Annotated in this window: 57 protein-coding genes, 1 pseudogene and 1 riboswitch (1 of these 59 only partly in view); of the genes and pseudogenes, 41 read left to right on the top strand and 17 right to left on the bottom strand. The window is 42.3% G+C overall.

What is annotated here, in order from left to right; all coding sequences use genetic code 11:
- Positions 1-307, top strand: partial view of a hypothetical protein gene (locus ERX27_RS02395; RefSeq protein WP_133431240.1) — the 3' portion only. Its footprint begins 59 nt before the window's first position; the window shows 307 of its 366 coding nt (coding positions 60-366); its start codon lies beyond the left edge, outside the window; its stop codon occupies positions 305-307.
- Between the two features lie 239 nt (positions 308-546).
- Positions 547-1,956: an MDR family MFS transporter gene (locus ERX27_RS02390; protein WP_133431239.1), complete on the top strand. Its 1,410-nt coding sequence runs from the start codon at positions 547-549 to the stop codon at positions 1,954-1,956.
- Positions 1,957-1,983: 27 nt separating this feature from the next.
- Here the strand turns inward: ERX27_RS02390 and ERX27_RS02385 are convergent, their stop codons facing one another.
- A complete protein-coding gene (locus ERX27_RS02385; RefSeq protein ID WP_133431238.1) occupies positions 1,984-2,697 on the bottom strand; it encodes a hypothetical protein in 714 nt (237 codons plus the stop codon).
- A gap of 106 nt (positions 2,698-2,803) precedes the next feature.
- Here ERX27_RS02385 and ERX27_RS02380 point away from each other — a divergent pair, with 106 nt between their 5' ends.
- The 5 genes from ERX27_RS02380 to ribH all read left to right on the top strand — a co-directional run bounded on the left by ERX27_RS02380 (position 2,804) and on the right by ribH (position 7,898).
- Entirely contained in the window at positions 2,804-4,258 is a 1,455-nt protein-coding gene (locus tag ERX27_RS02380; protein WP_133431237.1) for an FAD/NAD(P)-binding protein, read from the top strand.
- 162 nt (positions 4,259-4,420) lie between these two features.
- A riboswitch (FMN riboswitch) is annotated at positions 4,421-4,551 on the top strand.
- A 117-nt stretch (positions 4,552-4,668) separates the two neighbouring features.
- Positions 4,669-5,676, top strand: coding sequence for a bifunctional diaminohydroxyphosphoribosylaminopyrimidine deaminase/5-amino-6-(5-phosphoribosylamino)uracil reductase RibD (gene ribD, locus ERX27_RS02375; RefSeq protein WP_133431236.1), 1,008 nt, complete (start codon positions 4,669-4,671; stop codon positions 5,674-5,676).
- A 1-nt stretch (position 5,677) separates the two neighbouring features.
- Positions 5,678-6,277 carry a riboflavin synthase gene (locus ERX27_RS02370; protein WP_133431235.1) on the top strand — a complete coding sequence of 200 codons (600 nt, stop codon included), beginning with the start codon at positions 5,678-5,680 and terminating at the stop codon, positions 6,275-6,277.
- Positions 6,262-7,446 carry a 3,4-dihydroxy-2-butanone-4-phosphate synthase gene (gene ribB, locus ERX27_RS02365; RefSeq protein ID WP_133431234.1) on the top strand — a complete coding sequence of 395 codons (1,185 nt, stop codon included), beginning with the start codon at positions 6,262-6,264 and terminating at the stop codon, positions 7,444-7,446. The genes ERX27_RS02370 and ribB overlap by 16 nt, the downstream gene beginning before the upstream one ends.
- Positions 7,443-7,898 carry a 6,7-dimethyl-8-ribityllumazine synthase gene (gene ribH / locus ERX27_RS02360; protein WP_133431233.1) on the top strand — a complete coding sequence of 152 codons (456 nt, stop codon included), beginning with the start codon at positions 7,443-7,445 and terminating at the stop codon, positions 7,896-7,898. The genes ribB and ribH overlap by 4 nt, the downstream gene beginning before the upstream one ends.
- Before the next feature lie 38 nt (positions 7,899-7,936).
- Here the strand turns inward: ribH and ERX27_RS02355 are convergent, their stop codons facing one another.
- Positions 7,937-8,929, bottom strand: a complete 993-nt coding sequence (locus ERX27_RS02355; protein WP_133431232.1) for a proline dehydrogenase family protein — start codon at positions 8,927-8,929, stop codon at positions 7,937-7,939.
- 413 nt (positions 8,930-9,342) lie between these two features.
- Here ERX27_RS02355 and ERX27_RS02350 point away from each other — a divergent pair, with 413 nt between their 5' ends.
- The 3 genes from ERX27_RS02350 to ERX27_RS02340 all read left to right on the top strand — a co-directional run bounded on the left by ERX27_RS02350 (position 9,343) and on the right by ERX27_RS02340 (position 11,617).
- Positions 9,343-10,425 carry an AAA family ATPase gene (locus tag ERX27_RS02350; RefSeq protein WP_133431231.1) on the top strand — a complete coding sequence of 361 codons (1,083 nt, stop codon included), beginning with the start codon at positions 9,343-9,345 and terminating at the stop codon, positions 10,423-10,425.
- Positions 10,425-11,174: a nicotinamide riboside transporter PnuC gene (gene pnuC / locus ERX27_RS02345; RefSeq protein WP_133431230.1), complete on the top strand. Its 750-nt coding sequence runs from the start codon at positions 10,425-10,427 to the stop codon at positions 11,172-11,174. The genes ERX27_RS02350 and pnuC overlap by 1 nt, the downstream gene beginning before the upstream one ends.
- A 107-nt stretch (positions 11,175-11,281) precedes the next feature.
- Positions 11,282-11,617: a hypothetical protein gene (locus tag ERX27_RS02340; RefSeq protein WP_133431229.1), complete on the top strand. Its 336-nt coding sequence runs from the start codon at positions 11,282-11,284 to the stop codon at positions 11,615-11,617.
- Positions 11,618-11,631: 14 nt separating this feature from the next.
- Here the strand turns inward: ERX27_RS02340 and ERX27_RS02335 are convergent, their stop codons facing one another.
- Positions 11,632-12,144, bottom strand: coding sequence for a gamma carbonic anhydrase (locus ERX27_RS02335; protein ID WP_133431228.1), 513 nt, complete (start codon positions 12,142-12,144; stop codon positions 11,632-11,634).
- A 66-nt stretch (positions 12,145-12,210) separates the two neighbouring features.
- Here ERX27_RS02335 and ERX27_RS02330 point away from each other — a divergent pair, with 66 nt between their 5' ends.
- Both ERX27_RS02330 and ERX27_RS02325 read left to right on the top strand, forming a co-directional pair.
- Positions 12,211-13,008, top strand: a complete 798-nt coding sequence (locus ERX27_RS02330) for an alpha/beta fold hydrolase (RefSeq protein WP_133431227.1) — start codon at positions 12,211-12,213, stop codon at positions 13,006-13,008.
- Positions 13,009-13,052: 44 nt separating this feature from the next.
- Positions 13,053-13,457, top strand: coding sequence for a transcriptional regulator, SarA/Rot family (locus tag ERX27_RS02325; RefSeq protein ID WP_133431226.1), 405 nt, complete (start codon positions 13,053-13,055; stop codon positions 13,455-13,457).
- Positions 13,458-13,474: 17 nt separating this feature from the next.
- Here ERX27_RS02325 and mnmM read toward each other — a convergent pair whose 3' ends face one another.
- Both mnmM and mnmL read right to left on the bottom strand, forming a co-directional pair.
- Positions 13,475-14,026, bottom strand: coding sequence for a tRNA 5-(aminomethyl)-2-thiouridylate-methyltransferase MnmM (gene mnmM, locus ERX27_RS02320; protein ID WP_133431225.1), 552 nt, complete (start codon positions 14,024-14,026; stop codon positions 13,475-13,477).
- Positions 14,016-14,966 carry a tRNA modification radical SAM protein MnmL/YtqA gene (gene mnmL, locus ERX27_RS02315; RefSeq protein ID WP_133431224.1) on the bottom strand — a complete coding sequence of 317 codons (951 nt, stop codon included), beginning with the start codon at positions 14,964-14,966 and terminating at the stop codon, positions 14,016-14,018. The genes mnmM and mnmL overlap by 11 nt, the downstream gene beginning before the upstream one ends.
- Before the next feature lie 91 nt (positions 14,967-15,057).
- Here mnmL and ERX27_RS02310 point away from each other — a divergent pair, with 91 nt between their 5' ends.
- Positions 15,058-16,218: an MDR family MFS transporter gene (locus tag ERX27_RS02310; protein WP_133431223.1), complete on the top strand. Its 1,161-nt coding sequence runs from the start codon at positions 15,058-15,060 to the stop codon at positions 16,216-16,218.
- Positions 16,219-16,389: 171 nt separating this feature from the next.
- Here the strand turns inward: ERX27_RS02310 and ERX27_RS02305 are convergent, their stop codons facing one another.
- Positions 16,390-17,298: a nuclease-related domain-containing protein gene (locus ERX27_RS02305; protein WP_133431222.1), complete on the bottom strand. Its 909-nt coding sequence runs from the start codon at positions 17,296-17,298 to the stop codon at positions 16,390-16,392.
- A gap of 301 nt (positions 17,299-17,599) precedes the next feature.
- Here ERX27_RS02305 and leuS point away from each other — a divergent pair, with 301 nt between their 5' ends.
- Positions 17,600-20,014, top strand: a complete 2,415-nt coding sequence (leuS, locus tag ERX27_RS02300; RefSeq protein ID WP_133431221.1) for a leucine--tRNA ligase — start codon at positions 17,600-17,602, stop codon at positions 20,012-20,014.
- 9 nt (positions 20,015-20,023) lie between these two features.
- The gene (locus tag ERX27_RS02295) at positions 20,024-20,305 is read left to right on the top strand and encodes a rhodanese-like domain-containing protein (RefSeq protein WP_133431220.1); all 282 of its coding nucleotides are present in this window, start codon (positions 20,024-20,026) and stop codon (positions 20,303-20,305) included.
- Between the two features lie 12 nt (positions 20,306-20,317).
- On the opposite strand, the gene ERX27_RS02290 is transcribed toward ERX27_RS02295, so the two are convergent.
- On the bottom strand, positions 20,318-21,577 hold the full coding sequence (locus tag ERX27_RS02290) for a BaiN/RdsA family NAD(P)/FAD-dependent oxidoreductase (RefSeq protein ID WP_133431219.1): 1,260 nt from the start codon (positions 21,575-21,577) through the stop codon (positions 20,318-20,320).
- A gap of 93 nt (positions 21,578-21,670) precedes the next feature.
- Here ERX27_RS02290 and ERX27_RS02285 point away from each other — a divergent pair, with 93 nt between their 5' ends.
- The 8 genes from ERX27_RS02285 to ERX27_RS02250 all read left to right on the top strand — a co-directional run bounded on the left by ERX27_RS02285 (position 21,671) and on the right by ERX27_RS02250 (position 29,647).
- The gene (locus ERX27_RS02285) at positions 21,671-23,302 is read left to right on the top strand and encodes a putative polysaccharide biosynthesis protein (RefSeq protein WP_133431218.1); all 1,632 of its coding nucleotides are present in this window, start codon (positions 21,671-21,673) and stop codon (positions 23,300-23,302) included.
- A complete protein-coding gene (locus ERX27_RS02280; protein ID WP_133431217.1) occupies positions 23,299-23,997 on the top strand; it encodes a pseudouridine synthase in 699 nt (232 codons plus the stop codon). Before ERX27_RS02285 ends, ERX27_RS02280 begins: the two co-directional genes overlap by 4 nt.
- Positions 23,998-24,053: 56 nt before the next feature.
- Complete coding sequence (locus ERX27_RS02275) at positions 24,054-24,497, top strand: YtxH domain-containing protein (protein WP_133431216.1); 444 nt, start codon at positions 24,054-24,056, stop codon at positions 24,495-24,497.
- A gap of 99 nt (positions 24,498-24,596) precedes the next feature.
- Positions 24,597-26,000, top strand: a complete 1,404-nt coding sequence (gene pepV / locus ERX27_RS02270) for a dipeptidase PepV (protein WP_133431215.1) — start codon at positions 24,597-24,599, stop codon at positions 25,998-26,000.
- Position 26,001: 1 nt separating this feature from the next.
- The gene (gene dat / locus ERX27_RS02265; protein ID WP_133431214.1) at positions 26,002-26,832 is read left to right on the top strand and encodes a D-amino-acid transaminase; all 831 of its coding nucleotides are present in this window, start codon (positions 26,002-26,004) and stop codon (positions 26,830-26,832) included.
- A 127-nt stretch (positions 26,833-26,959) separates the two neighbouring features.
- Entirely contained in the window at positions 26,960-27,751 is a 792-nt protein-coding gene (locus ERX27_RS02260) for a phosphotransferase family protein (protein WP_133431292.1), read from the top strand.
- 11 nt (positions 27,752-27,762) lie between these two features.
- On the top strand, positions 27,763-28,407 hold the full coding sequence (gene trmB, locus ERX27_RS02255; RefSeq protein WP_133431213.1) for a tRNA (guanosine(46)-N7)-methyltransferase TrmB: 645 nt from the start codon (positions 27,763-27,765) through the stop codon (positions 28,405-28,407).
- A 52-nt stretch (positions 28,408-28,459) separates the two neighbouring features.
- The gene (locus ERX27_RS02250; protein ID WP_133431212.1) at positions 28,460-29,647 is read left to right on the top strand and encodes a MalY/PatB family protein; all 1,188 of its coding nucleotides are present in this window, start codon (positions 28,460-28,462) and stop codon (positions 29,645-29,647) included.
- On the opposite strand, the gene ERX27_RS02245 is transcribed toward ERX27_RS02250, so the two are convergent.
- Entirely contained in the window at positions 29,648-29,938 is a 291-nt protein-coding gene (locus ERX27_RS02245; protein WP_133431211.1) for a hypothetical protein, read from the bottom strand.
- Positions 29,939-30,084: 146 nt separating this feature from the next.
- Here ERX27_RS02245 and ERX27_RS02240 point away from each other — a divergent pair, with 146 nt between their 5' ends.
- From ERX27_RS02240 to ERX27_RS02175, 14 genes and pseudogenes are all read left to right on the top strand, one after another.
- Positions 30,085-30,858: an amino acid ABC transporter substrate-binding protein gene (locus ERX27_RS02240; protein WP_133431210.1), complete on the top strand. Its 774-nt coding sequence runs from the start codon at positions 30,085-30,087 to the stop codon at positions 30,856-30,858.
- Positions 30,842-31,561, top strand: coding sequence for an amino acid ABC transporter permease (locus tag ERX27_RS02235; RefSeq protein WP_133431209.1), 720 nt, complete (start codon positions 30,842-30,844; stop codon positions 31,559-31,561). The genes ERX27_RS02240 and ERX27_RS02235 overlap by 17 nt, the downstream gene beginning before the upstream one ends.
- Entirely contained in the window at positions 31,558-32,289 is a 732-nt protein-coding gene (locus tag ERX27_RS02230; RefSeq protein WP_133431208.1) for an amino acid ABC transporter ATP-binding protein, read from the top strand. The genes ERX27_RS02235 and ERX27_RS02230 overlap by 4 nt, the downstream gene beginning before the upstream one ends.
- A gap of 76 nt (positions 32,290-32,365) precedes the next feature.
- Positions 32,366-33,370, top strand: coding sequence for a PTS sugar transporter subunit IIC (locus ERX27_RS02225; protein WP_133431207.1), 1,005 nt, complete (start codon positions 32,366-32,368; stop codon positions 33,368-33,370).
- Complete coding sequence (locus ERX27_RS02220; RefSeq protein WP_133431206.1) at positions 33,367-33,675, top strand: thioredoxin family protein; 309 nt, start codon at positions 33,367-33,369, stop codon at positions 33,673-33,675. The genes ERX27_RS02225 and ERX27_RS02220 overlap by 4 nt, the downstream gene beginning before the upstream one ends.
- A gap of 77 nt (positions 33,676-33,752) precedes the next feature.
- Positions 33,753-34,610 carry a DUF1444 family protein gene (locus ERX27_RS02215; RefSeq protein WP_133431205.1) on the top strand — a complete coding sequence of 286 codons (858 nt, stop codon included), beginning with the start codon at positions 33,753-33,755 and terminating at the stop codon, positions 34,608-34,610.
- Positions 34,611-34,615: 5 nt separating this feature from the next.
- Entirely contained in the window at positions 34,616-35,209 is a 594-nt protein-coding gene (gene ytpR / locus ERX27_RS02210) for a YtpR family tRNA-binding protein (RefSeq protein WP_133431204.1), read from the top strand.
- Between the two features lie 1,310 nt (positions 35,210-36,519).
- A pseudogene (locus tag ERX27_RS11610) lies at positions 36,520-37,911 on the top strand (DNA translocase FtsK); the annotation flags it as partial.
- Positions 37,912-37,921: 10 nt separating this feature from the next.
- A complete protein-coding gene (murC, locus tag ERX27_RS02200; RefSeq protein WP_133431202.1) occupies positions 37,922-39,217 on the top strand; it encodes a UDP-N-acetylmuramate--L-alanine ligase in 1,296 nt (431 codons plus the stop codon).
- An 85-nt stretch (positions 39,218-39,302) separates the two neighbouring features.
- Complete coding sequence (locus tag ERX27_RS02195; protein ID WP_133431201.1) at positions 39,303-39,842, top strand: DUF948 domain-containing protein; 540 nt, start codon at positions 39,303-39,305, stop codon at positions 39,840-39,842.
- A gap of 81 nt (positions 39,843-39,923) precedes the next feature.
- The gene (locus ERX27_RS02190) at positions 39,924-41,003 is read left to right on the top strand and encodes a YtxH domain-containing protein (RefSeq protein ID WP_133431200.1); all 1,080 of its coding nucleotides are present in this window, start codon (positions 39,924-39,926) and stop codon (positions 41,001-41,003) included.
- A gap of 90 nt (positions 41,004-41,093) precedes the next feature.
- Positions 41,094-42,167, top strand: a complete 1,074-nt coding sequence (locus ERX27_RS02185; RefSeq protein WP_133431199.1) for a bifunctional 3-deoxy-7-phosphoheptulonate synthase/chorismate mutase — start codon at positions 41,094-41,096, stop codon at positions 42,165-42,167.
- A 58-nt stretch (positions 42,168-42,225) separates the two neighbouring features.
- Complete coding sequence (gene ccpA / locus ERX27_RS02180) at positions 42,226-43,215, top strand: catabolite control protein A (RefSeq protein WP_133431198.1); 990 nt, start codon at positions 42,226-42,228, stop codon at positions 43,213-43,215.
- A gap of 114 nt (positions 43,216-43,329) precedes the next feature.
- Positions 43,330-44,997, top strand: coding sequence for a formate--tetrahydrofolate ligase (locus ERX27_RS02175; RefSeq protein WP_133431197.1), 1,668 nt, complete (start codon positions 43,330-43,332; stop codon positions 44,995-44,997).
- A gap of 70 nt (positions 44,998-45,067) precedes the next feature.
- Here the strand turns inward: ERX27_RS02175 and ERX27_RS02170 are convergent, their stop codons facing one another.
- On the bottom strand, positions 45,068-47,452 hold the full coding sequence (locus ERX27_RS02170; RefSeq protein ID WP_133431196.1) for a transglycosylase domain-containing protein: 2,385 nt from the start codon (positions 47,450-47,452) through the stop codon (positions 45,068-45,070).
- A gap of 315 nt (positions 47,453-47,767) precedes the next feature.
- On the opposite strand from ERX27_RS02170, the gene tyrS reads away from it, so the two are divergent.
- The 3 genes from tyrS (at position 47,768) to ERX27_RS11575 (ending at position 50,559) form a co-directional block, all read left to right on the top strand.
- On the top strand, positions 47,768-49,027 hold the full coding sequence (gene tyrS, locus ERX27_RS02165; protein WP_133431195.1) for a tyrosine--tRNA ligase: 1,260 nt from the start codon (positions 47,768-47,770) through the stop codon (positions 49,025-49,027).
- A gap of 69 nt (positions 49,028-49,096) precedes the next feature.
- A complete protein-coding gene (locus ERX27_RS02160) occupies positions 49,097-49,687 on the top strand; it encodes a LemA family protein (RefSeq protein WP_133431194.1) in 591 nt (196 codons plus the stop codon).
- Positions 49,687-50,559: a TPM domain-containing protein gene (locus tag ERX27_RS11575; RefSeq protein WP_133431193.1), complete on the top strand. Its 873-nt coding sequence runs from the start codon at positions 49,687-49,689 to the stop codon at positions 50,557-50,559. Before ERX27_RS02160 ends, ERX27_RS11575 begins: the two co-directional genes overlap by 1 nt.
- Before the next feature lie 46 nt (positions 50,560-50,605).
- On the opposite strand, the gene sdaAA is transcribed toward ERX27_RS11575, so the two are convergent.
- From sdaAA to ERX27_RS02140, 3 genes are all read right to left on the bottom strand, one after another.
- Complete coding sequence (gene sdaAA, locus ERX27_RS02150) at positions 50,606-51,496, bottom strand: L-serine ammonia-lyase, iron-sulfur-dependent, subunit alpha (RefSeq protein WP_133431192.1); 891 nt, start codon at positions 51,494-51,496, stop codon at positions 50,606-50,608.
- A gap of 21 nt (positions 51,497-51,517) precedes the next feature.
- Positions 51,518-52,195 (bottom strand): L-serine ammonia-lyase, iron-sulfur-dependent subunit beta, encoded by a 678-nt coding sequence (gene sdaAB, locus ERX27_RS02145; protein ID WP_133431191.1) that lies wholly within the window; start codon positions 52,193-52,195, stop codon positions 51,518-51,520.
- 272 nt (positions 52,196-52,467) lie between these two features.
- A complete protein-coding gene (locus ERX27_RS02140; protein ID WP_133431190.1) occupies positions 52,468-53,640 on the bottom strand; it encodes a S1C family serine protease in 1,173 nt (390 codons plus the stop codon).
- A 75-nt stretch (positions 53,641-53,715) separates the two neighbouring features.
- Here ERX27_RS02140 and ERX27_RS02135 point away from each other — a divergent pair, with 75 nt between their 5' ends.
- The gene (locus ERX27_RS02135; RefSeq protein ID WP_133431189.1) at positions 53,716-54,315 is read left to right on the top strand and encodes a lysophospholipid acyltransferase family protein; all 600 of its coding nucleotides are present in this window, start codon (positions 53,716-53,718) and stop codon (positions 54,313-54,315) included.
- A gap of 28 nt (positions 54,316-54,343) precedes the next feature.
- Here the strand turns inward: ERX27_RS02135 and ERX27_RS02130 are convergent, their stop codons facing one another.
- From ERX27_RS02130 to rpsD, 5 genes are all read right to left on the bottom strand, one after another.
- On the bottom strand, positions 54,344-54,562 hold the full coding sequence (locus ERX27_RS02130) for a hypothetical protein (protein WP_133431188.1): 219 nt from the start codon (positions 54,560-54,562) through the stop codon (positions 54,344-54,346).
- Positions 54,563-54,688: 126 nt separating this feature from the next.
- The gene (locus tag ERX27_RS02125; RefSeq protein WP_133431187.1) at positions 54,689-54,895 is read right to left on the bottom strand and encodes a hypothetical protein; all 207 of its coding nucleotides are present in this window, start codon (positions 54,893-54,895) and stop codon (positions 54,689-54,691) included.
- Positions 54,896-54,989: 94 nt separating this feature from the next.
- The gene (locus tag ERX27_RS02120; protein ID WP_133431291.1) at positions 54,990-56,273 is read right to left on the bottom strand and encodes a cation:dicarboxylate symporter family transporter; all 1,284 of its coding nucleotides are present in this window, start codon (positions 56,271-56,273) and stop codon (positions 54,990-54,992) included.
- A 218-nt stretch (positions 56,274-56,491) separates the two neighbouring features.
- On the bottom strand, positions 56,492-56,929 hold the full coding sequence (locus tag ERX27_RS02115) for an OsmC family protein (RefSeq protein ID WP_133431186.1): 438 nt from the start codon (positions 56,927-56,929) through the stop codon (positions 56,492-56,494).
- Positions 56,930-56,999: 70 nt separating this feature from the next.
- Positions 57,000-57,602: a 30S ribosomal protein S4 gene (rpsD, locus tag ERX27_RS02110; protein WP_133431185.1), complete on the bottom strand. Its 603-nt coding sequence runs from the start codon at positions 57,600-57,602 to the stop codon at positions 57,000-57,002.
- Positions 57,603-57,671: the final 69 nt, after the last annotated feature.

The following is a 57,671-nucleotide window of genomic DNA, read 5'->3' as shown; positions in this document are numbered from 1 at the left end:
CATCGTGGCTGATGAAGTTTTCACCTCAATTGTAGAAGTGGACGGTACAAGACTTAATCTGGAACGTGCTGCATTCCTGGCACGCATTGAAAGCAAGATAGCTGAAACAGAGCACTGGGATTTTGATATTATATATAAGGCAAACATACAAGAACGGGTGATTGCTTTTATGGAAGTCAGTCGTGAGCTGAAAGACCTAGAAAGAAAAAGAGAGAAAGTAGCCTGGTTGCTGACGTTCCAGAAAGTTGATGATGGGTTTAAGCTGGTCAGACTGTATGCTGAAGAACTGGAATTAACAAGGGTGTGAGATAATTCGTCCCACATCCTTTTTTTAATCATATTGACCATTGATGCAGCAAGTGGAAGCATATTATGCACGACTGGCCTCTATTTATCCGGCATGATGAATGTCGAAGTTTAAAGATGAACTGCGACATTTTTATTTACGGAGTATTGAAATGATGTTTACTTTGTTAATGTGATAAAGTAGATGTATAGATAGTCATATCGCTTGAAAGTTATTAGAGGCAATAGAAAGGAAACTGAATGAAAAAATCTAATCTGATCATGATAATCTTTATGACAGGTGCATTCTTTACGTTTTTAAATGAAACACTGCTCAACATCGCTTTAACAGAACTGATGCATTATTTCGAGATTGATGCGCCGACTGTCCAGTGGCTCGCTACAGGCTTTATGTTGGTGATGGGCATGCTGATGCCTCTATCAGCTTCACTTGTCCAGTGGTTCACGACGAGACAGATGTTTATCGGTCTGATGAGCATCTTCCTTATCGGCACATTGATCGCAGGCTTCTCGGTTAACTTTCCGATGCTGTTAGCCGGCCGGATGATCCAGGCAGCAGGTACGGGTCTTTTGATCCCGACCATCATGACCGCGATGCTGCTGTTATTTGAGCCGCATGAACGCGGTAAGGCCATGGGGAACTTTGGTCTCGTGATGATGTTTGCGCCGGCTATCGGTCCGACATTATCAGGTATTATCGTTGATTTATTAGGCTGGCGCTGGTTATTCTTCGTCGTAGTACCGTTCGTCATCGGCTCTATTCTGCTGGCACTGCGCTATCTTGAAAACGTCACTGAAGTCACGAGACCGAAGATCGATGTGCTGTCAGGACTTCTGTCATCACTGGGCGTAGCGAGTGTGATCTATGGATTCAGTGCAGTCGGGACAAGTGCAGGCGGTTTTACGAATCCGGTTGTTTTAGCGACGATTATCCTGGGAACAGCGGCTTTAATCATCTTCGGGCTGCGTCAGCGCACACTGGCTGAGCCGATGCTTGACCTTGCGGTGTTCAAATATACGAACTATAGTCGCGGTATGGTGATATTTGCAGTAGTGGTCATGGCAATGTTTGCCTCCAATATCGTCATGCCGATGTATCTGCAAGGTCCGATGATGTTCTCAGCTAAAATAGTCGGTATGATTCTGCTGCCGGGCGCGCTGCTGAATGGTTTTCTGTCACCTGTCATGGGTCGGATCTTTGACACTATCGGTCCTCGTAAAATGATTATCCCGGGCATGCTTGTGCTTGCTTTGGTCATGTTCTTTTACTCTGTCATTCATCCGGGTATTTCAGTAGTCATTTTTATCATTGCGCATATTCTACTCATGATCAGTATTTCGATGATTATGATGCCGAGTAATACAAACGCACTGAATCAGCTGCCGAAACGACTTTATCCGCATGGGACTGCCATCAGTAATATGATGCAGCCTCTTGCAGGAGCGATGGGTGTATCACTCTTTATCACAATTATGACAAGTGGTCAGCAAAAAGCGCTCGATGGTATTACGAAACCGACAACGGCGCAGATTAATGATGCCCTGACGGTTGGTGTTCATCATGCCTACTGGTTTGCGACGGCACTGGTCGTTGCAGGTCTCATCATGTCACTGTTTATCACGCGCAGCGTACCACCTGAAGAACAATAGGCCATCTCGAATGAGATGGCCTATTTTTTATGCACCGACTTCCTTGGCATGTTTAACGGGGCCAGGAATATCGAGGCGGACACTATTGATTTCTGAGAAAGTTGTCACTCCATTGTTATGGACAGTGGTTTTGTCATTTTTAAGTTTCAGGTCATTGGTAATTTTCTCAATCTGATTGCGTTTATCGAAAGTAAAAGTGATCTCGTTTTGAATGTCTGGATAAGTTTTCTTCAGATTATTGATGGCTTTTTTATCTTCTTTGCTCTGACCGAAAACTTTCAGGTATTCATCATAGCCGTTAATTGTCTGTGTCAGTGTATGGTCTTTGTACTTGGCAGCTGTCATCTTGTCGAGTAGCTGAAACTGCTCGCTGTAGAGAAGCGGTTTTGTCATCGAAAGCAGCTGAGAACCACCGAGTTTCGATATATCCACCCATTCGCCTTCTCTCTGCAGAATAGCTTTCTTATCATAGACATAGAATTTACCGTCTTCTTCTGAATTCTTGACGGTTACTTCCTGATTGTCATCCTCATCTTTTTTAAGTCCGAGATAAGTCTGTGTTTCTTTATTGTTTTCTGTTGACTGAGTCTTATAAGTGGATGCATAAGATTTTACATCGTCTTTCATTTGCTGTGCAGCCTTAATCTGTGACGCTGTATCTGTCACTTTGACGGCCTCTTCTGACTGACAGCCAGCCAGTAAAGCTGATGCAAGGAATACAGCAGATAATCTTTTATACATATCGAACCTCCGAAATTCATAGTCTCTTTAGTATAATAACATTAATGTCTTATTCGCAACTGAAGTAGGGTATGATAGATAAAATGAACATTTTAAGGAGGACAATATGAAAGTAGCAATTATCGGTGGTGGCGTAGCCGGGACCCACGTCCTTAAGTATTTACTGAATCATAAACTCGGCAAGAAACTGGAAATCACAGTTTTTGATGACAAAAAGTATATGGGTAAGGGACGTGCTTTTCAATATGAAGATGTGGAAATGCTGCTCAATTACCCGGCAAATCAGTTGTCTATGAAACGGAATAAGAAAGATGACTTTATGAAATGGGTGGAAGAGAACCGCTCTGTAGAAGAAATTCAGGCGCGTGAAGGGGATAATTCGAACGAGGAGGGCAACATCTACTTCTCTCGTCAGTTGTTCGGCAAATATATGGAAGCGCAGTTTGAAGCGCTTATTAAAAAAGGCAAGGTTACAGTGGTGACCGATTATATTCGCGCGGTGAAGAAACGTCCTGGGGGCTATGAGCTTGAAACACAGGATCAGAAGTATCAGTTTGATCATCTTTTTATGACAGCGGGACAACTGCCGGCAAAGGATCCTTATAAACTGAAGGAAACGGATCACTTCATTTCATGGCCATATCCGCTTCATACTCTTGAAGTAGAAACAGAGAAAGATTATGCGGTAATTGGTGCCGGACTCAGTGGACTGGACTGTATGCGCTATTTAACGAAAGAAGGCTCTAAAGTGCTCGTTGCCTCTCATTCAGGAGAAGTGCAATCCGTGCGCGGTAAGATGGTGACGTTCAAAATGAAGTACTGGACAGCAGCGAGTTTCCGTAAAATCCGTAAGAAAAATAATGACTTTATTCCTCTGGATAAAGTAGTGGAACTCTTTAAGAAAGAATGTGATCATCAAGGCGTAGATTTTGAAAAATTCTACGGTGTCTCACGCAAAGATCCAGTGAAAGCGATGCAGTTTGACCTGAAAAATCATGAAGCTATCGGCGCACTGCAGTCGATGTTTTATCAGATCATGTTCGAAGCGTCGCAAATCTGGCCTTATATGACTAAGGAAGATAAAGCACGCTATCAAGAAGAGCACGCACCATTCGTCGATCACTATTCAAATCCGATGCCAGAACCAAGCGCGGAAGAACTGATCGACCATATTGAAAATAACAGAGTCGTGATTAAAGCAGGGCTGGAAGCTATCGAATATAAATATCGTAAATATCGTCTTCAATATGAAGATGGTTCTGAAGACCGTGTACATTATGTCATCAATGCGACAGGTCCAGCTAAATATTTAAGTAAAACTGAGGTTAGTCCGATGCTTGAAGGTCTGCTGAATGACAGTCTGATTGCTGAACATGCAGACGGTGGTATTCAAGTGATGCCAGGCGACGGGCGAGTTATCAGTCCGAAATACGGCGTACTTGACGATTTTGTTGCGTTAGGACAGCTGACAGGTGGCGTCAATATGAAGAACAATGGTGTCTATGAATTGTTGTTAGAAGCACGCCGGGACGTCAAAGCGTTCTATGATCGTATTAAATAGGTTGATGGAAGCACTCGTTGAAAGTGCTTTTTTTGTTGGGAGAGGTGAAAGCTGGTGCAAAAACGATCAATTGCATCAACTTTTTATTCTAACTACCTTCATCTTGCATTTAATGCTTAGAAGCTGTACGATTAATACGTTAGGCAACTAACATAACTTCATACATTCTTTCGGGGCAGGGTGAAATTCCCAACCGGCGGTCATAGCCCGCGACCCTTTATCGATGTTCGATATTGGCTGATTCAGTGAAATTCTGAAGCCGACAGTTAAAGTCTGGATGGGAGAAAGAATAAGACACCATTGTAAGATGGTTTATTTGACCATGACTTTTTAATGCTTACAAGGTCTTATTTGTGATACCTAAATTCAAGGCGCCTCTCAGGGCGCCTTTTTATTTTGAGGAGGAACAGATGTATCTTAAACAAGCTTTTGAACTCGTTAAAATGACGGCGGGACAGACCGGACGTAATCCGGCAGTGGGCTGCATCATTGTAAAAAATGGCGTCATCATCGGTATAGGTGCTCATCTCAAGGAAGGAACCGCGCATGCTGAGGTGCAGGCGATCAAAATGGCAGGAGATGCAACAGACGCAACACTTTACTGCACGCTTGAACCTTGTAATCACACAGGCAAGACACCGCCTTGTACTGAAGCGATTATTCAGGCAGGTATCACAAAGGTCGTCTTTGCTGTTCGTGATACTAGTCTGGATGATACAGGTATTCGATATATGGAATCACATGGTATAGAAGTGATTCATGCGCCTGACTCTGCCATCTCCGCGTTTTATGAGGCTTTCTTTACTTCAAAAGAGGAGAAACGTCCTTATGTCACGCTGAAGCTGGCTTCGACACTTGACGGTAAACTTGCCGATGACTTTGACAACAGTAAATGGCTGACAAACACGGCTTCACGTCAGGATGTACACCGACTTAGACATAGTCAGGATGCAGTACTCGTCGGCAGAAAAACTTATGAAATCGATAAGCCAAAGCTCGATGCGCGTCATGTCAGTGACAAGGAGCCTGCCAAGGTGATTATCTCGCAGTCGGGAGATGTAACGCTCCACGAAGCGGATAGAATGAACGGACAGAGAATCCTCGTTATCAGCCCGGCAGAAATCCCGCATGCGGAGACTTTAATCACACAAGATTTCCGTCCGGCACATCTCCTGGAACTTCTCTATCAGGCAGGCATCAGCCGGCTGATGATAGAAGGTGGTTCCGGCGTCATCAGTGAATTTATAGAACAGGATTGTTTTGATGAAGTCGTCATTTATTACGCCCCGAAACTACTTGGCGGCACATTGAACAATCGTTTTTATCATACAGAAGAAAGTCGGATGACTCAGCTCAGACTAGTGGATATTCAGCAGTTTGAAGATGATGTCCGTCTGACTTACCGAAAGGGGCAGTAAGATGTTTACAGGTTTAATTGAAGAAGTAGGTACGATAGAACGCATCAAGCAGCAAGGTGCACTTAAAATGACGATCCGCTGTAAGAAAATACTTGAAGATATTAAGGTAGGTGACTCAATCGCAGTCGATGGCACGTGTCTGACAGTGACTTCTTTTACACCTCAGTCCTTTGATGTGGATGTCATCATCGGCACATCAGACCGTACAAAATTCAAGGCAGTGAGCGCCGGTTATCAAGTCAATTTAGAGCGTGCACTCCTGCCGACGACACGTCTCGGCGGTCATTTCGTCTCAGGTCACGTGGATAACACAGGCAAAGTGCTGCGTAAACTGTCTAAAGGGAATGCTATCGTCTATCACATCAGCCTGGATAAAAATGACCAGAAATATGTCATTCCAAAAGGCTCCATCGCAGTCGATGGCACGTCACTGACCATCTTTGAATTGAACGCGAATTACTTTGAGATACAGTTGATCCCGGAGACACAGGAAGCGACTAAACTGATGTCCCTCAAACCGGGCGACACGGTTCATCTCGAGTTTGATATGCTCGGCAAATATATTGTCAGACAGGAGGCGCTCGCATGTTCAGCACAATAGAAGAAGCACTTATCGATCTGAAGGCGGGTAAACCGGTGATTGTTGTCGATTCAGAAGACAGAGAAAACGAAGGGGATTTAGTCGCTGTTACAGAGTTTGCAGCGCCTGATGTTCTCAATTTGATGATTTCAGAAGCACGGGGTCTCGTCTGCGCGCCTTTATCACGTGAACTGGCTGAACGTTTTAATCTGACACCGATGACTGCACGTAATGATGATCCGCACGGTACAGCTTTTACCATCAGTATCGACCATGTGTCATCTACAACAGGCATCAGTGTGCAGGAGCGTTTTGATACAGTCCGTGCACTACTGGGCGAAGACAGCCGCTGCTTTAATTCACCCGGCCATATTTTTCCGCTCATCGCGAAAGACGGTGGTGTACTGGAAAGACAGGGACATACAGAAGCCTGTGTTGACCTCGCCGGGCTATGTGGCGCTAAAAAAACAGGTATTATCTGTGAAATCATCAAGACGGACGGGACGATGGCAAGACGCGATGATCTCGTCCAGTTTAAAGAGAAGCATGACCTGAAGATGATCACTATAGAAGCGCTGGTTCATTATCGTAAACAACAGGAAGCACTCGTCAAGCGAGAAGCAGTCGTTGATATGCCGACAGATTTCGGACACTTCACGGTATACGGCTATAGTGAAATCTACAGTGATAAAGACCATGTCGTCTACATGAAACCTTACGAAGGTGTGCCCGACATCCGTTTACATTCTGAATGCTTGACAGGCGATGTCTTCCATTCAAGACGTTGTGACTGTGGTACCCAGCTCGAGAACGGACTTCGCCATATCGATGCGCACGGTGGCCTGCTCATATATTTAAGACAAGAAGGGCGCGGCATCGGTTTGATCAACAAACTGAAAGCATATGAAAAAATAGAAAAGGGTCTCGACACAGTTGAGGCAAACGCGGCACTCGGTTTTGATGCAGATCTTCGTGACTATGGTGTCGCTGCTGCCATACTCCGCGACCTCGGCATTCCATCTGTCAATCTTATCACCAATAATCCGCGCAAAATTGATGGTTTAAGAGACTACGGCATTGACGTCAGAGTGCGTATTCCCCATCAGTTTTCAAGCAACCCGGACAACAGTCATTATTTAGCAACAAAAAAAGAAAAATTAGGACATTTACTGGAGGAGAATTTAATATGAAATATGATGCGAAAGTAACAGGACAAGGACTTAAAATTGCGATTGTCGCTTCTAGATTCAATCATTTTATTACAGACCGCTTAGTAGAAGGTGCAGTGGATACATTAATCCGTCATGGTGTTGAAGAAGAAAGTATCGACCAGCTGCTGGTGCCTGGCGCATTTGAGATTCCATTTATCGCACAGAAACTGGCGAAACAGGGTAAATACGATGCCATCATTACACTGGGCTGCGTCATCCGCGGTGCAACCACTCATTATGACTATGTCTGCAATGAAGTAGCAAAAGGTGTGTCTAAAGCCAATGAATTCGGGATTCCCGTTATCTTCGGTGTCCTGACGACAGAAACAATTGAACAGGCGATTGAACGTGCCGGTACTAAAGCAGGCAATAAAGGTGGCGAAGTCGCAGTTGCTGCAATTGAGATGGCCAACTTAAATAAAATGATATAAAAAAACTCGGATGTCAGCAGACATCCGAGTTTTCTTTATTATTTACGTTTTGCGAGTAATGCTATTGCTGAAATCGCAGCCACAGCACCTGCACCAATTGCGATGTTTTTATTAACTTGCGGTGTAAAGATAGACTTCGTCACAAGCTGTAAGTTCTGAGGGCGTTCTGCTAAACGACGGACGAAGTAACCATACCAGTCCTGACCAAATGGCACATAGACACAGAACTGATAGCCTTGTTTCGCGATTTCTTCCTGCAGCTCAGTACGGAAGCCGTACAGCATCTGGAATTCAATCAGGTCTTTGTTTAAGTTATGCTGATTGATGAATTTCTTTACGTGATTGATGATGTTATGATCATGAGTCGCGATAGAAGTCATCGCTTTAGCACTCAGAAGACGCTGCTCGATCAACTTGATGTAGTTCTCGTCGATATCTTCTTTTGTCTGATAAGCCACTTCAGGACTTTCCTTATAAGCACCTTTTACAAGACGAAGACGCACATCTTTGTATTTCTCGATCTCATCAGTTGCGCGGAAGAGGTAAGCCTGAATCACAGTACCGACATTTTTGAATTCACCTTTTAAACGGTCAAGAATTTCAAAAGTCTGTACGGTATGATTGTAATCTTCAGTATCCATGTTGATATGCATGTTACCGTGCTGATAAGCAGCCATCAGAATTTCACGTACGTTTTCGTAGCAGAATTCTTTATCTACATCTAGACCGATCTGTGTTAATTTAATCGACATATGCGCTTTGACGCCGGCATTGTCGATCGCTTTGATCATAGCGATGATCTCTTCCTTAGCTTTTGTTGCTTCTTCCTTAGAAAATACAAACTCTCCTAAGTTATCAACAGTCGCTGTGATGCCTTTACGATTTAATTCTTTAATTGCTTCGATAGTAGATGGGATATCGACACCCGCTACGACTTTATTTGCACCGAGTGTCAGACCATATTTTTTTGCTGCCGCATTCAATGTCTGATTCTCGCTTAACATGATAAAGAAATCTCTTGTTAAACCCATGCTATAAACCTCCTAGTGTTTTCATATAACTTAATATATTTTACTACAAATATTCAAAAAGTTAAGCGTTTTCTTTTTAAGTGAGCTAGTTATTTTGTATAAAATTACTCATTAGACTCAAAGACATAAAAAATAAGTGCCTAATCCTCGGATTGGACACTTTTATCAGCGATGATTTTACTGTCTAGAGGCTGGGCACTGATATCGATAACTTGTGGAAGGACATTAATCAAACAGAGTATAATAATCATTTTTTTAATAAAGTGCATAACGGCCTCCTGCTATTCTCTTCATTATCATTTTATCCTTCTAATATAAAGAAACGTTTAAAGAATTGTAAATTAAATATTTACTTTTTCATCAGTAAGCGCTTTATTCATGTATAATGTAAAAAAAGATGAAGGAGCAAGATCATGAGAGATTTAGGTGTTTACTTTGGTACCTTTGCACCCTGCCATGTGGGTCATTTCGAGCAGATAGTCAGGGCAAAACGGGAGAATAGACGTGCTGTTGTCATCGTATCTGGCTATGACGGTGACCGAGGAGACCTGGCAGGCATGAGTCTCGTCAATCGTACGAAGTCTATGCGCGAATTGCTGAAAGATGATGATAACGTAACGGTCAGAAAACTGGATGAGACTTATATTCCGAAGTATCCGGCCGGCTGGCAGCCCTGGCTGGAACTGCTGGCAGCCCATATTTCAGAAGGGGGCGGTGAATTTAATTCGGTCACTTTCTATGTAGGTGAGGATGAGTACATCGAACCGCTGAACACTTACTTTAAAGCGAAATGGCCGGAGCGCGATATCGTCATTACACGTGTTGACAGACGTATTACGGGTATCAGCGGCACATCTATCCGTGAAAACCCGATTTTTAACTGGGATTATGTTACACGTCCGTTCAGAAGATTCTTTGTGCAGAATGTACTGATTATCGGGACGGCAAGTACCGGTAAAACCACATTGACGCGTGACCTGGCACGTAGATATTCCACTTCTTATTCTCTTGAATATTCACGTGAATATCAGACGGAACGTCAGGTTAAAGATGATGAACTGGATATTAAAGACCTGCAGGCAATCGGTATCGGACAGTATGAAGTGAACCGTAAACATATACATTCACCGGGTACACGAAAAGTCTTCTTTGCGGATACAGATGTGATGACGACAAAACTATATTCTAAGATTTATCTGTCTGATGAAGACTATGCAAAAATCGCACCCGTCTTTGATTTCTATATTTCGCAGCAGACATGGGCCCTGATTCTCCTGCTTCCACCGACGACCACATATGTTAATGATGGCTTCCGTGATATGTCGCAGGCAGACACAGATTCACGCAATAAAATGCATCAGATGTTTTTGGATGAACTGGAGCAGCACGGGCTCATGGAAAAGACCGTTGTGCTGCAAGGCGAAAGCTTCCAGGAAAAATACGAAGAAGCACATCGCCTGGTCGATGAGCTGCTGGCGGAAGGGAAAGATAACTGATGTTTCTAGTAAAAGACTTTAAAGGATTTACGACGTATGAGAAGGTGTTATTTGCATTCATTCTAATAGCACAGATTTTTATCCTTGTCTATTTCTGGAATAATGGTGAAGCTTTTAATACCCTTAGCGTTATTTCTGCCATTTCAAGTATCTCGGGTGTTGCATGTGTCATCATGTCGGCTAAAGGACGATTGAGTACTTTCTTCTACGGGGTTATTCAGGCAGCAACCTATGGTTATGTCAGCTATAAAAGTTTTCTCTTCGGAGAAGTAAGTCTTCAAGTTGTATTTGGGATTTTTCAGTTCATCGGCCTCTATGCTTGGCTGAAGAACATGCATAGTGATCATCATACAGATGATCCGGATGTTCAGGAAGTTGATTCTCGAGGACTGAGTATTCGCGGCTGGCTGATTACAATTGCAGTGACCGCACTGGTTTATGTAGGAACAGGTTATTATCTTGATAACTTTACAGAAGCAAAGCAACCATTTGTCGATGCTTTATCTGTAGGTCTTAGTTTAGTCGCACAGACCCTTATGACGCTACGTTATAAAGAACAGTGGATATTATGGATTGTCATTAATATGGTGTCTATCTTCCTATGGGCAAGACTGATGTTGCAAAATGATAAACTGACATTTGAAGGTTTATCAGCTGTCACCATGTGGGTTGCTTTCCTGATCAATAGTGTCTACGGTTACTACTATTGGAAAAAACTACAGGATGTGCAGGTTACTGAGAAATATTAATTTATTGTAAAGGTGGAACAATATTCTTTAAAAACTCTTAATAATTTTCCTTCTGACAGGATGATAGAATAGATATATCTTAATGAATAATCTAAAGAGGTGTATCTATGTTTAAAGATATGGCGTTCTACATTTTCGGGCATGAAATTGATCCGTTTTTACAACTTTTTATTTTTGAACCGATTGTGATTACCATTATTGCAGTTCTCGTCGCAATCGTGACTAAAAAAGCATGGACAATGGCGTTAGTCATTATCCTTCTCAACATCATTGATAATGCAATCGATGTTAACTTCTTATTTGGAGATCAAGGCATTGGTACTATTCTCGGACAGAACGTGGCATTCTTCTTCTCGAATACTTTCTCTATGTTCTATGAATTTGTATTCAGTTTCTTATTAGCTGGTCTGCCAGTTATGCATAAAAAATTCGGTATCGCTTAAGCGATACCGTTTTTTTATTGATGTTCTTTTTTATAGACTTGTGCTTTATCAGCATACTCCTGGACGATACGTTCCATATCCTGATAATCTTCTGGCGTCAGTTCTCTGACGACTCGTGCCGGGCGTCCAAATGCGAGTGTCCGTGGCGGTATTTTGGTACCTGGTGTGACAAGAGAGCCTGCCCCGATAAATGCATATTCCCCGATTTCTGCGCCGTCAAGCACAGTGGAGTCCATACCGATCAGCGCATGATTTCTGATGATGGCAGAATGCAGCGTGACTTTATGGCCGATTGTCACACGGTCTTCAATGATCAGAGGTTTATTCGGTGACTGATGCAGGCAGCATAAGTCCTGTATGTTACTTTCTTTGCCGATAATGACAGGACTGACATCGCCGCGGATGACTGCGTTGTACCAGACAGATGAGCCTTCACCTATCTTAACATTTCCTGTTACAACAGCACCTGGTGCGATAAAAGAAGTTTCATGTATTTCGGGTTGTTGTCCTTGATAGTTCACAAGCATGATGAATCTCCCTTTCTTTTTTTGGTATAATTAATTTTATCATGAAAGAGGAAAGTGGGCAGAGTTATGTGGAAGTGGGAAACGAAAAAAACAGCTAAAGGTGTTGTGGTCATCGTCCATAGTATATTGGAGCATCACGGACGTTATGCCTGGCTGATTACACAGTTAAGACGTCAAGGCTACCATGTTGTCATGGGCGACCTGCCTGGACAGGGACAGACGTCACGTGTCAGAAAAGGGCATATCAATTCCTTCGCTGATTACAGAGAAGCAGTGCTTGACTGGATAGATGTCGCCGAATCATATTATCTGCCGGTTTTCGTCATTGGTTCAGGTCTCGGCGGACTCATCATCACTAATCTGCTGGAACATATCACACTTAAGCTGGAAGGTGTCATCTTATTGTCGCCGCTCTTCGGTTTTCAGCATACAACGACGACCCGGAAGAACTTCTTTGCTTCTAGTTTCGGTGGTACATCTAAAGATGCCAAATTTGATATGAAGATAGATTATGCACAGCTGACTCGTTCTGAAGATGTGATAGCGGAAGTACAGAATGATTCTCTGATGCTGAGTCAGGTCAGTTATCACTGGTACCGTTCAATTATTGAGACGATGAAGGAAACGATGGAAAATCTGGAGCGGATTGAACCGGTTGCGATACAGCTTCATTACGGCACGGAAGACCGGCTCGTAGACTTATCGCAGATCAAGGTATTTGAACGCGAGATGGCTTGTGAAGTGAAGGAATGGTCAGGCTTTTATCATGAACTCCACCAGGAACCTGAAAACGAAAAAGTACTGACAGAAATAGTTGATTTTATGGATAAAAGAATCGAGTATATAGGGTTGATTCTTGAATAAAAGGGTAAGAATAAGCTAATATTGTCTTAGACAGGGGGCATTAGATGTCACGCGAAAAAAATGAACTCAGTGATATGGTCGCACTAAATGATTTACAGAAAGAAATCGATACTATTTTCGATGTTATATCTGATCGATTTGATTTGTCAAAAGAAGAGTATTTGACGATGGTCGCACTATGGGATAATGGCCCGATGTCAATGAAACGACTGAATCAGTATGTGGATATTAAACCTTATAAGCGGACCCGCTTTTTTAATAATTTAGTGGCGAAAGGCTGGATTTATAAAGAACGTCCTGCGAATGATGAGAGAACGGTCATCATTCATTACAATGAGGAAAGAACATCTGATAAAGAAGAAATCGTCAATGTTGCGTGTTCAGCAATCAAGAATAATATGAATGATTTCAAGAATTATTTTGATCAGGTTCTCAATATATGTAAATAAAAACGGTAAGCAGCTGCTTACCGTTTTTCTATTGCACATATAAAGGGTGGGTTGTTCTTCTGATTGATAAAGCCATACTGAATGATGTGTGCCAGCTCCTGATCGAACTCATAAAGGAATTTCAAAACTTCTTCTTTTTCAATCTGTCCTTCTGCATGACCAGGATAGATGACCAATATAATCATTCCACCTGGTTTGAGCAGTTTAAAGAGCGCATTGATTGCTTCAACGGTCGTTGCAGGTAGCGTGGTAATTGATTTATCGCCTTTTGGCAAGTAGCCAAGATTGAAGATGGCGCAGCTGATTGTGTCAGTGACATAATTGCTGACATGTTCATGGCCGTCCTGAATAAAAGTGATATTAGAGTAGTCTTTCGTTTTTTCTTTTGCGTTCTGAATTGCAGCGTCCTGGATATCGAATGCATAAACATGGCCATTTTCTGATACTTTTTCCGCAAGATAAAGGGTATCGTTTCCGTTGCCACAAGTTGCATCGACAACTATATCTCCAGCTGCCGCTGATAAGTCGATGAGTTGTTTGGAGAAGGGCAGGATGCCTTTAAGCTTCATGGGCCACCTTATAGTGCTTTCCTTGCCAGCTATCACGGCGGATGAGTTCCTGGTCGATTGCATTCAGGACTTCCCATTTATTGACGCTCCACATCGGGCCGATCATGAGTTCAATCGGGCCATCTCCTGTGATACGGTGGATGATCATTTCCGGGGGCAGCAGCTCCAGCTGGTCTGCGACAAGGCTGACGTAGTCTTCTTTTGACATGAACTCGAGTTTTCCTTTTTCGTACTGCTTGATCATCGGTGTGCCTTTCAACAAGTGCAGGAGGTGAATTTTAATACCTTGTACGTCCATTTCTGCGACGGCCTTTGCGGTTTCCATCATCATGTCATAGTTTTCACCTGGCAGACCGTTGATGATATGCGAACAGATATTGATATTATGTTTACGGAGTTTAGCGACCCCGTCATAGTAGCACTGCATATCGTGCGCACGGTTGATCAGGTCTGAAGTCTCCTGGTGAACAGTCTGCAGTCCGAGTTCTACCCAGAGATAAGTCCGTTCATTTAATTCTGCCAGATACTCGACGACATCATCTGGCAGACAGTCTGGACGTGTTGCGATTGACAGGCCGACCACGCCTTCCTGCGCGAGCGCTGCCTCGTATTTTTCTTTTAAGACGTGAAGCGGGGCATGGGTATTCGTATAGGCCTGGAAGTAGGCGATATACTGACCGTCTTTCCATTTCTCATGTGTACGGTTCTTGATTTTTTCAAACTGAACAGGAATCGGGTCGACACGTTCGCCCGCGAAGTCACCGGAACCTGCTACAGAGCAGAATGTACAGCCGCCATGGGCCACTGTGCCGTCCCGGTTCGGACAGTCAAATCCGCCTTCAAGTGCGACTTTGAAGATTTTCTGACCGAATTTCTGACGGAGATGATAGTTCCATGTATGATAACGTTTATTGTCTAATGCATATTTAAATTGTTCCATTTAGTCTCACCTTTCTTATTGTAGGATTTTAACACAAAACGTTGTCTTACAGTGAGAAAAAAGTTACGCTTGAAAGAGTGAGGTGAAAAATATGAAGATGCCAAAATTAGTCTGGCTTCTTATCATTGGGATGGCAGTCAACGTGACAGGGGCAAGTTTTATCTGGCCGCTTAACACGATATATATACATAATGAGCTCGGAAAGAGTCTGAGCGTTGCAGGGATTGTACTGATGTTGAATTCCGGTGCTTCTGTTGTCGGCAATCTGCTCGGCGGTAAAATGTTTGACCGTTTCGGCGGCTATCTGTCTGTGATGACCGGGATTTTGATAGCGCTGGTAAGTCTGGTCGGCATGGTCATGCTTCATTCCTGGCCGTGGTATCCAATCTGGCTGATTCTGGTTGGCTTTGGATCAGGGATTGTCTTTCCTTCTATTTATGCGATGGCAGGAGTGGCCTGGCCGGAAGGGGGCAGACGGACGTTTAATGCAATCTATCTCGCACAGAATTTAGGGGTGGCGCTCGGCGCGGCACTCGGCGGCTTTATGGCCGATATCAGTTTCAATATTATTTTTATCGCGAATTTAGTGCTTTTCGTTGTCTTCTTTTTTATTGCTTTCTTTGGCTACAGGGAAGCGGACAATCTTCATAAAGACCGTAAAGTCGAGGAAGTAAAGGAGATAGTGGATAAGAGTAGATTTAATGCGCTTATCATAGTCTGCGTAGCATATTGTCTCTGCTGGATCGGCTATGTGCAGTGGCAGACGACTATTTCAAGTTACACTCAGACTATTGGTATCAGTCTTCAGCAGTATAGTATGCTGTGGGCGCTAAATGGTGTACTTATTATAGTAGGTCAGCCGCTGATCCGACCGTTCGTACGTCTGATTGAAGACAAGATTAAGACTCAGATTGCGGTCGGGATAACGATTTTTATAGTGTCATTTGTCGTGACCAGTTTCGCTGAAAGTTTTATGATGTTTGTTGTCGGAATGGTAATTCTGACGATCGGTGAGATGTTCGTCTGGCCGGCTGTCCCGACTATCGCAAACATGCTTGCGCCTGAAGGACGAGTCGGTACTTATCAGGGCATCGTCAACTCGACAGCGACACTCGGTCGTGCGATTGGGCCGGTTGTCGGGGGTGTCGTCGTCGATCTCTACAATATGCAGGTGATGTTTGTGGTGATGATTGCGCTCCTCATCGTGAGCTTCTTGTTTTTGAAAGTGTATGATAAAGGACTTGAGAAGTGATGGGATAATTTTGAAAAAAGTATAATTTGGACTCTCGCTAACTATTTATGTAGTGAGAGTCCAAATTTTTGTATTATTTAGTCTCTCGTGGAGAAACCATATGCTGAGAGTCCAAAATAATGAATTATTTAGACTCTCGTATCACAAATGTATGCGGAGAGTCTAAATAACCTAGTTACACGTATAAAATCTGCCTTTTGTTTCATTATGCTTGGTAAAATTTCTATCTAAATATCTGGAAATGGTCTTTTTATGTAAGAGACCATCACTCCACAAATGGATTTGTCTCACTGTAAGAGGCTTATCATTAAAAAAGAGAGATATTTCTTTAACAGCTCGTTCCATCACTTCATCAACAGAGTAAGTTTTGCCGCATGGACATGTTATTTTACGAAGCGTTTGTTTCTGTAGAAAATACAGTCCGCATTCACAAAGAATACCTTTCCTGCATTCTTCGAAGGAAAGCTGAATGGGTTTCTCATACTGAGATTGTTTGATATGTCGGTCCATCAAGGCTTTTACAAGATGATTATGAGGGAAGAAATTTGGAACATTTGAAATGTTTTTTATCAAGTGAGTAGCAGACACAAAATTTAAGCAGTGATTATCCGGCATATGTCCGAAAATCTGCTGATCAGGATTAATAAAAACATGGTAATAATGAACAGTATAATTAAGTCCATGAGCATGAAGAAATTGATTAAATAGCTGGAGGGTTCTTTCTTTTTGCATTAAGAGCATGGGAATTTCATGACCACTATCTACATAAAAAAATTGATGCTGCTTAATAAAGATATCATCACTAAAATTCTTCACTTCAAATAAATAAATATCATCTTGCATTAGCAAAAGGGCGTCAATTTGAAACTCTTTATTGTTAAAGGATAATATGAGATCGAACATGACAATACCTTCCGTAAGGTGTTTTTCAACTAATGAAGCGAACTGTTTTTCGCCTTGAAATCCTCTCAGCCGACGCTGCCATTTTAGCATGTCTTCTTCAGTTGTTTGTGTACGCATCAATTTCTGCTCTAACTGCTGAAAACTTTCTGTTTTAGTTAAACGTTTAACAATCTCCACACCACACCTCCTGTCCTCTATTGTAATCGGTAATTTTTTAAACTGTAAAAACTTCTTGCATGTTCATCTTAATCATTTTATAGTAGATATTAACTGGAGTAGTAACCTTGAATCATTTTCTAGAGAGTCAGTGGGGGTGTGAACTGGCATTGAGTACAGGTGAACTTGCCGGGGTTCTGAAATTTAACACATTAAGCTGCACTTAACAGTGAATTGCGGGTGGTACCGCGGTTGTCTATAGAAGACAGTCGTCCCTCTTAACAGGGATGACTGTCTTTATTTATTTTGAGGAGGAATTATTATGAGTTTTAATCATCTGGAAATTGAAAAGAAATGGCAGCAGTACTGGGCTGAGAATAAAACGTTCAAAACAGAAGAGCATTCTGATAAATCTAAATTCTATGCGCTCGATATGTTTCCTTATCCATCAGGCGCAGGTCTTCACGTCGGTCATCCAGAAGGCTATACAGCGACGGATATTATGTCACGTTTTCGTCGTATGCAGGGCTATAACGTCCTTCATCCGATGGGCTGGGATGCATTCGGTCTGCCGGCAGAACAATATGCGATTGATACAGGAAATGACCCTGCAGAATTTACGCTGAAAAATATTCAGACGTTCAAACGTCAGATTCAGGAGCTCGGTTTCAGCTATGACTGGGACCGTGAAGTCAATACGACGGATCCGAACTACTATAAATGGACGCAGTGGATTTTTATCCAGCTGTATAACAAAGGGCTCGCTTATGTCGATGAAGTAGCCGTAAACTGGTGTCCTGCACTCGGCACGGTCCTTTCCAATGAAGAAGTGATTGATGGTAAATCAGAACGCGGCGGTCATCCGGTTATCCGTAAGCCGATGCGCCAATGGGTACTGAGGATTACTGAATATGCAGACCGTCTGCTTGAAGACCTTGACGAGCTTGACTGGCCAGAATCGCTAAAAGATATGCAGCGCAACTGGATCGGTCGTTCTGAAGGCGCTGAAGTCACATTCAGCATCAAAGATTCAGAACATACATTTGATGTCTTCACGACACGACCTGATACTATTTTCGGTGCGACTTATGCTGTTTTATCACCTGAACATGCGTTAGTGGATGCTATTACAACGCATGAGCAGCAGGACGCGATTAAAGCTTATCAGGAACAGGCGTCACGTAAATCTGATCTTGAACGTACAGATCTTGCGAAAGACAAAACAGGTGTCTTCACAGGTGCTTATGCAGTCAATCCGTTTACAGGCGAAGACATGCAGATCTGGATCTCTGACTACGTGCTTGCCTCTTATGGTACGGGTGCGATTATGGCAGTACCGGCCCATGACGAACGTGACTATGATTTCGCGAAGCAGTTTGACCTGCCGATTGTGCAGGTGCTTGAAGGCGGCGACATCTCGTCTGCACCATTTACAGGTGACGGCGTGCACATCAACTCTGGTGAGCTCGATGGACTGAATAAGGAAGACGGTATTCAAAAAGCGATTACGATGCTGGAAGACAAGAAAATCGGTCAGAAGAAAATCAGCTACAAACTGCGCGACTGGTTATTCTCACGTCAACGTTACTGGGGTGAACCGATTCCAGTTATCACTTGGGAAGATGGCACGATGACGACAGTGCCAGAAGAAGAACTGCCACTGATGTTACCGAAGACAGAACATATTAAACCATCAGGAACAGGTGAATCACCACTTGCAAACATCGATGAGTTCGTCAATATCGTTGATCCGAAAACAGGCATGAAAGGTCGTCGCGAGACCAATACAATGCCGCAGTGGGCAGGCAGCTGCTGGTACTACCTGCGCTATATTGATCCTCATAATGACGAGGCACTAGCCGATCCTGAGAAACTGAAAGAATGGCTGCCGGTTGACCTTTATATCGGCGGGGCAGAGCATGCGGTCCTTCATTTACTGTACGCGCGTTTCTGGCATAAAGTGCTGTATGACATCGGCGTTGTGCCGACAAAAGAACCTTTCCAGAAACTGCTCAATCAGGGCATGATTTTAGGTGAAGGTAATGAGAAGATGAGTAAATCTAAAGGGAATGTCGTCAATCCAGATGATATCGTAGCGTCACATGGTGCAGACACACTGCGTCTTTACGAAATGTTTATGGGACCACTTGAAGCATCGATTGCCTGGAGCACAAACGGCTTAGACGGTGCACGTCGTTTCCTTGACCGTATCTATCGTCTCTTCATCACAGAGCAGGGTACACTGACTGAGAAAATTACGACAGAGGCGACACCAGCGCTTGACAAAACTTATAACCAGACTGTGAAAAAAGTGACAGAAGATTACGAAGCTCTTGGCTTCAATACAGCAATCTCTCAGATGATGGTCTTTATCAATAAAGGCTATAAACAGGAGAAAATCAATCAAGCATACGTTGAAGGTTTCGTTAAGATGCTGTCTCCAATCGCACCGCATATCGCTGAAGAACTCTGGCAGAAACTGGGTCATACAGAGACTATTACTTATGCAGCGTGGCCAGCATTCGATGAATCTAAACTAGTTGACGATGAAGTGGAAATCGTGATTCAGATTAATGGTAAACTGAAGAAGAAAGCAATGATTCAAAAAGATATGCCGAAAGAAGAACTGGAAGCATTTGCGCTCGCTGAAGAAGAAATTAAAACAGCGATTGAAGGTAAGACGGTACGCAAAGTCATCGCAGTACCGAATAAGCTCGTTAACATTGTAGCGAATTAGGAGGATACTATGACTTACGAAATATCGCCGCAGGACCTGATGAAAAAGATGGATAGTGAAGAACCGCATATCATTGATGTCCGTGAAGATTATGAAGTACAGATGGGGATGCTGAAAGGTGCTACTCACATCCCAATGAATACAATTCCTGACCATATGCCAGAATTTAAGCAGGACGAACCTTATTATATCGTCTGTGCACATGGCATCCGCAGCGAAAAAGTAACTGAATATTTACGTGACCATGACATTAAAGCATTCAATGTCACAGGTGGTATGGCAGCATTCTGAAAAAGCGGCTCTCTATAAGAGAGCCGCTTTTTGTGCGTTGAGACCCGCGACATAACCCGTCACAAGTGCGCTTGTAATATTATAGCCGCCTGTATAGCCGTGAATATCCAGTACCTCACCGCAGAAAAATAGATTATCATGCAGCTTGGACTGCATCGTCGCCGGATGAATTTCCTTGACGCTGACCCCGCCACCTGTCACAAATGCTTTTTCAATGGACAATGTACCATTGACGGTGAACTGAAACTGCTTTAAAGATGCGATAAAAGTACTTAGAGCATCACGTTTCAGGTGATGGTAACTTGTTGTTTCCTCTATTCCAGCACGTTCCAGTAAGAAGAGGAGATAGCGTTCATGCACCAGTCCTTTTAGGCTGTTCTTAATGGATTTGTCCGGACTCTCTTTAAGCATCTCTTGAACGCGTCTTGTCAAATCGTGCAGTGATTCTTCTGGGAATGCATCGATGGTCATCTGAATATCCTGTTTTTTCTGACGCTGCTGTTCTTTATAGACGAACTGTGAACAGCGAAGAGCAGCGGGACCTGAGACACCGAAATGGGTGAAGAGCATGTCCATCTGATGGGTGATGGCAGGCTTGCCGTTCTTTCTGAGAACGCTGAGTGCCACGTTCTGAAGGCTTAAGCCCTGCAGCACTTTGGACTTGATAAAAGGTTCACTGGAAGTGATCGGCACTTCAGTCGGAAAGAGTTCTGTGATGGTGTGTCCAGCCTGTTCAGCAAATCTGTAACCATCGCCTGTTGAGCCCGTCTGCGGCACACTTTTACCGCCCGTTGCGATGATGACGCTCTGGCAGTGAAATACACCGCGCTCTGTATCGACGCCGATGATCGTGTCACCATCCAAGATCAGATGGTTGACGGCGAGATTTGTTTTAATCTCTACTTGATTATCTCTTAAGTTATTCAGTAATGTATCGACGACATCTTTTGCGTTGTTCGATACCGGAAACATCCGGCCGTTATCTTCTTCTTTTAACTTGACGCCTCTCTTTTCGAAGTAAGCGATAATGCTTTCATTATCAAAAGTATTAAAGGCGCTATATAAAAACTTACCGTTTCCCGGAATGTGTTTGATAATTTCCTCATAAGGCAGGCGGTTGGTGACGTTACAACGACCACCGCCTGATATCTGCAGCTTACGGCCGAGCTTGTCTTTTTTGTCAATGAGCAGGACTTTGCCGCCTTGTGCGCTGGCACTAATAGCAGCCATCAGTCCGCTCGGCCCGCCGCCGATGACGATTGTCTGATACATGTTGATGCTCCTTTTCATAATTAAAAGTAGTTAACCTGAAGTAAAGATGATAATATATGGATAGTTTAAAACTAGATAGTTAGGGATGAAGATATGTCAGAAAGTAATTCATTAGTCAGAAGTACCTTTATATTAACAGCAAGTATATTTATTACAAAGGTACTCGGCATTCTATACGTCATACCATTTTACGCGATTATTGGCGGTGAAGAAAACTTAGCGCCATATACTTACGCTTATCAGCCGTATGTCGTCATGCTGACGATAGCAGGGGCGGGCGTGCCGCTCGCTGTTGCGAAGTATGTCTCGAAATATAATGCGCTGGGTGCCTACCGGGTCAGCGAGAAGCTCTATAAGTCAAGCCTTCTCGTTATGAGTCTGTCCGGTCTCTTAGGGTTCATTATACTGTATTTATTGTCACCCATGATAGCAGAAGCGACTTTAGCAGGTGACGGACAAAACGGTGTCTGGTCAGTCGATGATATCACACATATCATGCGAGTCATTTCATTTGCTGTGATTTTTATACCGTTCCTCGCAACATGGCGCGGTATTTTTCAGGGCTATGATTCGATGGGGCCGACTGCTGTGTCGACAGTCATTGAACAGATTGCACGTATTCTGTTTTTACTTGGCGGCGCTTATCTTGTGCTCCATGTCTTTGACAAAGGACTGTTACTCGCTAATGAAGTAGCGACGTTCGCTGCTGCTATTGGCGCAATCTTTGCACTTCTCACGCTCTGGTATTACTGGCGCAAACGTAAGCCGTTTATAGATAGGATGATTGATTCGGACGAGACGTCAATCGATGTCGGTTACCGTTCTATGTATAAAGAGATTCTGCTTTATAGTGTGCCGTTCGTTATCGTCAGCTTAAGTGTGCCGCTTTACATCATGATTGACCAGTTCACACATAATAAAGGTCTGGCCATTGCAGGAGTGCCGTCTGAACTACATGACCAGTTACTGACAATGCTGAATCTGACGACGAATAAACTGGTCATGATACCGACTTCTCTTGCGGGTGGATTTGCCATCAGTATCGTTCCTTCTATTACACGTACGTATGCGTCAGGAAGAATCAGAGAGATGCATCAGCAGATCAGAACGTCTCTCGGGGTACTCATGTACTTAACAGTACCTGCCTCACTCGGTATTATGCTCCTTGCAGCACCTCTTTACACGGTGTTCTACAGCTATAGTGCTACAGCGACACAGATTCTGATGTTTTACGCGCCGGCAGGCATTCTGTTGTCACTGACATCGGTAACGGCTGCTATACTGCAGGGAATCGATAAACAGGCACTGACAGTTTGGATCGTGCTCGGTTCTATTGCGATTAAAGCGATTCTTAACTTGCCGCTGATTATTCTTTTCCATACAAATGGTGCTGTTCTTTCTACATCAATAGCGATGTTGTTTGCCATTATCTGTAATATGATGGTTATCCGTAAATACGGACATTTTCCGCTTCGTTCCACAGTGAAAGAGATGCTGCAGATCGCCGCATTCACAGGCATAATGCTCGCAGTTGTCGGTTTCATCTATTGGCTGCTGCTGCACTTCTTAAGCGTAGAATCTAAAGGACAGTCACTCATCATACTTGTGATCTGCGGTGCTGTCGGTATCATCGTCTACGCCTTGATTACATTAAAAACGGGCCATGCTGAACGTTACCTGGGTAAACGCGTCGGTACACTCGCTAGAAAGCTCCATCTTAAATGAGGTTAGACAAGTTTCTGGCAAACCACGGAATGGGAACGCGGACAGAAGTCAAGCAGTTGATTAAAAAAGGCAGTGTTCAAGTTAATAATGAAGTCATCAAAAAAGCTGATTATAAACTGGATCCCGAAACAGACGTTGTGCTCTGTCAAGGTGAAGCCGTACGGTATATAGACGAACTCTATATCATCTTAAATAAACCGGCAGGCGTCATCAGCGCGACAGAGGATCATCTACATGATACTGTAGTTGACCTGATGCCGGAATACCGACACTTCGACCTGCATCCTGTCGGGCGTCTGGATAAGGATACAGAAGGGCTGCTTATTTTAACGACAGATGGCCAGTTCACGCATGAAGTTCTGAGTCCGAAAAAACATGTCAATAAGACCTATTATGCCGAACTGGATGGCACGGTGTCAGAGGAGACAGTCGCAAAGTTCAAAGCGGGTATTGCGCTTGATGATGGTTATCTCTGTATGCCGGCTGTACTTCACATCATTGAGCCGAATGTCATTGAGGTGACCATTCAGGAAGGTAAGTTCCATCAGGTGAAGCGCATGTTTCAGGCGGTTGGCTGTACAGTCACTTATTTGAAGCGGATTCAGATGGGCGGCCTTAAGCTGCCTGCTGACCTCGAAATCGGTGATTATCGTGAAATGACAGCAGAAGAAATAAATCGCGTACAGCATGTTTAGCAGGCAATGTAGTGGGTATATTTAAACTACAAATATACTATCAGAGGTGGATGAACATGAATAACAAACCAAGTTTATTACGTACAGCTTTAGTGCTTGGAGGAACTGCTGTTGCAGCTATCCTTTCTAAAAAAGAAAACCGCGACATGTTAGTGAACGAATTTAACAAAGCGAAACAGGATCCAAATGCTTACAAAGCGAGTTTAACAGAAAAAGCAAACAACTTAACACAAGTAGCTAAAGAAGAAGTCTCTAAAGCTAAAGAAGACCCAAACGCTTACAAAGCTAACTTAACAGATAAAGTAATGGAAAAAGCAGCGCCTGTTATCGACAAAGTAAAAGGTAACGAAGGCGATTTCCCTAAAAACCAAGCAGATACAAGAGAACAAGTGACTACTTTTGATGATGAAGGTGGCGCAAGCAACATTCACATCGTGACTGATCATAGCAACGTAACGGACAACAACCCAACAGCAGTCGACAAAAACGACCTTAAATAATTTTCCTGAAAAGCTGCCCATTATCGGGCGGCTTTTTTGGTGTTTTCATTTTCAGAATATTTCATGTAAAATAATGAGTAATATAAGGAGGAATGTAACATGTGGAGAGAAAAAGTTGCACAATATGAAGATCAGATCATTGAAGATTTAAAAGGCTTACTGGCTATTGAGAGTGTTCGCGATGATAGCCTGATGTCAAAAGAGACGCCTGTCGGTCCAGGGCCGAGAGAAGCACTTGAATACATGTACAAAATATCTGAACGTGATGGCTTCAAATCTGTAGATATCGACCATATTGCCGGCCGTATCGAAATGGGTAAAGGGGATGACCTGTTCGGTATTTTATGTCACGTGGACGTTGTTCCAGCAGGCAGTGGCTGGGAGACAGCACCTTTTGATCCAGTGGTCACTGAAGACCGTGTCATCGCTCGTGGCACGCTCGATGATAAAGGGCCGACTATCGCAGCCTATTACGCTGTGAAAATCCTGAATGATATGAATGTTGACTTCAAAAAACGGATTCACATGATTATCGGTACAGACGAGGAATCTGGCTGGATGTGTACAGACCGCTACTTCCAGACAGAAGAAATGCCGGACCTCGGTATCGCACCGGATGCTGACTTCCCACTGATTCATGGTGAAAAAGGGATTACAACGTTTGATATCGTTCAGACATCTTCACCGGAAGGCGAGACGCCAGAAGTAGAACTCAAAGCTCTTAATGCAGGAGAACGTTATAATATGGTGCCTGATTTTGCTGAAGCGAAAATGGTCGTGCGCGAAAAAATGGACCATACGATTCAGTCATTTGAAAACTTCCTGGCTGAGCATGAACTGTCAGGTCAGTCATCTGTTGATAACGGCAGTCTTCTTCTGCAGGTTGAAGGGAAATCAGTACACGGCATGGATCCTTCTATCGGTATTAATGCAGGTCTCTACCTTGTTCATTTCTTAAACTCACTGCAGCTTGATGCTAAAGCAGCACAGTTCGTACAGTTTGGTGATCGTTATCTCTATGATTCTCATTTCGGTGAGAAGCTGGATATGGCTTATGAGACAGAAGAAATGGGTCGTCTGACGACTAACATTGGTGTCATCAGTTACACAGATGTAGATGGTGGTCATTACGGTGTCAACTTACGTTATCCAACGGGATTTGATTTCAATCAGCAGATCGCAGATTTCACAGAGCGTATCAAAGATCATTTTGAAATTGATGTCAATACACACCAGGAACCTCACTATGTTGACAAAAACGATCCATTCGTGCAAAAACTGCTGACGGCTTATCGCAATCAGACAGGCGATATGACAGAGCCATATACGATTGGCGGTGGTACTTATGCGCGTAATCTTGAAAAAGGTGTTGCATTCGGTGCCATGTTCAAAGATTCAGTCGACCTCATGCACCAGAAAAATGAATATATCACGAAAAAACAGCTGTTTGATGCGACAGCCATCTATTTAGAAGCCATCCATGCCGTCTGCGTGGAGGACTGATATGAATCTTATTTACTTTAACGGTGAATATGTCAACGATAAGATAGCTATTGATCCGAATGACCGGGGTTACCAGTTCGGAGATGGCATCTATGAAGTGGTCCGTGTTTATAACGGTATGCTATTTACGGCTCGGGAGCACTTTGAACGTTTAGTCCGCAGTGCAGCAGAGATTCAAATCAAGCTTGAGTTAACTGTAGATGATTATATTGAGATATGTCAGCATCTGATAACTGAAAATCAGGTGACAGACGGGCTGATTTATGTGCAGGTCACACGGGGGAATGCATTACGTAATCATATTTTTCCTGAATCATTTAAGCCGGTGACGTTAATCTATTCTTATGATTCAGCGCGTCCGGTAGAGGGTATGGATAAGGGAGTAAAAGTCATTACACTTGAAGATATCCGATGGCTGCGTTGTGACATCAAAAGCTTGAATTTACTGGGCAATGTACTGGCTAAACAGCAGGCACATGTCGGACAGGCGGTCGAAGCGATTCAGGTGCGTGACGGTATCGTGACAGAAGGGGCATCAAGCAATGTCTTTATCATAAAAAACGGTACGATTTATACGCATCCTGCCAATCACCTGATTTTAAATGGTATCACGCGCATAGTGATCAAACGCTGTGCTGAAGAGCTGAATATTCCTTTTGTCGAAAAAACATTTACGCCAGAAGAACTTTATGATGCTGATGAAGTCATTATTTCCAGTACTTCACTTGAAGTCACGCCTGTTACTCAGATTGACGATCAGACGGTTGAGATTGGACCGGTGACACGTCAGCTTCAGCAAGCTTTTAAAGAGAAGATTTACCCAGCTTCTTGATTTTACTCTTGAATTAATAGTTCAAAGGATATAAAATTTAAGCAAGTCGCTTTTTTGGCAACATACTTGGATAAGGCTCTTGATTCTATCTCGAGCCTTTTCTTTTTTCTGAATGGAGGTGAACATGTTGGAACATTTCTATCAACTGGGCTGGACGCTCGACTCAGCTGGTGGTGCATCCGGTGAAGCTTATATGGCGGAACAGGATGGGCACAAGTTGTTTCTTAAAAGAAATTCCAGTCCGTTCCTCGCTGCCCTGTCAGCAGAAGGAATTGTACCTAAACTAGTCTGGACGAAACGTATTGAAACAGGAGAAGTCGTGACCGCCCAGCACTGGAAGAACGGTCGAGCGCTCGAACAGGAAGAAATGAATTCCGAACGTGTTGCACTTCTGCTTCGTAAAATTCATGGCTCTAAGCATCTCTCCAGTATGCTCAAAAAACTGGAGATGAAACCGATGTTTCCATCGATGCTTCTGGCTAAGATCAATTCATCGCTCTCAAGACAGGTGATGGCGCATCGCGTTGTCCGTAAAGCACTCACTTATCTCGATGAACACATGCCTGTACTGGATAAGGCTTTCTACACAGTCTGTCATGGTGACGTCAATCATAATAACTGGTTATTATCTGAACAGGACGAACTATTTTTAGTTGACTGGGAAGGGGCTATGATTGCTGATCCTGCGATAGATATCGGTATGATTCTATACACTTATATCAAGCCTGAGGACTGGCCGCAGTGGCTCAGACAGTACGGGATAGATGATTCGCTGGACTTAAGAAAACGCATGAAATGGTACACGGTGATTCAGGCCATTGCGATGGTGGAATGGTATGAGGAGAAAAATCGTTATCAGGATATGAACTACTGGCTCGTCTTTTTAGATGACGTGCTGTCGAGAAACCGTTTTATATAAGGAGATACAACATGAGAATGAGAAATAAACCATGGGCAGAAGATTTCCTGCTCGCTCATGCTGAAATCGTCAGTATTGACGAAGCAAGAAAAGGACAGATGAGAGAATGGTTCAACAATGACCGTCCGATTCATATAGAAGTCGGCAGTGGTATGGGTCGTTTTATTACTGAGATGGCAAAAGCTAATCCCGATATCAATTATATCGGCATTGAGCGTGATAAAAATGTGATGATTCGTATCGTCGAAAAAGCAATTGAGCAGAATATCCGTAATCTGCGCCTCTTGACGTTAGATGCAGAACATTTGGCAGATTATTTCTCAGCTGGAGAAGTAGACCGAGTTTATCTGAACTTCTCAGATCCATGGCCAAAGACGCGCCATGCGAAAAGACGTCTGACACATGAGAATTTCCTGAAGCTTTATCAGGTGATCTTAAAGCCGGACGGTGAAGTTCATTTTAAGACAGACAACCAGCATCTGTTCGAGTTCTCACTGGAAAGTATGAGTCAGTACGGTATGAAGTTGAAGAACATCAACCTTGACCTTCACACGGATGAGCCGGAAGACAATATCAGAACTGAATATGAAGATAAATTTTCAAGTAAAGGTTTCCGAATCAATCGATTAGAAGCTACATTTCAAGACCGCCTCTAAAGCGGTCTTTTTTTATTGTGCGTGCTAAAATAAACAAAAGGGGGAAATTTAAATGTATGATTTTAATGAAGTGATAGATCGCAGTGATACGCAGAGCATTAAATATGAAGGCATGGACCTTGTCTATGAAACATCAGACATGCTGCCTTTCTGGATAGCAGATATGGATATTGCGACGCCAAAGCCTGTTCTGGACGCTATCCAAAAACGACTCGACCACCGGATTATCGGCTATACGAAATGGCAGCAGGACAAGTTCTATGAGCCGATTAAACATTGGTATCGAACAAGATTTGATACGCGAGTCATGAATAGTGACCTGTTTTATTCACCGACAGTTCTTTATACGATAACAGAATCTATCCGTGCACTGACGCAGCCTGGGGAAGGTATTATCGTCAATATTCCGAGTTATAATACGTTCCTGACTTTAATAGAAGCGAACAGACGAGTCGTTGTGCCGTCACCATTTGTATTTGATGGTCAGGAATATAAGATGGATTTTGATGCGTTTGAATCACTCTGTCAGCGTGCTGATATGAAGGTCTTCCTGTTCTGTAATCCACATAACCCGACCGGTAAAGTATTTACAACAGAAGAACTCGATGAAATCGTCAGTATTTGCGAAGCACATGACGTTTTTATCATCGCTGACGAAATTCATATGGATTTTGCGAGACAGAAGAAGCATCAGTCACTGATCAACTGGATGAAGCCGGACAGCAATATAATTGTGACGTCCTGTCTGGGTAAGACATTCAATATATCAGGGCTGCCCCATGCTTATTATGTGACGAAGAACCGTTTCCTGAAGATGGAGTTATCCCGTCAGATTCTGGCTGCCGGCATCGGGAATCCGAATGCACTGGCACTGAATGCCATAGAAGCAGGCTATATGGAATGTGCTGACTGGGTGGATGCTATCAATGACTTCATACTGAGCAATATGAAGTTCGTTAAAAGTTATGCTGAAGAATTTCTTGATGATGTACTGGATGTCTATATTCCAGATGCTACATTTCTGATGTGGATTGACTTCAGTAAAAGTGGTTACAGCGAAGAAGAAGTACAGGAAGCCCTGCAGAAAGTTGGGAAGGTTGCGCTCGGCATCGGCAGTACGTATATGCATGATGACAGCACGCACTTCAGAATGAATGTTGCTTGTGACCGCGCACGTCTTGAAGAAGGAATGGCTCGAATTAAAAAAGCGTTTGATCACTTAAAAAATAACCACAGTTAATTAAACTGTGGTTATTTCTGTCGTGTCAATCAGCTCTCCGCTATAGGCATCTGCTATAAAATCGTATTCCTTTGCTGCAGTAATAATACCACCGCGATAAATAGTGGTTTCCAGTCCGAGTTTTCTATAGTTTTCCGGGGTATAGTCGATATAGGCCCCTTCAATATCAGAATATTGTTTCTTGATTTCAGTGAGTACTTTGTCAGGGTTCTTCAGCTGGTAACGCAGTGAGAAGAAGTAGCCCGCAATCAGTAAAAGTGTCGTGCCGGCGATAATGGATTTAAGTTTCATAGTCAATCCTCCTTACTTCTATTATCATCTTTCAACAAAAAAATTCAAGTTTCGACTCAACTTCAGCATCTTTTTGTTGACTTAATGTCACAATCCACTAAAATGAAACTATTCCGAGTAAATCAATAAGAATAGGAGCGGACAAAATGAAAAAGTTTTTAGTAATGATGATGGCAGTGCTCATCTTCCTTGCAGCATGTGGTCAATCAGATCAATCATCTGATAGTTCTAAATCAGAGGACAAAGTTTTAACAGTAGGAACGGAAGGAACGTATTCACCGTTCACATTCCACGACAAGAATGACAAACTGACAGGATTCGACGTAGAAGTGACTGAAGCAGTCGCTAAAAAAATGGGCTATAAAGTGAAATTCGTTGAAACACAATGGGATTCAATGTTTGCAGGTTTAAACTCAGGTCGTTTTACGACAGTCGCAAACCAAGTCGGTATCAATGACGAACGTAAACAGAAATATCAGTTCTCTAAACCTTATACTTATACAAACGCTGTCCTTGTGACACGCAAAAACAGCGACATCAAATCATTCGACGATGTCAAAGGTAAAAAACTTGCACAGACTTTAACTTCAAACTACGGTAAACTGGCGAAAGACAAAGGCGCACAGATTACACAGGTAGAAGGTTTCAACCAGTCTATGGAACTTGTATTATCTAACCGTGTTGAAGGGACATTCAACGAAAAATTATCAGTGCTGGATTACACTAAGCAGAAGAAAAATGCAGATATCAAAGTCATTGAAGGCGATGCAGAAAAAAGTCAGTCAGCATTTGTTTTCACTAAGAAAACAGATAAATCTTTAATCGATAAAGTCAATAAAGCAATTGACGAACTTCAAAAAGACGGTGAGCTGAAAAAAATCAGTGAAAAATGGTTTGGTGAAGATGTCACTCAACCTTAATGCAGAACAGCAGCACGCCCTGGACGCAGCTCAGCAAGCGTTTCTGCCTATGTTACAGGGATTGATCACTTGGTCAATCCCTATTACTATTATTACCTTTGTCTTAGGACTGATCATAGCGCTTGCTACAGCACTGAGCAGAATTTCTGATAACAAGTTTCTAAGCACAATTGCAAGAATTTACGTTTCGATTATCCGCGGAACACCGATGATCGTTCAGCTCTTTATTATTTTCTATGGTATTCCAGAGATTGGCCGTCTGATGACTGGAAATCCGGATAATCAACTGACACTGGCACCATTTGTTGCAGCGATTATCGGCTTGAGCCTTAACGTAGGTGCGTATGCCTCAGAAATCATCCGCGGCGGTATTATTTCTATTCCTAAAGGTCAGCGCGAGGCCGCTTATTCCATCGGTATGACGGAATGGATGACCATGCGTCGTATTGTTTTACCGCAGGCCTTGAGAATTTCGATCCCGGCGCTGGGAAATACATTCCTAAGCTTAATCAAGGATACGTCACTCCTAGGTTTCATATTAGTCGCTGAGATGTTCCGTAAAGCACAGGAAGTTGCAGCCACGAGTTACGAATTTTTATCTATCTATACACTCGTCGCCCTGATGTACTGGGTCGTCTGCTTTATCATTTCATTTATCCAGGGCAGATACGAACGTCGTATTGAAAGGAAGTATGTGTCATGATTGAAATGAGAGATATCCATAAAAGCTTCGGAGACAAAGAAGTCATTAAAGGCGTTGACCTCGATGTCCGTGATGGTGAAGTCGTTGTACTGATCGGTCGCAGTGGTTCTGGGAAGACCACTCTTCTTCGTATGATGAATGCACTCGAACTTCCGACGACAGGTACGGTGACAGTGGACGGGCAGACTTACAGCAACAAAGACAAAAAAAGTCAAATTGCGGTCAGACAGAAGTCTGGTATGGTCTTTCAGAATTATCAGCTCTTTCCGCACATGACGGCGCTTGAAAATGTGATGGAAGGTCTAGTTATCGTTAAGAAAATGCCAAAAGAAGAAGCGAGAAGAATCGCAGAAAACCTACTGCAGAAAGTAGGGCTTAACCAGGTTAAGAATCAGTATCCTTCTGGTCTGTCAGGCGGACAGCAGCAGCGTGTCGGCATCGCCCGCGCGCTTGCGATGAATCCAAAAGTCATGCTGTTTGATGAACCGACGTCAGCACTGGATCCGGAACTGGTCAATGATGTACTGAACGTCATGAAGGATCTGGCGGCTGATGGTATGACCATGGTTATTGTGACGCATGAAATGAACTTCGCGAAAAATGTGGCGAACCGTATCGCTTTCATACATGATGGGCAGATTGCTGAACTGGGCACACCGGATGATATATTTAATCATCCACAGACAGAGCCGCTTAAGCGTTTCCTGAACATTATTGAAACACGTTAAGACAGGTTAAAGACCTGTCTTTTTTTATATACACAACTCTCATTAAATCATTTATACTGAACGGTGAGGTGAAGGGATGAAAACATATTTGAAGCGATGGTTCATAGATGGGATGAGCTATCTGGCACTTGGGTTATTCAGTTCATTGATTATCGGCTTGATTATTGAAACAATCGGTACACAGTTGAAACCTTATTTTGATACATCACTCTTTATTACGATTGGACAGATGGCTAAAACTTATACAGGAGCCGCTGTCGGAGTGAGTGTCGCTTATGGGCTCGGCGCATCGCCTTTGGTGATTTTTTCTAGCGCTGTGACGGGTATGTATGGCTACGAACTCGGTGGTGCAGCTGGGACTTATATTGTTGCTCTTGTCACATCAGAAGTTGGTCGGTTATATTCCGGGCGAACAAAGGTTGATATTTTGCTGACGCCGCTGCTAACGCTAATTATCGGCGCTGTCGTCGCGAAACTAATCGGACCGTTTATTGCGAAACTGATGACCGGACTGGGTGATTTCATCACGTTTTCGACTGACCAGCAGCCACTCCTGATGGGGATCTTAGTGTCAGCTGTGTTTGGACTGACCTTATCCAGCCCAATCTCAAGCGCTGCTCTGGCACTGATGCTCGGTATCGAAGGGACAGCCGCTGCTGCAGCGACAATCGGCTGCTGCTGTCATATGATCGGCTTTGCAGTGACGAGTTACGGTGATAATGGGATTCAAGGGGTAATCGCCAACGGGATAGGAACGAGTAAGATTCAGATTCCGAACTATTTAAGAAATCCGTTTATTCTGGTACCACCGGTCATTGCAAGTATCATTACAGCACCGATAATGACGTTGCTCTGGCCAATGAAAAATGTGGCAGCAGGTGCCGGCATGGGCACGAGTGGTTTCGTCGGTCAGATTATGACCATCCGGACGATGGGAACATCTATCGAGACATGGCTGCAGATTTTAGTGTTTCATTTTATTCTGCCGGCCGTTATCAGTTATATTGTATATAGACTCATGAAAAATGCGCATATCATCAAACCAGGTGATCAGCAGATTATGACAGGAGAGAGAACATGAAAAACATAACAAGTGTAGAGAACTTCAAAGAAATGATTAATGCCCCGACGATTGCGATGTTTACAGCCGGCTGGTGTCCAGATTGTCACTTTATTAAACCGGCACTGCCAGAAATTGAAGCTGCACATCCTGATTATCAGTTTGTCTCTATCGACCGTGACGAACTGATGGATCTCGCAGTGGAGTATGATGTAATGGGTATTCCAAGCTTCGTTGCATTTAAAGAAGGACAGGAAATCGGTCGCTTCGTATCTAAAGACCGCAAAACAAAAGAAGAGATCAATGCATTTATTGACGCCCTTTAATGACAGACCACGATGGCTACCGTTCATCGTGGTTTTATTGTACAATGAAGAGTACATGAATTGAGGAGTGTATAGAGATGAACGTCTTTGAAATACGTGACGCAATAACAGCAAAACTGGATCAATCAGAGCTGAATATCAAGTTCGACCGTAAAGAAGAAACACTGCGAGTTGAACGTACTGATAACCAGAAAGGTCTGACTATTAAACTTGCACCTTTAGTCGCCAAACATAAAGCACAAGGTGAGAAAATCATCGATGAAGTCCTGTATTACATTAATGAAACGGTTAAAGCGATGGCAGATGAGCGTGAGAAATCCGTTGATACCATCAAAATTATGCCGGTCATCCGTTCTACCAGCTTTCCAAAAGAAGCAGACGGTCATCCTTTTGTCATTACAGCGCATACTGCTGAAACCAATATTTACTATGCGCTGGATCTCGGGACGACGTATCGCCTGATTGATAAGCAGTTACTTGAAGAGATGAAGCTTTCAGAGGACCATGTCAGAGAGCAGGCACTGTTTAATATCCGTAAGCTCGATAACCCTTATAAGAAAGATATTGTTGCAGGTAACACTTTTTACTTCTTTAATTCCAATGATGGGTATGACGCAAGCCGTATTTTAAACGAACGTCTTCTTGCGGAGTTTGATCATAATAAAGAAGGCGAGCTGCTCATTGCGACACCTCATGCTGACGTCCTGATTATCGCAGATATTCAGAACGAAACAGGGTATGACATCATGGCACAGATGATGATGCAGTTCTTCAGCAATGGGCTTGTGCCCATTACTTCACTGTCATTCCAGTATGAGGCAGGCACACTGACACCTGTCTTTATTCTCGGTAAGAACAATGCAAAACGTGACACTGAAACAATTAAACGAATTGAAGCAAACCGCAAAAAATTTGAACAGGAAAAAAAGGAGTAAATCACATGAATATTTTTTATAACAAGCATATCGGAGATGTCTTACTGATCACAGTTAAACAGACAGAAGGACCATTCACTTATCATCGTGAAGGCGATGTTGTAACGATTCGTCAAAATGACGAAGTTGTGGGTTACAATGTCTACAATGTAGCCGATCTGAACATTCAGACAGACGGCCAGGTTGAACTGAATAAGGAACGTGTTGCAGAGGTCAATGCGTTTTTAGAGACAAAAGGCATGTCGCCGCTCGAAGTCGATTTATCACCAAAGTTTGTTGTCGGCCATGTTGATGAGATGGAGAAACATCCCGATGCGGACAAACTGAATGTGTGCCAGGTCAATGTGGGCGATGAAGTGCTGCAGATTGTCTGCGGCGCGAAGAATATTGCAGCCGGTCAGAATGTGGTAGTCGCTAAAGTCGGTGCTGTCATGCCAAGCGGTATGATTATCAAAGACGCTGAGTTACGCGGTGTACCTTCAAGCGGTATGATCTGCTCAGAACGTGAACTAGGGCTAACAGATTCAGAAGAGAAAAAAGGGATTCTTGTTCTGGATGCGGCCATGACACCGGGAACAGACTTTTTTAATCAATTATAAAGGTGTGATTGAAGATGAGCTGGTTCGATAAAATATTTGGACAAGAAGAAAAAGAACCTGATATTCAGCAATCTGTAGAGACAGATGAGCATCAGCATCAGGATATCTATAGAAGACCGCGCGGTAAATTCCGTTTTCCAATCGATCTTGGTGATGAAAGAAAAGAGACCGTTATAAAAGAACAGTCCGAAGTTCAAGAAGTATCAAATAGCCAGCAGTTCGTTAATGATGACTATTTTGAGCGAAGAAGAGCTAGAAAAGGTCGAACCGTCAAACAGGAGACGGCAGCACCTAGACAGGAAAGACAGAGGGAATATCAGCCCCCGAGAATTCCTGACAAGAAGCGGCAGTTTACAGCGAGTGAAGTCCCTTCAGCTATATTCGGTACACGCAAAAACCTGAAGCCTAGCGAGGAAAAAGTGGTTATTACCCCTCTGACAGGCAAAAAACCAGAAAAAGCGAAGCCGGAAGTACCGACATATCGTCAGAAGGATAATGTCGTCAACGTAGAGAATATCTATGCTTCACAGATAGTCGCAGAAATCCGTAAAGAACGCGAAAAGAAAATGCTGGCAAGAAAGGCATTTGAAGAAGCAAGACGCGAGCAGAAAGAACAGGAGAAACTGGTTGAGATTCTAACGGCAGAATTAGAAGTGGAAACGATTGATCTGCAGGAGGAATCATTTAAACCGCTTGAAGTGGAGGAAATCAGTGCGCCGGTAACAGAAGATGCGCCGATTGAAATCATTACTATCTCTGCTGATTCATCAGAAGATCATCAAGTGATAGAGACAGATGAAATACCAGTATCAGAAGAGAAGACAGTCACTGATGTAGATTCAAGCGACGCTGATGACGCTTTGATAGAAAAAGTTGTCTTTGAAGTCGGTCAAAACACTGAAACTGACCCTGTTGAAGAGAATACAGAAGTTGAAGAAAAGCTTGAGGAAACACCCGTTGAAGCGGTGGAAACTGAGTCGGAAGTAATAGAAGCAGAGGTATTGGAAGTTCAGGCAGAAAGCGTCGAATCAGTATCTGAGTCATCAACTGAAGAAACTGAATTAGAGCCGCAGCCTGACGCAATAAAAGAACCTGAAACTGAGGAAACAGTTGTCACTGAACCAGTGAAGACTAGCGAGAACTCAGAACCCGCCCCTCAACCCAAACGTAAAACATCACCTTTCAATGTCATGATGACACCATCTGATAAAAAACGACTGATGAATAAAGCGTCAGAGCAGGCAACGGTCAAAGAATCCGTTTCAGAATCTTCAACTGAAGAAAAGAAAGCGGAAACCGAAAAAGCTAAAAGAATCGGACCGAAGTACCTTCTGCCACCTGTCAGTCTTTTGTCACCAGAAGAGAAATCCCACGAAAATGTTGAATGGGTAGAAGAACAGCGCAAACAGCTGGATGAAGCCTTTTATCATTTCAATGTGCCTGCGAAAGTAGAAGAAGTCGTCATCGGTCCTTCTGTCACTCGTTATGAACTGTCAGTTGAAAAAGGTGTAAAAGTCAGCCGGATTACCAATCTGCAGGATGACATCAAGATGGCGCTTGCAGCGAAGGAAATTCGTATTGAAGCACCGATTCCAGGGACTTCCCGTGTCGGTGTTGAAGTGCCGAACATTGATACGCGAAAAGTGAATTTAAGTGAAGTGATCTTCAGCAAACGTTTCAAATTTGCTGAATCGAAACTGATGGTCGCGCTCGGTGCTAAAATCAATAATGAACCGATGCTGATGGATATAGCGAAGATGCCGCATGCTTTAATCGCAGGTGCAACGGGGTCGGGTAAATCAGTCAGTATCAATGCGATACTGCTGTCTCTTTTATACCGCAATAATCCGAATGAACTGAAGCTGCTGCTGATTGATCCGAAAATGGTGGAACTCGCACCTTATAATGACTTACCGCATCTGATAGCGCCTGTTATTACAGACGTTAAAGCAGCCACTGAAAGTCTGAAATGGGTCGTTGAAGAAATGGAACGTCGATACAAAGTCTTCTCTGACGTCCATGTCCGTAACATCACCGCTTTTAATCAGAAATCACCTTATGATAAACGCATGCCGAAGATTGTCATTGTCATCGATGAACTCGCAGACCTGATGATGATGGCACCGCAGGATGTAGAACATTCTATCGCCCGTATAGCACAGAAAGCACGGGCAGCAGGTATACATATGATCCTTGCAACGCAGCGTCCGTCTGTCAATGTCATTACAGGGCTGATTAAAGCAAATGTACCGACACGAATTGCTTTCATGGTTTCTTCTTCTATTGACTCCAGAACCATTCTCGATAATGGTGGCGCTGAGAAGCTGCTGGGTAATGGTGACATGCTCTACCAGGGCAATGGTATGAATAAACCGATTCGGATTCAAGGTTGCTACGTCTCTGATGAGGAAATCGATGCAGTCGTAGATTATATCAAGGAACAGGGTGAACCGAATTATCTGTTCCAGGAGAAAGAACTGCTGGATAAAGTGAATGAAGTCCCGCAGGATGAACTCTTTGAGGAAGTGGTTCAGTTTATGCTGGAAGAAGGGCATATCTCTACTTCTCAGTTGCAGCGTAGATTCCAGATCGGCTACAACCGCGCGGCTCGAATTATCGACAGTTTAGAGTCGATGGGGTATATTAGTGGAGCAAATGGTTCTAAACCGAGAACTGTATTAGTGAGTGAAAATCAATTATAGGAGTGGAACTATGACGTTATATCATTTTATCGGTATAAAGGGTTCAGGTATGAGTGCACTGGCACATATTCTTTACGATATGGATAATGAAGTGCAGGGCTCTGATATCGACAAACATTTTTTTACTGAAGATGCTCTTAGAGATAAAGGCATTCAAATCATGCCGTTTGATGCAGCGAATATTAAGGAAGGCATGACGGTTATCGCCGGCAATGCTTTCGGAGATGACCATCCTGAAGTTGTGCGTGCAAAGGAACTAGGTGTTGAATACTATCGCTATCATGATTTCCTTGGACGTTTCATGAGTCAGTATACGTCTATCGCTGTAACAGGTGCGCACGGTAAGACCTCTACAACGGGTCTTTTATCCCATGTGATGAATGGTGACAAAAAAACTTCGTACTTAATCGGTGATGGTACAGGTATGGGGCAGCTTGAAAGTGAGTATTTTGCATTCGAAGCTTGCGAATACAGACGACATTTCCTCAGCTATACACCTGATTACGCAATCATCACCAATATTGACTTCGATCATCCTGATTACTTCAAGAATCTAGAGGATGTCTTCAATGCGTTCCAGGAGATGGCACATAAAGTCAAAAAAGCGATTATTGCCTGTGGAGATGATAAAATTCTTCACGATATTAAAGTAGATGTGCCGGTCTATTACTACGGTTTAGGTCAGGAAAACAGAGTCAGAGCTGAGAATATTGTGACATCCAGTGAAGGGACTTCTTTTGATGTACTGATTGATAATAAGCTATACGGTAATTTCAAGACGCCGATGTTTGGTAATCACCAGGTTCTGAATGCACTGGCAGTTATCACAGTATGTTACCTTGAACAGCTCGATGTCTGCAACATCAAAGAAGCACTGACACTGTTCGGAGGCGTCAAGCGCCGATTCAGCGAGAAAAAAGAAGGCACACAGATTCTGATTGATGATTATGCACATCATCCGGCAGAGATTAAAGCGACTATTGATTCAGCCCGTAAGAAGTATCCGAATAAATCAGTCATCGCTATCTTCCAGCCACATACATTCTCTCGTACTGAAAAGTTTCTGAGTGAGTTTGCAGACAGCCTGAAAGAAGCGGATCAAGTCTATCTCTGTGAAATCTTCGGTTCTGCCCGTGAGAAGAGTGGTGCTTTAAAGATTCAGGACCTGGCTGACCTTATTCCAAATTCTCAAGTACTGACTGAAGAAGCAATCGATGTGCTTAAACAGCACAATGATTCAGTCTTACTCTTTATGGGTGCTGGTGATATTCAGAAATTTCAGCAAGCCTATGAAAATTTGTTATAATGGTGTAACTAACATGTTTTAAGCCCTTGAACAGGGGTATAAAAAAAGAGTAAATTAAGGATAACCACATTAGGAGGGGCTCAATATGGAATGGATTTTACCAATCGCCGGCATCATCGCAGCAATCGCTTTCTTGATTCTGTGTATCGGTATCGTCATCGTATTACTTTCAGTTAAGAAAAACTTAGACCACGTTGCTAAAACGCTGGACGGAGTAGAAGGACAGATTCAAGGGATTACTCGTGAATCAACTGACTTACTTCACAAAACAAACAGACTTGCTGAAGATGTTCAAGATAAATCAGCTCGTTTAAACACAGTTGTTGATGCTGTTCAAGGTATCGGTGGTACTGTTAACAACTTAAACAGCCATGTAGACCGTGTGACAACATCAATTACACAAAACATTGCAAACAACAAAGATCAGATTGCGCAAGTCGTACAATGGTCTAACGTTGCAATGGAAGTTGCAGACAAATGGAAAATGAGAAAAGAGCGTCGTAACGCTTATGACTTCTCTAACCAAGTGGTTGTCAACAATGACAAAGAAGTATTTAACAATGATACTGCTCGCTACAACAATGTAGATGAAGACAGAATCAATGCAGGACTTCATAATAAATAAGTTTAGTTATTAAATAATTGGGAATATACTTGTTAAATAAGTATATTCCTATTTTTTTATACCTTAAGGAGGAGAAACAACATGGTCAACACTTATAACAGAGAACTCAACAATGGTAGAAATAATGAATCGGTAACTGTTTACAGATCAAATGGTGGTAATACTTATAACCGCGATTTACATACGCATACTGTAAAAGAATACGAAGTACAATGTAAAAACACAATTGCTCGTGATTTCACTTTTGGTCTGACATTCGGTATTGCGATTGGTACTCTTGCAGGTTTACTGCTTGCACCGAAACCAGGTCGTGACCTTAAAAAAGATATCAATTCAAAAGTGGTTACATTTAAAGATAGCGCAGTCAATAACTCAGTTGATAAACAAGGTCAACCTTCAAAAGCAGATGAAATTAAAAACAAAGTGACTGAAAAAGTCAGTGAAGTAAAAGAAAAAGCACAGGAAATTAAAGAACAAGTCGTGCAAAAAGCAGGCGAAGTTCAAGAGCAAGTCGTACAAAAAGCGAATGAAATTCAAGAAAAAGTCGCAGAAAAAGCACCTGAAGTAAAAGAGCAAGTGGCTCAAAAAGTAGGCGAAGTAAAAGAGCAGGCCACTCAAAAAGTGAATGAAGTTCAGGAAAAAGTCGCAGAAAAAGCACCTGAAGTAAAAGAACAAGTCGCTCAAAAAGCAGGCGAAGTAAAAGAAAAAGCTCAAGATAAAAAAGAAGAAGTGAAAGCGAAAGCAGAAGAGAAAAAAGAAGCAAAAAAAGAAGCGGGCAAAAGTGAAACAACTCAGGCACATTCAACTATTAAAGTTGTAGAAGTGGATGACAGAGATAAAAACAATACAGACGTTAAAACAGATACACAGTTAAAAGATAAAGTGGCAGATTCTGATGCATTAGCTGCACAACGCCGTGCAATTAAAGAAGAAGTGAATGATGATTCTTTAGCAGAACCATTAGCTGTTGTAGATAAAGATACTAAAAGTGATATTGAAGAGCACAAAAAGAATCATACTGACGTCAGTGGTAACGTGAACAAAACACAAAACAATCAAAAACAAAATAATAATAACAATAAAAACAATAAAAACAATAACAACAACAAAAACAACACGAACAATAACAAAAATAATACCAAACAGGGCAAAAACAAATAGCAAGTGATTCTGTTTATCCTGTGATAAAATAGTAGGGTGATTCTCGCCCTACTATTTTTATTTTAAATTTTTTTATGAAGAGGTGTAATAATGACAGAACTCAATCAATTAAGAACTAGAATTGAAGAAATTAACTTTGCTATACTGGAGCTTCTGACAGAGCGCGGAGAAGTAGCGAAAAAAATAGGGCAGGAGAAAATTAAGGCTGGAACAGATATTTATGACCCGCAGCGCGAAAAAGAGATGTTGAATCAGCTCATCGAACAGAATAAAGGACCTTACGATGATAACGTCATTAAACAATTATTCAAGGAGATTTTCAAAGCATCTACAGAACTGCAGCAGGCACAGAATGAAAAGCATCTGCTTGTTTCTCGTAAAATGAAGCCTGAAGATACAATCGTTTCGTTTCCTAACGGCGCAGCAGTTGGCGGTCAGGATAAGATATTTGTATTTGGACCTTGTTCTGTAGAGTCTTATGAACAGGTTGATGCAGTTGCACGTGATTTAGCTGCTAAAGGGCAGAAGTTTATCCGTGGAGGTGCCTTTAAACCACGTACTTCACCGTATGATTTTCAGGGGTTAGGTGAAGAAGGCCTGAAAATATTAAAAGAGATGAATAAGAAATATGGACTTAATATTGTTTCAGAGATTGTCAATCCAGCTCATTTTGAGATGGCAGATCAGTATGTAGATGTCTTTCAGATTGGTGCACGAAACATGCAGAATTTCGAACTTTTAAAAGAAGCAGGTAAATCAAATAAGCCGATTCTGCTGAAAAGAGGCTTAGCTGCAACTATTGAAGAATTTATTTATGCGGCAGAATATATTCACTCAAATGGTAACAGTCAGATTATTATGTGTGAACGAGGAATCAGAACGTATGAGAAAGCGACCCGCAACACGTTAGATATCTCAGCGGTGCCTATATTGAAACAAGGAACGCACCTTCCTGTACTGGTTGATGTGACGCATTCAACGGGGCGTAAAGACATTATGCTGCCTGTCGCTAAAGCAGCGCTTGCAGTAGGTGCAGATGGTGTAATGGCAGAAGTTCACCCAGATCCAGCAGTTGCACTGAGTGATGCCGGCCAGCAGATGGATCTTCAGGAATTCGATTCTTTCTTCGCTGAAATTGACAAAGCCCGTCAGTTATATTTATAATATAACATTGTCAAAAAGCGTGATATAATGAGAAAGAAAACGATTACAGGAGGTCATCATGACAATTACTATCTATGATGTCGCACGTGAGGCCAAAGTTTCAATGGCGACTGTCTCGCGAGTAGTTAACGGTAATCCAAACGTTAAACCAGCGACGAGAGACCGGGTTAATGAAGTCATCAAGCGTTTAAACTATCGCCCGAATGCTGTCGCACGTGGACTTGCCAGCAAAAAGACGACGACTGTCGGTGTCATTATCCCTGATATCTCAAATATTTACTATTCAGAACTTGCAAGAGGTCTGGAAGATATCGCCAAAATGTATAAATATCAGACGATTATCTCGAACTCAGATAATGACCCTGAAAAAGAAAATGATATTTTCAATAATTTACTCAGTAAGCAGGTCGATGGCATCATCTTTTTAGGAGGTACATTGTCATCTGAGACACTTCAACTGATTCAATCGACATCTGTGCCCGTGGTCGTATCTGGTACACATGATGTTGAAGAGACGTTACCTGCTGTTAATATTGATTATAAAAAGGCAAGTACAGAGATCACTGAGCGCTTAATAGAGCAAGGTGTCGAACGTTTTGCATTTGTAGGTGGCGGTTACTCTGAGAAAGCCCGTCTTGATGTACAGGCAGGCATGGAGGCTGTTCTGGCAGAGCATCAAATCAACTTAGATTCCTCAGCTGTCTACATCGGCAACGAACAGTACCTGGATGGTGAGAAAGCTTTTAATCATATTAAAGAAGCAAAACCACAAGCTGTGCTCTGTATCAGCGATGAACAAGCGATTGGTATCGTTCATGCAGCCCAGGATGCAGGACTGTCTATTCCTGAGGACCTGCAGATCATCAGTTTTAATAACACACGTCTTGTGCAGATGGTTCGTCCTAAGCTGTCCAGTGTCATGCAGCCGCTCTACGATATTGGTGCTGTCGGTATGAGACTGCTCACAAAATTCATGAACGATGAAGAGATAGAAGATACGAATGTCGTGCTTCCTTATCGAATTGATTATAGAGGAACAACGAAATAAAGAATCAACTCAAGTTGATTCTTTATTTTTTTTTAGCAAATCGGTCGACATTGAAACCGCTTTATCATATCATTAAGGAGGAGTTAAAAACATTTAAAGGAGAGACACAAAATAATGGCTGAATATTTATCTGATTTAGAAATCGCTAAACGCTCTACAATTCGTCCAATCCAGGAAATCGCTGAAGAAGCGGGCTTCCCAAAAGAGTCAGTAGAACCTTATGGTTTTTACAAAGCAAAAATTAATACACAGTTAATCGATAAACCGGTTAAAGGTAAAGTGGTATTAGTGACTGCGATGAGCCCGACACCAGCTGGTGAAGGTAAATCTACTGTAACAGTTGGACTGAGTGACGCATTCAGAAAAATCGGTGAAAACGTTATGGTTGCTCTTCGTGAACCATCTCTTGGACCAGTATTTGGTATGAAAGGCGGCGCTACTGGTGGTGGTTACGCTCAAGTATTACCAATGGAAGAGATCAACTTACACTTTAATGGTGACTTACATGCGATTACAACTGCGAACAACGCTTTAGCAGCATTCATCGACAACCATGTTTATCAAGGTAACCAATTAAACATCGACCCTCGTCGTATCTCATGGAAACGTGTATTAGATATGAATGACCGTACATTACGTCAAGTTGTTGTAGGTCTTGGTGGACCATTCAAAGGGGTACCTCGTGAAGATGGTTTTGATATCACTGTTGCAAGTGAGATTATGGCTGTATTCTGTTTATCTCGTGATATCCATGACTTAAAAGAAAACATCGCTAAAATTACTATCGGTTTCACTTATGACCGTAAACCAGTTACTGTTGGTGATTTAGGGGTACAAGGTGCATTAGCATTAATCCTTAAAGATGCAATCAAACCTAACTTAGTACAAACAATTGAAGGAACACCTGCGTTAATCCACGGTGGACCATTCGCTAACATCGCTCACGGCTGTAACTCAATCATCGCAACTAACACAGCTCGTCAAATGGCTGATATCGTTGTAACAGAATCAGGATTCGGTTCTGACTTAGGCGCAGAGAAATTCATGGACATCAAAGCGCGTCGTGCTGGTTTAGAGCCAAGCGCAATCGTTGTAGTCGCAACTATCCGTGCGATGAAAATGCATGGTGGCGTAGCGAAAGACGAACTTAAAGCTGAAAATGTTGATGCACTTAAAAAAGGTATCGTTAACTTAGAAAAACACTTAGAAAACTTAAAACAATTCGGTGTTGAACCAGTCGTAGCATTAAATGCTTTCGTTACTGACACTGAAGAAGAAGTAAACTTCGTTAAACAGTGGTGTGCAGAGCGCAACATTAAAATCGCACTTACAGAAGTTTGGGAAAAAGGCGGAGAAGGCGGCGTAGAGCTTGCTAAACTCGTTAAAGAAGTAATGGATACTGAACAAAACTTCAAACCATTATACGAGCTTGAATTACCAGTTGAAGAAAAAATCCGTAAAATCGTTAAAGATATCTACGGCGGAGATGATGTTGTCTTCACTGATAGCGCGAAAAAACAACTTAAAACAATTAAAGACAACGGCTGGGATAACTATCCAGTATGTATGGCTAAAACACAATACTCATTCACAGATGATCCTAAAAAATTAGGTCGTCCAGCTGGCTTTGAAATCACTATCCGTGAATTAATCCCTAAAACAGGGGCTGGCTTCATCGTAGCGTTAACAGGAGATATCATGACAATGCCTGGTTTACCGAAACAACCAGCAGCACTGAACATGGATATCGACGCAGAAGGTAACGCAGTCGGTTTATTCTAATAACAAGAGACGCATCCATTAGGATGCGTTTTTTTCATCAAAAAAATCTCTGCCGGCTGGCAGAGATTTTTTATTGTGCGTCGTCTTCTTTTTTCTTATTTTGTCCGCGTAATTCATTGAACTGATCTGCAATAGGCGATTTAGGTGAAATCTTTGACTTAGTGCTGCTGTCAATATTGTTACCTAAGCGATTCAGTACACGCGGGTCATCAATCGATTTGTTTGATAGGTCAGTATTCTTCCACACTAAACTATCTGCAGCGGATTCACCTTGATTACATGAGCCATTAGGGCTGTTCGTAATCTGACAGATTTTCTGTGTTTCAACACTATCAGGTTTAGTGAACTGTTCATTTACACCCATCTGCTCAGGATCAATCGCTGTGATACTGTTATTGATATCACGCCATAACTTAAGTTGATAGTGATTCTCCTCGTCAAACGGAATAAGTTTATCGTAACCCATCCAGATACCGAGTGTCACTTTCGGGTTATAGGCGACAAACAGGCTGTCTGTACCATTTTCAGCTGTACCAGTTTTACCTGCCCAGTCCTGATTGAACTGGAATGTACCTTTTAGCTGATAAGCACTACCTGTGTCAAGAACGCCGCGGAGCATATCCGTCATGATATAAGCTGTGGCATCACTGAATACTCGTTCAGGTGCTGCTTCGTGTTTATAGACTGTTTTACCGCTGTTATCTTTAATCGTCTCAATCATATAAGGCTCCTGATAATTCCCTTTGTTAGCGAATGTCGAGAAGCCGTCAACATTATCTTCAAGGGTCGTATCTGTCGCTCCAAGTGGAAGAGATAAATTCGGTTTCTGATTGTCAGGAATGTTGATATGCATTTTATCAAGGAATTCCCATGGTTTTCTATCCTGAATACCTGAGTAAAGTCTTAACGTACTTAAATTGAATGAGTTGATAAGAGCCATACGAGTAGTGATCTGGCCGAACTCTGTTCGTGCATAGTTCTCAGGTTTATAGCCATTCACATCAAAACGTTTATCAAGCAACATCGTTTCAGGTGTTGTGACACCATATTCAATAGCGGGTGCGTAAGCAACGAGTGGTTTCATTGTAGAACCAGGTGAACGTCTTGTCTGAGTCACGTGGTTATTTTGAGATTTTTCGTAATCACGTCCACCGACGAAGGCGATGATCTTACCTGATTCATTCTCTTTTAACATGACACCGACTTCCTGCTGCAGGTTCACTGTCTTACCGTCTACTTCTGCTGGACGATCATATGAATAGTAATAAGGATTGTCTTTGATTTCGTTCATTTTATCATAAATAGGTTTGTTAATAGTTGTCTGAATCTTATAGCCTTCGTTTCTAACTTTATCATTAGCGAGAGCTGTATACTTATCATTGAGTATTGGTGTTTCATCGAGCTGCTGAGCCGATACTTTATCTTTCTTGGCGAGTTCATATTTAAGAATATCTACTGCACGATTTTCAACTTCCTTCGTCAGGAATGGATATTCCACATCAGGTTTAGAAATACGTTCAACAAACGATTTCTTTAAATTGAATTTAAGTGCTTCCTGATATTCTTTGTTTGTGATTTTCTTTTCTTCTTTCATTCGTTTCAGCACATACTTCTGACGTTCAAACCCGTATTTAAGTTCCGCATCTTTTTTAACTTCACCCGTTATTAAGAATGGGGTATATGTATAAGGGTTCTGAGGCATACCGGCTAAATAAGCACTTTGCGCTATGTTAAGGTCTTTAGCTTTCTTACCAAAAACGCCTTGTGCTGCCGCTTCGATACCGGCGATATTCTGACCATTCGTATTACGTCCGAAACTGACAACATTTAAATAGACTTCAAGTATCTGCTGCTTCGAAAGTGTTTTTTCTACTCTGAAAGACAGCAGCATTTCTTTAGCTTTTCTTTCAAAAGAAGTTTCATTGGAGAGTAACTGGTTTTTCACTAACTGCTGCGTCAGCGTACTGCCTCCGGATGAAGAAGCGCTGCCGAGAAATTCCTGAGCACTTGCTCGGATAAAAGCTTTAGGAACAATACCATTATGCTGATAGAAATTTTCGTCCTCTGTTGAGATGAGTGCATCGACAACATGAGGCGTGACTTGATCGTATTTAATCACAGTCCGAAGCGTATCGGCATTTAAACTTCCTAAAGATTCGCCCCCGGCAAAATAAACAGTTGAACTCTGGTTCATTGAGTATAATGAGTTTTTCAGTTCATTTTTGGAAGGAACAGGTTCATCTTTGACAAGACCTGCAAAATAACCAATACCAAAGCCGCCCAGTAAAGTGGCTAGTAGAAAACCACCGACAAGTATGAGTAGAAATAAATTCGCAAATACTTTATAAATAGAGTTGAATATGACATAGGGCGTCCATTTTACAGTCTTCAGATTAGACTTATTTTGAGTATAAGTATTCTTCCAATTAGAAGAACTTCGCTTTAATTTTGACATCTCTAACCTCCTGAATTATATTCAGTATAGCATATGAAGGACTTGACTTAGAAGCATTCATTCATTAAACTAGTAACATAATTATATACTTCAGACTATAGGACAAGTAAGACATAATCTTCTCTTTTAGAGAGTCAGTGGGGCTGGAAACTGGCGGGAAGCTATGGATGAATACACCTAACGAAACAGTCTGACGGCTCTGATGACCTTTTCATCAGCAAAGTGATGAGCAATCATAAGTTTGGTGGTACCGTGTATTCAAGCACCCTTACATTAGTAGGGGTGCTTTTTTTATTTTAAACAGGAGGGATTTATATGACGAATGAATTATTAAATGACTTGAAATGGCGTGGTCTGATTTATCAGGAGACACATCCTGAAGAGATTGAAGCACTGCTTAACAAAGAAAGTGTCAGCATTTACTGCGGAGCTGACCCGACTGCAGACAGCCTGCATATTGGTCACTTATTACCGTTTCTGACTTTACGCCGTTTTCAGGCACATGGCCATCGCCCGGTCGTGCTGATTGGTGGCGCGACAGGTATGATTGGGGATCCATCTGGTCGTACAGATGAACGTGTCCTGCAGACACCTGAAATGGTCCAGCACAATGTGGATGGTATCAAAAAACAGATGGAACAACTTTTCGATTTCAGCGGAGATAACGGCGCTATCCGTGTCGATAACAAAGACTGGCTCGGACAGATTGATCTCCTGACTTTCTTAAGAGACTACGGTAAACATGTCGGCGTCAACTACATGCTTGGTAAAGACAGCATTCAGTCACGCTTAGAGACAGGTATCTCTTACACAGAGTTCACATACACGATTCTGCAGGCGATTGACTTCGGTCATCTCAATAAAGCGCACGATGTTAAGATTCAGCTTGGTGGCTCAGATCAGTGGGGCAATATTACATCTGGACTTGATCTTATGCGCCGTATGTACGGCGAAGTCGAAGCATACGGTATTACCGTTCCGCTTGTCACAAAAGCAGATGGCAAAAAGTTCGGTAAGTCTGAATCAGGCGCTGTCTGGTTAGATCGTACTAAGACTTCACCTTATGAGTTTTACCAGTTCTGGATCAATACACCGGATGCAGATGCGATTAAATTCCTTAAATACTTCACTTTCTTATCTAAAGAGGAGATAGAAGCGCTCGAGACATCTCTTGAGACAGAACCACATCTTAGAAAAGCTCAGAAAGCACTTGCATCTGAAGTCACAAAACTTGTGCATGACGAAACAGCCCTTCAAGATGCCATCCGTATTACAGATGCACTCTTTAAAGGCGACTTATCACAGTTATCAGCTGACGAAATTCGTCAAGGTTTCAAAGATGTGCCGCAGAGTACGGTTTCTGAATCTACCAATTTAGTAGATTACCTGGTTGAAGCAGGCGTCAGTCCAAGCAAGAGACAGTCACGAGAAGATATCACAAACGGTGCCATTTCAATCAACGGTGAAAAAGTGACAGATACTGCTTATGAAATCAGTGCAGCTGATAAAATTGAAGATGAATTCACCATCATCAGAAGAGGGAAGAAAAAGTACTTCATGGTCAACTATAAATAGGATGAAAGACTGGTTAAAGCCAGTCTTTTTTGGGTATTAGAGAATTAACTTACTTAAAGGAGAAATGACATGAGAAAATTATTGATTCCGATTATTGCGATTATTGCAGTCCTTGCTATTCTAGGTACTATGGTAATGGGACCTTACAACAGATTAGTCTCTCTCGAGCAGGATGTGAATAAAGAAGAATCCAATATCGATACACAGCTTCAACGTCGTCTTGATTTAATTCCTAACTTAGTCGAAACTGTTAAAGGTTATGCGAAACATGAATCTGATGTCTTCAAATCAGTAGCAGATGCACGTTCTAAATTAGCAGGAGCAACAGCTGATGGTACAGCTGCACAAAAAGCAGAAGCGAATGCTGAGATGACTTCAGCTTTAGGTCGATTAATCGCTATCAGTGAAAACTATCCTGAACTGAAAGCAGATGCTCAGTTCACAGGCTTACGTGATGAACTGGCAGGCACAGAGAACAGAATCGCAGTGGCTCGTCGTGATTACAATGATAAGGTAACAGAGTATAATAAAGTCGTGAAAAGCTTCCCGATGAACCTGTTTGCAGGTATTGTCGGTAAACATGAAAAAGAATACTTCAAAGCAGATAGTGCTGCAAAAGATGCTCCTAAAGTTGATTTCAACAATGGAGATGAAAAATAATGACAAAAAAAATCGCGTTTTTAATCGCGATTTTTGTCTTACTTGGTCCATTCTATGAGGTGAATGCAGCTGAACCTCTACCAACGCTTGAAGAACCTGTCTACACTCAGGATCATATCGGTATTCTGAACCAGACACAGGTGGATGAACTCAATGAGCTGGGTAATCGACTGGAACAAGGAACGACAGCTGAAATTCTACTGATGACCATGCCGACTATCGGTCAGGAACCTAAAGGGGACTATGCGCTACGTGCAGGCCGTGAATACGGTGTCGGTCAAAAAGAAAAAGATAACGGCATTGTCATCTTACTCAATCTTGATAATGGTAATGAATTCAGAAATCGAGGATTAAATGTGCAAGTGGGCTATGGCCTTGAAGGCGTACTCAATGATGCAAAGGTCGGGGCGCTGATTGATCAATATGCATTGCCTGATATCCAAAAGGCAGTTGCGATTGATCCGAAAGGGCAGGACCCACAGGCTAAAGAACTCTATGCTTCTGGTGTGACTAAGCTTTATAAAGCAGTCTGGAAGGAAGTAGCAGATTCTTATGGCTATGATGGCAGCAAGTTTACTCGTGAAGAACCAGTCAGTGATTCTGAAAGCGGTGGTTCATTCAGTATATTTGATATTCTTTTAACACTTTTCTTCTTATATCTGATTTTCTCTATGTTCTTTGGCGGCGGTGGTCGTGGAGGACGTGGAGGTGGACGTAGAAGAGGCGTCGGTCCTATTATCTTCTTCCCGACAGGCGGCGGCTTCGGAGGCGGTGGCTTCTCATCTGGCGGCAGTTTCGGTGGAGGCGGCTTTGATGGTGGAGGATTTGGCGGCGGCGGCTTCGGTGGAGGCGGCGCAGATCGCAGTTTCTAGCCATAAAAAAAGTGCTGAACCTATGGGTTCAGCACTTTTTTTATATTTAACTGAATGCGTGTTGTGAGCCGAAGATTTTAGCTTTAATCGCTTCACCTGTCGGAGTACCGGCGATACCTCCAAGACCTGTTTCACGAAGTTCACGAGGTAAGTTACGACCAACTTTATCCATCGCTTCGATGACTTCATCAGCTGGAATCTTACATTCGATACCTGCAAGCGCTAAGTCAGCAGAAATCAGAGCGTTACCTGAACCGACTGTATTACGCATTACACATGGAATTTCAACTAAACCAGCAACGGGGTCACATACAAGACCGAGCAGGTTACCTAAAGCAAAGGCAATCGCATGCGCTGATTGCTGCGGTGTACCACCGAAAGTTGCAACGGCTGCTGCTGCAGCGATTGCAGAAGCACTACCGACCTCAGCCTGACAGCCACCCATAGCGCCTGATACACTAGCATTGTTAGCAATAACAAGACCACAGAGGGCAGAAGTGAATAAGAAATCAACTTGCTGATCATCTGTCAGATTGAATTTATCTTCAAGAGATGTTAAAACGCCTGGAATAGTGCCTGAAGAACCGGCAGTTGGTGTCGCACAGATAAGACCCATCGCAGCATTGACTTCATTTGTTGCAATAGCCCCTTGAATCGCAAGAGCGACAGCATCACCTGATAAAGACTGGTTATTATCACGATACTTCTGCATCTTGATAGCATCCTGTCCTGTCAGACCTGTTACAGATTTAACACCTTCACCAGTAGAGCCGCGTTTAACGGCATCTTTCATTACTTGCAGATTTTTAAGCATTTTAGCGCGAACTTCTTCACGCGTCATATCAGATGTTTCCATCTCCATCTGGATCATAATCTCAGCTAATGACTGATTCGTCTCAGTCGCATGATCTACGACTTCTTTTATAGATTTAAACATAGATGAGTCCCCCTCATAAAATTAGATAATATTTGAAAAATCGATATTTGGATAAGCATTCTTAATCTCTTCGAATGCTTCTTCTTTGATTGGTTTATACAATTGAATCGCGATAATATGGTAATCATTCAGACTAGATTTAATTTCTTCGTTGATTTTTACGCCTAAATCATACATTTTAGCGATACAGTCATTAAATTCAGACATCGGGCTGTTACCATAAAGGACAAGCATAGGTAATGTGTGATTCATGACAACACATGCACCGTTAATATGAATACTACGTAGCTTAATTGTACCGCCACCGATTGAATTGCCTAATACTTCAACGTGTTTACCGCCTGCATCAAGCTTAACAAGCGCTGTATTTGGATGGTCTCCAATACTAGTACCCGTTTCTTCAACAAATTCAATCTCAATTCCTTTTTCTTTTGCAATATCAATTGATGTTTTAACGCGTGGATCTTCTGGTTCAAAGTCGAGAAGACCTGCGATGATCGCTAAATCAGTACCATGACCTAAATGAGTTTCTGCAAACGATTCATAGTAAGAGATATGAATTTTTTCAGGTTCAACACCCAGTACAGTACGTGCTGCAGAGCCGATTCTTACTGCGCCTGCTGTATGTGAACTAGATGGACCTACCATGATTGGTCCTATTACATCAAACGCGCTTCTATAGTCTGCCGTTCTTGCCATAATTATAACCCCCAATAGTTAGTTGTTTATATGTTATTTATTATACTAAGTCAGTTTATAAGTATTAAATAAAATGCTTAATACTGCCCAATTGATAATATCACATTTTAAGCAAAAAAGATAAGATTTTGTAAACGAATTCACAAATGATTGATGACCTAATCATAAGTGAAAATCTTCACATAGTCAAAGAGATAATTGTTAACAATTGATGAACGAAACGACTCTATATTTATAAAAAAAAACACTCTGGTTAACAGAGTGTTCATGTACTAACGGACGTTTTCATCATCGCGGAGAATAAGAGAAACTTCCATCTCTTTGTTATTACGATAAATCGTGAATTTAAGTGAATCTCCAGCTTTTTTGTTCTGATAGAGATAGCTTTTCAGCTCGCTGTCAGAAGTGACCTTTTTGTCGTCGACTGCTGTGATAATATCACCTTTTTGAAGCGTCTTGCCTGCATATTCATCCGTCTGAATGACAACAACGCCTTCTTTATTGGCAGTCATTTCATTTCTATATTGTTCAGGGATCGAATCCGATGAGACGAGGGCGACGCCCATATAAGGACGAATCACTTTGCCGTTCTTGATAATTTCTGAGATGACAGTACGAGCGTCATTGGATGGAATGGCAAAACCGATGCCTTCTACTTCAGCCGCTGCAATCTTCATCGAGTTGATGCCGATGAGCTGACCTGCTGTATTGATGAGTGCACCGCCGGAATTACCCGGGTTGATAGCTGCATCAGTCTGTATGGCCTTTACTGTAGAAGTACCTGCGGAAGTAGAGACAGTCATTGTACGTTCTTTCGCACTAATAATACCCCTTGTCACACTGTTTGATAAATCCAGTCCTAGTGGATTACCGATTGCATAGACAGCATCACCTGTCCGAATTTTGTTTGAATCAGCGAAGGCGATAGGTTTAATATTAAAATCACCTTTTATTTTGAGGACTGCGATATCAGTCAGCGCATCTGTCCCAAGAAGCTCTGCATCCACTTTATTGCCTGAAGCGAGCTGCACTTTGATGTCTGAAGCGCCTTCGACAACATGATTATTGGTCACAATATAAGCGGCCTGGTCATCAGCCTGATAAATGACGCCTGAACCTGTACCTGATTCTTCTTCTGTGCTGCTGGCGTCAGGAAAGATGCCATTGGTCTTCTGGAGATTGACGACTCCGACAATAGCAGGTGAAACTTTCTCGAGCATATCCGGTAATGTCGCATTCTCCTTATTCTGAACAGTCGCATTATCAACGATCTGTGGCACAGAGTTCTGCGTGTCCGGCTGAGTGTTCTGCTCGATGACATAATCTGCCCCGAGTGTTAAAGCGGACCCTAGGACACCTGCCAGTAAGAGGGGGAGAAATTTAGGCTGCTGTCTTGCAGCGGGACGTTCTTCAATATATTCAACATGTTCTTCTTCTGTGTTCATAGTAGCCTCCTTGTTTATGTTATTATATATTAATAACAGATAATAATGAAAATTTCATGAAAAAGGGAGATATCAATGTATAAATTGATTGCGACTGTTCTTTACTTCGTTATCGTTATTTTCAGAAGAAAACTAAAAGTTATCGATAAAAAGTATTTACCGAAAGACCCAGCTTATATCCTGACTTGTACGCATAGAAGCATGGTTGAAATCATCGTGCTTGCCATGGCGGTGTATCCGCTTGAAATCCATTATATGGCGAAGAAGGAATTGTTCAAAAACCGTTTTCTGAACTGGCTTTTTACAAGTGTCGGTGCGTTTCCAGTCAATCGTGAGAACCCGGGTCCTTCTACACTGAAGATTCCTGTTAAACTGCTGCGTAACAATCAGACAGTGGGAATGTTTCCTTCAGGCTCCCGTACAGAAGGTGCACCGATCAAAAAAGGCGCGGCTACCATTGCAGTGATGAGCAAGAAACCGATTGTGCCGGCTGTCTATAAAGGGCCGCTGACATTCAAGGATTTATTGTTCGAAAAAGAGAAAGCTTATATTCAGTTCGGAGAAGCGATTCAGCCGACAGATTATCAGCTCCCTAAAAATGAAGCAATAGCTGAAATCACGCAGGCAGTTGATGTCGCTATGAAGAATATGAGTGCGGAGCTCGAAAAAAAATAAAACGACGATTGTATCAACAATCGTCGTTTTATTCTGCTTTCATGACTATGGTTTCAGTGTATTCATCTGGATAAATAAATTGCAGCGTACAGACATGCGGGCGATTTGTTTGTTTAGCAGTTTCTTTGGATTGTTTTCTATAATGGTCGATGAATGTCTCTTTCTCAGACTCATCTCTTAAAAGCTGAAACTGTATGCTCTGATTCAGCAAAGTAGGTAATGATGCTTTTAAAAGTATGGCAGGCATCAGAATAACCTCCTTTTCGAATTATGATGGTATTTAACTATAGCCCGTAAAAGATGACATTAAACCTATTTGACGTCCACTTTTAGATATAATTTTTATATTAGAGATAAAAAAAGACAAGTGCTATTAAGCACTTGTCTCATTTTTATTAACGGATGGAGTAAACAGTTCGTTCTCCAGTTGAACGAGCTTATTGAATGAAGAATCATCAAGCTCATCCGCAGCATTCGCATTCTCCATCAATTCTTCTATAATATGAATATCGACATCAGTCGCTGTAGCTATCTGATAGGCTGTTAACTTACCGCTAAAAAGATTGGAAAGGTGTTTCAAATTTATCACCCTTAACTAAGTTAGTATATTTAGTATAAAGCATTCGGATAATAAAATATAGACTATATGTTAACTTTTATTTTTTTGTCATATATTATTTTACATAAGTCTCGTAATACTTGCGTCCTTTTTCGTAATCCAGACGGTTTTCCCATTTTGCGATAACAAGTGTAGATAAAGAGTTCCCTACAACATTGACGACAGTACGGGACATATCAAGGATACGGTCAATACCGATAATAAGGGCTAAACCTTCCGGATGAAGACCCATCGCTGATAACGTAGTGATTAATACAACGATAGAAGTACCCGGTACAGCAGCCATCCCTTTAGAAGTCAGCATCAGTGTCAGTAAAAGAATCAGTTGTTCAGTTAGTGATAAATGGACACCATACATCTGAGCGATGAATAACGCCGCGATAGACTGATAAAGAGCTGAGCCATCCAGGTTGAATGTGTAGCCTGTCGGTACAACGAATGACACGATTTCTTTTGGCGCACCGAACTTTTCCATCTTATCCATAATACTTGGCAGTACTGTTTCTGAACTTGAAGTAGAGAATGCAAGAAGCAGCTCATCTTTTAAGATGCGAAGTAAATGGAAGATATTAATCTTACAGATAGCCGCAACAGCACCAAGTACAACGATAATGAAGAAAATCATTGAACCCATAACGACAAGGGCTAACTTCAGTAATGGAATTAAAGCATCGATACCGAACGTCATCACTGTAACAGCCATAAAGGCAAATACACCAATCGGCGCGTATTTCATAATCTGATTCGTCATCCAGAAGATGACATCAAGTACGCCTTCTAAAAGTAACTTAACAGGTTCTGCACGCTTACCTACAGCTGCAATCCCAAGTCCGAAGAACACTGAGAAGAAGATGACAGGCAGTAACTGGCCTTGAGCCATTGCGTCGATGATGTTGGTCGGGATGATACCTACGATGGTATCAATCATATGGTTACCATATGTAGACTGTGCAGCAGCTTCTGCATTTGTTGTATATTTTGATACATCGCCTTTAGGCAGTTTAGTCGGGTCGATACCTGAACCCGGCTTGAAGATGTTGGCAAAAATAATGCCGAGCGCGATAGCGAATGTCGTAATGACTTCGAAGTAAAGAAGCGTTTTCCAGCCATAACGTCCGACAGTTTTCATATCTCCGGCACCTGCGATAGAAATAGCAAGTGAACAGAAGACGATAGGGACAACGATCATCTTAATTAAGTGAAGGAAAACATCCCCAAATGGTTGAATATAGTTCTTTAAGTCATCTTGACCATAAAGGAGAAAACCTACTACGACCCCGAGGACTAGCGCGATAATAATCTGGGTAGGGAGACTGATGCCTCTTCTCCGTTTTTTGATTGTTTCCAAAACGAATCCCTCATTTCTTTAGTATTTATAAATAGTATTGCTTTTATGTATCAAAGTCAATGGAAGAATAACTAGCAGAAGCACGATGACAACAAGGCTCAGCGGATGTCCTCTGAAAGCGGATACTTATGTATCATACCATTTTTCAGACTATTTCGCACTCTAATTTAAAAAGATACTTCCTATTTAAAAGAAGTATCTTGTCCTTATTATGGATTGATATGAATTTCAGAGATATTCACATTGACATTCCCTTTCAACGCGCGGGTGATCATGCAGCTTTCTTCTGCTTTACGCACGAAGCGTCGGAGCAGACTTTGCTTACTGTCAGGCGCATCTGTCTGGATCGTCACTATATAATCAATTGATTCGTAAGTCAGGATGCCTTTCGACTGATCGACTGTTGCCCTGGACTCCACTTTTAAATCAGTCAGAGGAATACGGTTGCGTTCAAAGAGTACAGATAGAGAAATAATAAAGCAGGTCGTCGCAGCGCCGAGCAGCATCTCATCAGGATTAGTGCCGATTTCAATGCCCCCCATGGAAGCGGGGATAGAGATGTCTGTTTTCATGTTTTGGGTTTCAAGTGTGCCGTGTGAGTCATAGCCGCCGGTAAAATGAGCAGTACCTTCAAAATGGTGTTTCATCAAATCACTCCTTTACCTTATAAAACCATAAAAAAACAGCCTTAAGCAAGCGCTTAAGACTGAATGGATATTAACGTGAGTAGTACTCAACGATTAACTGTTCATTGATTTCAGCAGATAATTCTGAACGTTCTGGTGTACGAACGAATGTACCTTCTAATTTGTCAGCATCGAATGTTAAGTATTCTGGTACGTGGTTAGATAATTCAACTGATTCAGCGATGATATCTAATTTTTGAGATTTTTCACGAACTGAGATGACTTGACCTGCTTTTAATGTGTAAGAAGGGATATCTACACGTTGGCCGTCAACTAAGATGTGACCGTGGTTAACTAACTGACGTGCTTGACGACGAGTACGAGCTAAACCTAATTGGTATACCACTGCATCTAAACGAGATGCTAAAAGTGCCATGAAGTTAGCACCGTGAATACCTTTCATTTTACTTGCGCGGTCGAAGATTGTGCGGAATTGACGTTCGTTAATACCGTACATGTAACGTAATTTTTGTTTCTCTTGTAACTGAAGACCGTATTCAGACATTTTTTTACGTTGGTTAGGACCGTGTTGTCCTGGTGCGTAAGGGCGTCTTTCTAATTCTTTACCTGTGCCGCTTAAAGAAATACCTAAACGACGAGATTTTTTCCAAGTTGAACCTGTAAATCGAGCCATGGATTGACTCCTCCTCTTTTGTTTTTTTCGCGAAAAACAAAAATATGATAAATGCTTAAAGCGATATAG

Source organism: Macrococcus brunensis (genome assembly GCF_004359615.1).
GTDB classification, from domain to species: Bacteria; Bacillota; Bacilli; order Staphylococcales; family Staphylococcaceae; genus Macrococcus; species Macrococcus brunensis.
Note: the sequence above shows the minus strand (reverse complement) of the source record. Positions and strands in the feature narration are given on the sequence as shown.

Bases quoted from the DNA above. Each gene is read 5' to 3' on its own strand.
- ERX27_RS02385 (WP_133431238.1), bottom strand. From the start codon at position 2,697: ATGTATAAAAGATTATCTGCTGTATTCCTTGCATCAGCTTTACTGGCT.
- ccpA (WP_133431198.1), top strand. From the start codon at position 42,226: ATGACAATTACTATCTATGATGTCGCACGTGAGGCCAAAGTTTCAATG.
- ribB (WP_133431234.1), top strand. From the start codon at position 6,262: ATGTTCAGCACAATAGAAGAAGCACTTATCGATCTGAAGGCGGGTAAA.
- ERX27_RS02130 (WP_133431188.1), bottom strand. From the start codon at position 54,562: ATGCCTGCCATACTTTTAAAAGCATCATTACCTACTTTGCTGAATCAG.
- ERX27_RS02215 (WP_133431205.1), top strand. From the start codon at position 33,753: ATGAACGTCTTTGAAATACGTGACGCAATAACAGCAAAACTGGATCAA.
- ribH (WP_133431233.1), top strand. From the start codon at position 7,443: ATGAAATATGATGCGAAAGTAACAGGACAAGGACTTAAAATTGCGATT.
- ERX27_RS02285 (WP_133431218.1), top strand. From the start codon at position 21,671: ATGTCAGAAAGTAATTCATTAGTCAGAAGTACCTTTATATTAACAGCA.
- sdaAA (WP_133431192.1), bottom strand. From the start codon at position 51,496: ATGTTTAAATCTATAAAAGAAGTCGTAGATCATGCGACTGAGACGAAT.
- ERX27_RS02310 (WP_133431223.1), top strand. From the start codon at position 15,058: ATGAAGATGCCAAAATTAGTCTGGCTTCTTATCATTGGGATGGCAGTC.
- ERX27_RS02135 (WP_133431189.1), top strand. From the start codon at position 53,716: ATGTATAAATTGATTGCGACTGTTCTTTACTTCGTTATCGTTATTTTC.
- mnmM (WP_133431225.1), bottom strand. From the start codon at position 14,026: ATGAAGCTTAAAGGCATCCTGCCCTTCTCCAAACAACTCATCGACTTA.
- ERX27_RS02220 (WP_133431206.1), top strand. From the start codon at position 33,367: ATGAAAAACATAACAAGTGTAGAGAACTTCAAAGAAATGATTAATGCC.
- ERX27_RS02335 (WP_133431228.1), bottom strand. From the start codon at position 12,144: ATGCTTGTGAACTATCAAGGACAACAACCCGAAATACATGAAACTTCT.
- ERX27_RS02175 (WP_133431197.1), top strand. From the start codon at position 43,330: ATGGCTGAATATTTATCTGATTTAGAAATCGCTAAACGCTCTACAATT.
- ERX27_RS02280 (WP_133431217.1), top strand. From the start codon at position 23,299: ATGAGGTTAGACAAGTTTCTGGCAAACCACGGAATGGGAACGCGGACA.
- ERX27_RS02290 (WP_133431219.1), bottom strand. From the start codon at position 21,577: ATGTATCAGACAATCGTCATCGGCGGCGGGCCGAGCGGACTGATGGCT.
- ERX27_RS02390 (WP_133431239.1), top strand. From the start codon at position 547: ATGAAAAAATCTAATCTGATCATGATAATCTTTATGACAGGTGCATTC.
- ERX27_RS02295 (WP_133431220.1), top strand. From the start codon at position 20,024: ATGACTTACGAAATATCGCCGCAGGACCTGATGAAAAAGATGGATAGT.
- ERX27_RS02185 (WP_133431199.1), top strand. From the start codon at position 41,094: ATGACAGAACTCAATCAATTAAGAACTAGAATTGAAGAAATTAACTTT.
- murC (WP_133431202.1), top strand. From the start codon at position 37,922: ATGACGTTATATCATTTTATCGGTATAAAGGGTTCAGGTATGAGTGCA.
- tyrS (WP_133431195.1), top strand. From the start codon at position 47,768: ATGACGAATGAATTATTAAATGACTTGAAATGGCGTGGTCTGATTTAT.
- pepV (WP_133431215.1), top strand. From the start codon at position 24,597: ATGTGGAGAGAAAAAGTTGCACAATATGAAGATCAGATCATTGAAGAT.
- leuS (WP_133431221.1), top strand. From the start codon at position 17,600: ATGAGTTTTAATCATCTGGAAATTGAAAAGAAATGGCAGCAGTACTGG.
- pnuC (WP_133431230.1), top strand. From the start codon at position 10,425: ATGTTTCTAGTAAAAGACTTTAAAGGATTTACGACGTATGAGAAGGTG.
- ERX27_RS02250 (WP_133431212.1), top strand. From the start codon at position 28,460: ATGTATGATTTTAATGAAGTGATAGATCGCAGTGATACGCAGAGCATT.
- ERX27_RS02355 (WP_133431232.1), bottom strand. From the start codon at position 8,929: ATGGGTTTAACAAGAGATTTCTTTATCATGTTAAGCGAGAATCAGACA.
- ERX27_RS02340 (WP_133431229.1), top strand. From the start codon at position 11,282: ATGTTTAAAGATATGGCGTTCTACATTTTCGGGCATGAAATTGATCCG.
- trmB (WP_133431213.1), top strand. From the start codon at position 27,763: ATGAGAATGAGAAATAAACCATGGGCAGAAGATTTCCTGCTCGCTCAT.
- ERX27_RS02195 (WP_133431201.1), top strand. From the start codon at position 39,303: ATGGAATGGATTTTACCAATCGCCGGCATCATCGCAGCAATCGCTTTC.
- ERX27_RS02350 (WP_133431231.1), top strand. From the start codon at position 9,343: ATGAGAGATTTAGGTGTTTACTTTGGTACCTTTGCACCCTGCCATGTG.
- ERX27_RS02245 (WP_133431211.1), bottom strand. From the start codon at position 29,938: ATGAAACTTAAATCCATTATCGCCGGCACGACACTTTTACTGATTGCG.
- ERX27_RS02140 (WP_133431190.1), bottom strand. From the start codon at position 53,640: ATGAACACAGAAGAAGAACATGTTGAATATATTGAAGAACGTCCCGCT.
- ERX27_RS02170 (WP_133431196.1), bottom strand. From the start codon at position 47,452: ATGTCAAAATTAAAGCGAAGTTCTTCTAATTGGAAGAATACTTATACT.
- dat (WP_133431214.1), top strand. From the start codon at position 26,002: ATGAATCTTATTTACTTTAACGGTGAATATGTCAACGATAAGATAGCT.
- ERX27_RS02190 (WP_133431200.1), top strand. From the start codon at position 39,924: ATGGTCAACACTTATAACAGAGAACTCAACAATGGTAGAAATAATGAA.
- ERX27_RS02225 (WP_133431207.1), top strand. From the start codon at position 32,366: ATGAAAACATATTTGAAGCGATGGTTCATAGATGGGATGAGCTATCTG.
- ERX27_RS02240 (WP_133431210.1), top strand. From the start codon at position 30,085: ATGAAAAAGTTTTTAGTAATGATGATGGCAGTGCTCATCTTCCTTGCA.
- ERX27_RS02230 (WP_133431208.1), top strand. From the start codon at position 31,558: ATGATTGAAATGAGAGATATCCATAAAAGCTTCGGAGACAAAGAAGTC.
- ERX27_RS02380 (WP_133431237.1), top strand. From the start codon at position 2,804: ATGAAAGTAGCAATTATCGGTGGTGGCGTAGCCGGGACCCACGTCCTT.
- ERX27_RS02160 (WP_133431194.1), top strand. From the start codon at position 49,097: ATGAGAAAATTATTGATTCCGATTATTGCGATTATTGCAGTCCTTGCT.
- ERX27_RS02275 (WP_133431216.1), top strand. From the start codon at position 24,054: ATGAATAACAAACCAAGTTTATTACGTACAGCTTTAGTGCTTGGAGGA.
- ERX27_RS11575 (WP_133431193.1), top strand. From the start codon at position 49,687: ATGACAAAAAAAATCGCGTTTTTAATCGCGATTTTTGTCTTACTTGGT.
- ERX27_RS02370 (WP_133431235.1), top strand. From the start codon at position 5,678: ATGTTTACAGGTTTAATTGAAGAAGTAGGTACGATAGAACGCATCAAG.
- ytpR (WP_133431204.1), top strand. From the start codon at position 34,616: ATGAATATTTTTTATAACAAGCATATCGGAGATGTCTTACTGATCACA.
- ERX27_RS02115 (WP_133431186.1), bottom strand. From the start codon at position 56,929: ATGAAACACCATTTTGAAGGTACTGCTCATTTTACCGGCGGCTATGAC.
- sdaAB (WP_133431191.1), bottom strand. From the start codon at position 52,195: ATGGCAAGAACGGCAGACTATAGAAGCGCGTTTGATGTAATAGGACCA.
- ERX27_RS02325 (WP_133431226.1), top strand. From the start codon at position 13,053: ATGTCACGCGAAAAAAATGAACTCAGTGATATGGTCGCACTAAATGAT.
- ribD (WP_133431236.1), top strand. From the start codon at position 4,669: ATGTATCTTAAACAAGCTTTTGAACTCGTTAAAATGACGGCGGGACAG.
- ERX27_RS02235 (WP_133431209.1), top strand. From the start codon at position 30,842: ATGTCACTCAACCTTAATGCAGAACAGCAGCACGCCCTGGACGCAGCT.
- ERX27_RS02330 (WP_133431227.1), top strand. From the start codon at position 12,211: ATGTGGAAGTGGGAAACGAAAAAAACAGCTAAAGGTGTTGTGGTCATC.
- mnmL (WP_133431224.1), bottom strand. From the start codon at position 14,966: ATGGAACAATTTAAATATGCATTAGACAATAAACGTTATCATACATGG.
- rpsD (WP_133431185.1), bottom strand. From the start codon at position 57,602: ATGGCTCGATTTACAGGTTCAACTTGGAAAAAATCTCGTCGTTTAGGT.